General features: G+C 65.2%; 56 protein-coding genes, 1 tRNA gene and 3 rRNA genes (2 of these 60 cut by a window edge). 47 read left to right on the forward strand and 13 right to left on the reverse strand.

Annotation, left to right across the window (positions count from 1 at the left end; translation table 11 throughout):
- From ACZ5IQ_RS06910 to ACZ5IQ_RS06955, 10 genes are all read left to right on the forward strand, one after another.
- Window positions 1-23, forward strand: partial view of an IS630 family transposase gene (locus ACZ5IQ_RS06910; RefSeq protein WP_036429724.1) — the end only. The gene continues 1069 nt to the left of window position 1, outside the view; 23 of the gene's 1092 nt are visible here — the last part of the coding sequence; its start codon lies off the left edge, out of view; its stop codon occupies window positions 21-23.
- A 156-nt stretch (window positions 24-179) separates the two neighbouring features.
- The gene (locus ACZ5IQ_RS06915) at window positions 180-470 is read left to right on the forward strand and encodes a hypothetical protein (RefSeq protein WP_464481015.1); all 291 of its coding nucleotides are present in this window, start codon (window positions 180-182) and stop codon (window positions 468-470) included.
- 15 nt (window positions 471-485) lie between these two features.
- Window positions 486-1577, forward strand: coding sequence for an IS630 family transposase (locus ACZ5IQ_RS06920; protein ID WP_036429724.1), 1092 nt, complete (start codon window positions 486-488; stop codon window positions 1575-1577).
- 165 nt (window positions 1578-1742) lie between these two features.
- Complete coding sequence (locus tag ACZ5IQ_RS06925; protein WP_212812523.1) at window positions 1743-1991, forward strand: WhiB family transcriptional regulator; 249 nt, start codon at window positions 1743-1745, stop codon at window positions 1989-1991.
- Window positions 1992-2058: 67 nt separating this feature from the next.
- Window positions 2059-2829, forward strand: a complete 771-nt coding sequence (locus ACZ5IQ_RS06930) for a hypothetical protein (RefSeq protein ID WP_212812522.1) — start codon at window positions 2059-2061, stop codon at window positions 2827-2829.
- A gap of 340 nt (window positions 2830-3169) precedes the next feature.
- Window positions 3170-3664, forward strand: a complete 495-nt coding sequence (locus tag ACZ5IQ_RS06935) for a class I SAM-dependent methyltransferase (protein ID WP_464481438.1) — start codon at window positions 3170-3172, stop codon at window positions 3662-3664.
- A gap of 663 nt (window positions 3665-4327) precedes the next feature.
- Window positions 4328-4714, forward strand: a complete 387-nt coding sequence (locus tag ACZ5IQ_RS06940; protein ID WP_212812521.1) for a hypothetical protein — start codon at window positions 4328-4330, stop codon at window positions 4712-4714.
- Window positions 4714-5118, forward strand: a complete 405-nt coding sequence (locus ACZ5IQ_RS06945; RefSeq protein ID WP_212812520.1) for a hypothetical protein — start codon at window positions 4714-4716, stop codon at window positions 5116-5118. The genes ACZ5IQ_RS06940 and ACZ5IQ_RS06945 overlap by 1 nt, the downstream gene beginning before the upstream one ends.
- A 33-nt stretch (window positions 5119-5151) precedes the next feature.
- Window positions 5152-6117 (forward strand): zinc-ribbon domain-containing protein, encoded by a 966-nt coding sequence (locus ACZ5IQ_RS06950; RefSeq protein WP_464481016.1) that lies wholly within the window; start codon window positions 5152-5154, stop codon window positions 6115-6117.
- On the forward strand, window positions 6059-6460 hold the full coding sequence (locus ACZ5IQ_RS06955; protein ID WP_212812517.1) for a zinc-ribbon domain-containing protein: 402 nt from the start codon (window positions 6059-6061) through the stop codon (window positions 6458-6460). The genes ACZ5IQ_RS06950 and ACZ5IQ_RS06955 overlap by 59 nt, the downstream gene beginning before the upstream one ends.
- A gap of 61 nt (window positions 6461-6521) precedes the next feature.
- On the opposite strand, the gene ACZ5IQ_RS06960 is transcribed toward ACZ5IQ_RS06955, so the two are convergent.
- The 3 genes from ACZ5IQ_RS06960 to ACZ5IQ_RS06970 are packed head-to-tail and all read right to left on the reverse strand — an operon-like array spanning window position 6522 to window position 7788.
- A complete protein-coding gene (locus ACZ5IQ_RS06960; protein ID WP_212812516.1) occupies window positions 6522-7289 on the reverse strand; it encodes a hypothetical protein in 768 nt (255 codons plus the stop codon).
- A complete protein-coding gene (locus ACZ5IQ_RS06965) occupies window positions 7286-7585 on the reverse strand; it encodes a DUF732 domain-containing protein (RefSeq protein ID WP_212812515.1) in 300 nt (99 codons plus the stop codon). The genes ACZ5IQ_RS06960 and ACZ5IQ_RS06965 overlap by 4 nt, the downstream gene beginning before the upstream one ends.
- Window positions 7582-7788, reverse strand: a complete 207-nt coding sequence (locus ACZ5IQ_RS06970; RefSeq protein ID WP_212812514.1) for a hypothetical protein — start codon at window positions 7786-7788, stop codon at window positions 7582-7584. Before ACZ5IQ_RS06970 ends, ACZ5IQ_RS06965 begins: the two co-directional genes overlap by 4 nt.
- A 180-nt stretch (window positions 7789-7968) precedes the next feature.
- Here ACZ5IQ_RS06970 and ACZ5IQ_RS06975 point away from each other — a divergent pair, with 180 nt between their 5' ends.
- On the forward strand, window positions 7969-8277 hold the full coding sequence (locus tag ACZ5IQ_RS06975; protein ID WP_212812513.1) for a DUF732 domain-containing protein: 309 nt from the start codon (window positions 7969-7971) through the stop codon (window positions 8275-8277).
- 70 nt (window positions 8278-8347) lie between these two features.
- Complete coding sequence (locus ACZ5IQ_RS06980) at window positions 8348-10150, forward strand: zinc-ribbon domain-containing protein (RefSeq protein WP_212812512.1); 1803 nt, start codon at window positions 8348-8350, stop codon at window positions 10148-10150.
- Between the two features lie 102 nt (window positions 10151-10252).
- On the opposite strand, the gene ACZ5IQ_RS06985 is transcribed toward ACZ5IQ_RS06980, so the two are convergent.
- A tRNA-Arg gene (locus ACZ5IQ_RS06985) sits at window positions 10253-10325 on the reverse strand.
- Between the two features lie 146 nt (window positions 10326-10471).
- Here ACZ5IQ_RS06985 and argS point away from each other — a divergent pair.
- The 6 genes from argS (at window position 10472) to rho (ending at window position 19124) form a co-directional block, all read left to right on the forward strand.
- Entirely contained in the window at window positions 10472-12124 is a 1653-nt protein-coding gene (argS, locus tag ACZ5IQ_RS06990) for an arginine--tRNA ligase (RefSeq protein ID WP_212812511.1), read from the forward strand.
- 23 nt (window positions 12125-12147) lie between these two features.
- Complete coding sequence (gene lysA / locus ACZ5IQ_RS06995; RefSeq protein WP_406776224.1) at window positions 12148-13518, forward strand: diaminopimelate decarboxylase; 1371 nt, start codon at window positions 12148-12150, stop codon at window positions 13516-13518.
- Complete coding sequence (locus ACZ5IQ_RS07000) at window positions 13515-14834, forward strand: homoserine dehydrogenase (protein ID WP_212812509.1); 1320 nt, start codon at window positions 13515-13517, stop codon at window positions 14832-14834. Before lysA ends, ACZ5IQ_RS07000 begins: the two co-directional genes overlap by 4 nt.
- The gene (gene thrC / locus ACZ5IQ_RS07005; RefSeq protein ID WP_346416893.1) at window positions 14834-15901 is read left to right on the forward strand and encodes a threonine synthase; all 1068 of its coding nucleotides are present in this window, start codon (window positions 14834-14836) and stop codon (window positions 15899-15901) included. The genes ACZ5IQ_RS07000 and thrC overlap by 1 nt, the downstream gene beginning before the upstream one ends.
- A 4-nt stretch (window positions 15902-15905) precedes the next feature.
- A complete protein-coding gene (gene thrB, locus ACZ5IQ_RS07010; protein ID WP_464481017.1) occupies window positions 15906-16835 on the forward strand; it encodes a homoserine kinase in 930 nt (309 codons plus the stop codon).
- Between the two features lie 291 nt (window positions 16836-17126).
- Complete coding sequence (rho, locus tag ACZ5IQ_RS07015; protein WP_464481018.1) at window positions 17127-19124, forward strand: transcription termination factor Rho; 1998 nt, start codon at window positions 17127-17129, stop codon at window positions 19122-19124.
- A gap of 169 nt (window positions 19125-19293) precedes the next feature.
- Here rho and ACZ5IQ_RS07020 read toward each other — a convergent pair whose 3' ends face one another.
- Window positions 19294-19893, reverse strand: a complete 600-nt coding sequence (locus ACZ5IQ_RS07020) for a TetR/AcrR family transcriptional regulator (protein WP_212812505.1) — start codon at window positions 19891-19893, stop codon at window positions 19294-19296.
- A 147-nt stretch (window positions 19894-20040) separates the two neighbouring features.
- On the opposite strand from ACZ5IQ_RS07020, the gene fadD1 reads away from it, so the two are divergent.
- From fadD1 to ACZ5IQ_RS07110, 18 genes are all read left to right on the forward strand, one after another.
- Window positions 20041-21603 carry a fatty-acid--CoA ligase FadD1 gene (fadD1, locus tag ACZ5IQ_RS07025; RefSeq protein ID WP_464481019.1) on the forward strand — a complete coding sequence of 521 codons (1563 nt, stop codon included), beginning with the start codon at window positions 20041-20043 and terminating at the stop codon, window positions 21601-21603.
- 77 nt (window positions 21604-21680) lie between these two features.
- Entirely contained in the window at window positions 21681-22028 is a 348-nt protein-coding gene (locus ACZ5IQ_RS07030; RefSeq protein ID WP_346416890.1) for a YciI family protein, read from the forward strand.
- A complete protein-coding gene (locus tag ACZ5IQ_RS07035) occupies window positions 22028-23218 on the forward strand; it encodes an RNA polymerase sigma factor (RefSeq protein WP_464481439.1) in 1191 nt (396 codons plus the stop codon). The genes ACZ5IQ_RS07030 and ACZ5IQ_RS07035 overlap by 1 nt, the downstream gene beginning before the upstream one ends.
- 128 nt (window positions 23219-23346) lie before the next feature.
- Complete coding sequence (gene rpmE / locus ACZ5IQ_RS07040) at window positions 23347-23583, forward strand: 50S ribosomal protein L31 (protein WP_212812502.1); 237 nt, start codon at window positions 23347-23349, stop codon at window positions 23581-23583.
- Window positions 23584-23682: 99 nt separating this feature from the next.
- Window positions 23683-24765, forward strand: a complete 1083-nt coding sequence (gene prfA / locus ACZ5IQ_RS07045; RefSeq protein WP_346416889.1) for a peptide chain release factor 1 — start codon at window positions 23683-23685, stop codon at window positions 24763-24765.
- Window positions 24758-25591, forward strand: coding sequence for a peptide chain release factor N(5)-glutamine methyltransferase (gene prmC / locus ACZ5IQ_RS07050; RefSeq protein WP_346416888.1), 834 nt, complete (start codon window positions 24758-24760; stop codon window positions 25589-25591). The genes prfA and prmC overlap by 8 nt, the downstream gene beginning before the upstream one ends.
- A 45-nt stretch (window positions 25592-25636) precedes the next feature.
- A complete protein-coding gene (locus tag ACZ5IQ_RS07055; protein WP_212812500.1) occupies window positions 25637-26296 on the forward strand; it encodes an L-threonylcarbamoyladenylate synthase in 660 nt (219 codons plus the stop codon).
- Complete coding sequence (locus ACZ5IQ_RS07060; protein WP_043397025.1) at window positions 26293-27489, forward strand: glycosyltransferase family 4 protein; 1197 nt, start codon at window positions 26293-26295, stop codon at window positions 27487-27489. Before ACZ5IQ_RS07055 ends, ACZ5IQ_RS07060 begins: the two co-directional genes overlap by 4 nt.
- 259 nt (window positions 27490-27748) lie before the next feature.
- A complete protein-coding gene (locus ACZ5IQ_RS07065; RefSeq protein ID WP_029105839.1) occupies window positions 27749-28222 on the forward strand; it encodes a hypothetical protein in 474 nt (157 codons plus the stop codon).
- A gap of 8 nt (window positions 28223-28230) precedes the next feature.
- The gene (atpB, locus tag ACZ5IQ_RS07070; protein WP_174814043.1) at window positions 28231-28983 is read left to right on the forward strand and encodes a F0F1 ATP synthase subunit A; all 753 of its coding nucleotides are present in this window, start codon (window positions 28231-28233) and stop codon (window positions 28981-28983) included.
- Between the two features lie 76 nt (window positions 28984-29059).
- The gene (locus ACZ5IQ_RS07075; protein ID WP_020104130.1) at window positions 29060-29323 is read left to right on the forward strand and encodes a F0F1 ATP synthase subunit C; all 264 of its coding nucleotides are present in this window, start codon (window positions 29060-29062) and stop codon (window positions 29321-29323) included.
- 9 nt (window positions 29324-29332) lie between these two features.
- Window positions 29333-29857, forward strand: coding sequence for a F0F1 ATP synthase subunit B (locus tag ACZ5IQ_RS07080; RefSeq protein ID WP_212812499.1), 525 nt, complete (start codon window positions 29333-29335; stop codon window positions 29855-29857).
- Window positions 29858-31198: a F0F1 ATP synthase subunit B/delta gene (locus ACZ5IQ_RS07085; protein WP_212812498.1), complete on the forward strand. Its 1341-nt coding sequence runs from the start codon at window positions 29858-29860 to the stop codon at window positions 31196-31198.
- Between the two features lie 35 nt (window positions 31199-31233).
- Window positions 31234-32883 carry a F0F1 ATP synthase subunit alpha gene (gene atpA, locus ACZ5IQ_RS07090; RefSeq protein WP_212812497.1) on the forward strand — a complete coding sequence of 550 codons (1650 nt, stop codon included), beginning with the start codon at window positions 31234-31236 and terminating at the stop codon, window positions 32881-32883.
- 7 nt (window positions 32884-32890) lie between these two features.
- Window positions 32891-33811, forward strand: coding sequence for a F0F1 ATP synthase subunit gamma (locus ACZ5IQ_RS07095; RefSeq protein WP_212812496.1), 921 nt, complete (start codon window positions 32891-32893; stop codon window positions 33809-33811).
- A 24-nt stretch (window positions 33812-33835) separates the two neighbouring features.
- Window positions 33836-35266 (forward strand): F0F1 ATP synthase subunit beta, encoded by a 1431-nt coding sequence (gene atpD / locus ACZ5IQ_RS07100; RefSeq protein WP_029105840.1) that lies wholly within the window; start codon window positions 33836-33838, stop codon window positions 35264-35266.
- Between the two features lie 36 nt (window positions 35267-35302).
- Complete coding sequence (locus tag ACZ5IQ_RS07105) at window positions 35303-35668, forward strand: F0F1 ATP synthase subunit epsilon (protein WP_020104136.1); 366 nt, start codon at window positions 35303-35305, stop codon at window positions 35666-35668.
- Window positions 35669-35675: 7 nt separating this feature from the next.
- A complete protein-coding gene (locus ACZ5IQ_RS07110; RefSeq protein ID WP_212812495.1) occupies window positions 35676-36122 on the forward strand; it encodes a DUF2550 domain-containing protein in 447 nt (148 codons plus the stop codon).
- A 6-nt stretch (window positions 36123-36128) separates the two neighbouring features.
- Here the strand turns inward: ACZ5IQ_RS07110 and ACZ5IQ_RS07115 are convergent, their stop codons facing one another.
- A complete protein-coding gene (locus ACZ5IQ_RS07115; RefSeq protein ID WP_212812494.1) occupies window positions 36129-36728 on the reverse strand; it encodes a cob(I)yrinic acid a,c-diamide adenosyltransferase in 600 nt (199 codons plus the stop codon).
- Window positions 36729-36800: 72 nt separating this feature from the next.
- Here ACZ5IQ_RS07115 and murA point away from each other — a divergent pair, with 72 nt between their 5' ends.
- The 4 genes from murA (at window position 36801) to rrf (ending at window position 43751) form a co-directional block, all read left to right on the forward strand.
- Window positions 36801-38054, forward strand: coding sequence for a UDP-N-acetylglucosamine 1-carboxyvinyltransferase (gene murA, locus ACZ5IQ_RS07120; RefSeq protein WP_060998843.1), 1254 nt, complete (start codon window positions 36801-36803; stop codon window positions 38052-38054).
- A gap of 387 nt (window positions 38055-38441) precedes the next feature.
- Window positions 38442-39958 (forward strand): 16S ribosomal RNA (locus tag ACZ5IQ_RS07125).
- Between the two features lie 428 nt (window positions 39959-40386).
- Window positions 40387-43492: ribosomal RNA gene (locus tag ACZ5IQ_RS07130) — 23S ribosomal RNA — on the forward strand.
- 145 nt (window positions 43493-43637) lie between these two features.
- A 5S ribosomal RNA gene (gene rrf / locus ACZ5IQ_RS07135) occupies window positions 43638-43751 on the forward strand.
- The 16S, 23S and 5S rRNA genes sit together here, the layout of an rRNA operon.
- A 111-nt stretch (window positions 43752-43862) precedes the next feature.
- On the opposite strand, the gene ACZ5IQ_RS07140 is transcribed toward rrf, so the two are convergent.
- Entirely contained in the window at window positions 43863-44372 is a 510-nt protein-coding gene (locus ACZ5IQ_RS07140) for a methylated-DNA--[protein]-cysteine S-methyltransferase (protein WP_212812493.1), read from the reverse strand.
- On the reverse strand, window positions 44369-45889 hold the full coding sequence (locus ACZ5IQ_RS07145) for a DNA-3-methyladenine glycosylase 2 family protein (RefSeq protein WP_212812492.1): 1521 nt from the start codon (window positions 45887-45889) through the stop codon (window positions 44369-44371). The genes ACZ5IQ_RS07140 and ACZ5IQ_RS07145 overlap by 4 nt, the downstream gene beginning before the upstream one ends.
- Before the next feature lie 168 nt (window positions 45890-46057).
- Here ACZ5IQ_RS07145 and ACZ5IQ_RS07150 point away from each other — a divergent pair, with 168 nt between their 5' ends.
- Window positions 46058-48160: a DUF1214 domain-containing protein gene (locus ACZ5IQ_RS07150; RefSeq protein ID WP_464481020.1), complete on the forward strand. Its 2103-nt coding sequence runs from the start codon at window positions 46058-46060 to the stop codon at window positions 48158-48160.
- A gap of 1 nt (window position 48161) precedes the next feature.
- On the opposite strand, the gene ACZ5IQ_RS07155 is transcribed toward ACZ5IQ_RS07150, so the two are convergent.
- Both ACZ5IQ_RS07155 and ACZ5IQ_RS07160 read right to left on the reverse strand, forming a co-directional pair.
- On the reverse strand, window positions 48162-48458 hold the full coding sequence (locus ACZ5IQ_RS07155) for a hypothetical protein (protein WP_464481021.1): 297 nt from the start codon (window positions 48456-48458) through the stop codon (window positions 48162-48164).
- Window positions 48459-48501: 43 nt separating this feature from the next.
- The gene (locus ACZ5IQ_RS07160) at window positions 48502-50103 is read right to left on the reverse strand and encodes an adenylate/guanylate cyclase domain-containing protein (RefSeq protein WP_464481022.1); all 1602 of its coding nucleotides are present in this window, start codon (window positions 50101-50103) and stop codon (window positions 48502-48504) included.
- A gap of 64 nt (window positions 50104-50167) precedes the next feature.
- Here ACZ5IQ_RS07160 and nucS point away from each other — a divergent pair, with 64 nt between their 5' ends.
- Together nucS and ACZ5IQ_RS07170 are read left to right on the forward strand one after the other, a co-directional pair.
- Window positions 50168-50848, forward strand: a complete 681-nt coding sequence (nucS, locus tag ACZ5IQ_RS07165; protein WP_020102410.1) for an endonuclease NucS — start codon at window positions 50168-50170, stop codon at window positions 50846-50848.
- Window positions 50848-51135 carry a hypothetical protein gene (locus tag ACZ5IQ_RS07170; RefSeq protein ID WP_244872632.1) on the forward strand — a complete coding sequence of 96 codons (288 nt, stop codon included), beginning with the start codon at window positions 50848-50850 and terminating at the stop codon, window positions 51133-51135. The genes nucS and ACZ5IQ_RS07170 overlap by 1 nt, the downstream gene beginning before the upstream one ends.
- Before the next feature lie 7 nt (window positions 51136-51142).
- Here ACZ5IQ_RS07170 and mce read toward each other — a convergent pair whose 3' ends face one another.
- Window positions 51143-51619, reverse strand: coding sequence for a methylmalonyl-CoA epimerase (mce, locus tag ACZ5IQ_RS07175; RefSeq protein ID WP_212812489.1), 477 nt, complete (start codon window positions 51617-51619; stop codon window positions 51143-51145).
- Window positions 51620-51702: 83 nt separating this feature from the next.
- On the opposite strand from mce, the gene ACZ5IQ_RS07180 reads away from it, so the two are divergent.
- From ACZ5IQ_RS07180 to ACZ5IQ_RS07190, 3 genes are all read left to right on the forward strand, one after another.
- The gene (locus tag ACZ5IQ_RS07180) at window positions 51703-52884 is read left to right on the forward strand and encodes an acetyl-CoA C-acetyltransferase (RefSeq protein WP_212812488.1); all 1182 of its coding nucleotides are present in this window, start codon (window positions 51703-51705) and stop codon (window positions 52882-52884) included.
- Window positions 52885-52947: 63 nt separating this feature from the next.
- Window positions 52948-53307, forward strand: a complete 360-nt coding sequence (locus ACZ5IQ_RS07185) for a DUF3817 domain-containing protein (protein WP_212812487.1) — start codon at window positions 52948-52950, stop codon at window positions 53305-53307.
- Between the two features lie 13 nt (window positions 53308-53320).
- Window positions 53321-54208, forward strand: a complete 888-nt coding sequence (locus ACZ5IQ_RS07190; protein WP_212812486.1) for a tetratricopeptide repeat protein — start codon at window positions 53321-53323, stop codon at window positions 54206-54208.
- A 3-nt stretch (window positions 54209-54211) separates the two neighbouring features.
- Here the strand turns inward: ACZ5IQ_RS07190 and ACZ5IQ_RS07195 are convergent, their stop codons facing one another.
- Window positions 54212-55033: an alpha/beta fold hydrolase gene (locus tag ACZ5IQ_RS07195; protein ID WP_244872631.1), complete on the reverse strand. Its 822-nt coding sequence runs from the start codon at window positions 55031-55033 to the stop codon at window positions 54212-54214.
- Window positions 55034-55076: 43 nt separating this feature from the next.
- Between ACZ5IQ_RS07195 and ACZ5IQ_RS07200 the strand changes: the two genes are divergently transcribed.
- Window positions 55077-55664, forward strand: a complete 588-nt coding sequence (locus ACZ5IQ_RS07200; RefSeq protein ID WP_212812484.1) for a TetR/AcrR family transcriptional regulator — start codon at window positions 55077-55079, stop codon at window positions 55662-55664.
- A 72-nt stretch (window positions 55665-55736) separates the two neighbouring features.
- On the opposite strand, the gene glgB is transcribed toward ACZ5IQ_RS07200, so the two are convergent.
- Window positions 55737-56027: the end of a 1,4-alpha-glucan branching protein GlgB gene (gene glgB / locus ACZ5IQ_RS07205; RefSeq protein WP_464481023.1), read on the reverse strand. 1884 nt of this gene lie beyond the right edge of the window; only the last 291 of its 2175 coding nucleotides appear in the window; its start codon lies off the right edge, out of view; its stop codon occupies window positions 55737-55739.

A 56027-nucleotide genomic window follows, 5' to 3' on the forward strand; every position in this document is an offset into this window, starting at 1 on the left:
GAATTCCCGGCGCAGGACACTAGTGCGGGCTGATCCTGACCCCGATGACGGTCGCGGAGTGGTCTGGCGTTTGGCCACAGCCCCACGGCTTGGCCCGACAGCGGCCCGCAGGAAGGTCGAACGCACCGGTGCCCGATTAGAGGCCACCACCGACAGCCACAGAGACGACGGAGGACCGCATGATCACACATCAACACCTGACCGACCGACTGCCCAACGGATACGCGCTGGTATGTGTTACCGAATCTGGGACGTGGTGGTTGCTCGACCCAGACCAACTCGGAGTTACTGAGCCGGAATTCGGTGCCGAACTGGCGCAACCCCATGAAATCGGCGGATCACTGCCACCCGTTTACCGCGACCGGATCGCCAAGGCGTTCGCCAACCCGATGTGTCTGCGCCGACGTGCCGATGGTCAACGGTGCCGTAAACGCGTTGCTAGTGTCCTGCGCCGTAAATTAGTTGATTAATTGTAGAATTGGCGGGTGGGAACCAGGGGTAGGCCGGTAGTCGAGTTGGTGTTGACCGACGACGAACGTGAGACGTTGCAGCGGTGGGCCCGTCGATCGAAGTCCTCGCAGGCGTTGGCCCAACGTTGTCGGATCGTGTTGGGTTGCGCGGCAGGGAAATCCAACAAGGAAGTCGCCGCTGATGAAGGTGTGTGGCCGCAAACGGTCGGCAAATGGCGTGGACGGTTCCTGGAGGCGCGACTGGAGGGTCTGGCCGATGAGCCGCGTCCTGGTGCGCCGCGCAAGATCACCGACGAGGCGGTCGAGCAGCTGATCGTGGCCACGTTGGAGCGTCAACCCAAAGGCGCCACGCACTGGTCGCGGTCTTCGATGGCGGCTGAGACCGGGTTGTCGAAGTCAACGGTCGGACGGATCTGGAAGTCGTTCGGCCTCAAGCCGCATCAGGTGGACACCTTCAAGATCAGCAACGACCCGCAGTTCGTCGACAAGGTCCGTGACGTCGTGGGGTTGTATCTGGACCCGCCGGAGAAGGCACTGGTGCTCTGCGTCGATGAAAAATCGCAGATCCAGGCCTTGGATCGCAGCGCGCCGGTGCTGCCGATGATGCCCGGCATGCCCGAGCGCCGCACCCATGACTACGTGCGGCACGGAATCACCACCTTGTTCGCCGCCCTGGATGTGGCCACCGGCGAGGTCTACGGCTCGATTCACCGCCGGCACCGCGCGATCGAGTTCAAGAAGTTCTTGACCAAGTTGGACAACACCGTGCCCGCTGACCTGGACGTCCATCTGATCTGCGACAACTACTCGACGCACAAATCGCCGACAGTAACCAAATGGCTTGCCGCCCATCCCCGATTCCACATGCACTTCACCCCGACCTACTCGTCGTGGCTCAACCAGGTCGAGCGGTGGTTCGGGTTACTCACCGACCAGAAACTGCGCCGCGGCGTTCACCGCTCAATTCAGGCCCTCGAGAAGGACATTCGCGAGTGGATCGCAGACTGGAACGACAACCCCCGCCCGTTCAACTGGACGAAGACCGCCGACGAGATCTTCGAACGACTCGGTTCATATCTTCAACGAATTCCCGGCGCAGGACACTAGTCCAACGCAGCCATGCCGACACCACGGAGGCGCGCCATGTGCGTAACCGAGAACTGCGATGGAAAGCCGCACGCCCGCGGGTTGTGCAAGCGCTGCGTTGACAAGGGGCGCAGCCGGTCCGGTGCCGTTGTGGCCAACAGGAAGCCGCCCGCGTTGCCTGGGTGGATGGAACTGGTAGGCAGAATCCTGCGCGGCATACCAAGGTTCGGCGGCGTCGCTGCGTGTTCCCAAGTCGAGGCAACGCTATTCGACGGTGAGTCTGCCGAAGACGTCGCAATGGCGTTGTCGATCTGCGATACCTGTCAAGTCAAGGCCGAGTGCGTGGAATGGCTTGCTAGTCAACCGCGATCGGTACGACCCCGGGGTGTGATCGGGGGTGTCTATCGCAAAACCACTGGCGATAATGCGGCCTGACTGTCGATCAACGGTAAGATCAAAACCCAAGGTGTGCAGCATCTTTCATCCTAAGGGAGGTAGTTCAATGGGAATCTTGAACGTTTTTGACCCGCAACCGAGTGAGGGAGCCCGCGACGCAGGGCCACTAACCCCACTGGTACCGCCAGCGCCGACCTACGGCACACCTGCCGAGAAAGCCTGGCAGCGAGCCAAGTATGTCCGGGAACAGCACGGCAAGCATCTTGCTTCCGTTGTCGACTGGGAGAAGCGCGAGGAAGCGAAGCGACCCGTTACGGCGATGACTGACGCACAGCGCGAACTTCACACCCAAATCGACACAGCGTTGCGCCGAACTTTCGAGGAAACGGGCGCTGCAAAGGATCTTGAAAGCAGTGCCGCGGAAATGTCCGATCAACTCACGCAAGCGCAGGACCGCGTCAGGCAAGTGCGGGAGAGGATGACGACAGCCGGTGACGACACAGCATCCGAACTCCGCAACGGCCGCGCATGGGATCGGGTAGTCCGGACACTTGACGCCAAACCCGAAGGTGCCTTGGTCGCGGCGGCGACTGATGTGCTGATGAAAGCCAAGGTGAGCGAGTTGCCAGTTCTCGCTGACGAGATACCTCCTTACCTGGCGAGTCGCGGCGCACCAACTGAATTCGTTGACGATGTCCTTGCTCGGCGTGACCCGGAATACGCCGCCGCGGTCTGCGACGCCCGGCTTGCTGCAAAGCAAAAAGCTGTGGCCGACTGGAACACGGCGAAGCTACGCAAGGAAATTCAGGGTGGGTACCAATCTGAAGTGCCATTGGTCGACCCGACCAAGGTCACGGCGCAGGTATACCGCGGCTGACAACTCCGACGAAAAGGATTGGGGCTCTTCCGTTGTAGAGGATGGTCGCTGCCCCAAAGCGCGCCGGTCGTACGGGACCGCGCAGCGCGGACACGCACCCGGGGCCGAGGTTCTTTGCCGAAGCCGTGAGAGGTCCGGATCGGCCCGGGTGCGTTGTTCGCATCACAACGCGAAAGGGCGTCGAACGTGAACCAAACGCACGCCGAAATGTTCTACCGCGCCGGAATTGCACCGTGGGACATCGGCGAAGCGCAGCCCGTGATCCGCCAGCTTAGCATCACTTCCCGGTGTCATCACCGGAGATGTTCTAGACCCGGGGTGCGGATCAGGTTGGCACGCCATCGAGTATGCCCGGCATGGCTGCACGGTAACCGGCTACGAACTCGCGCCAACGGCAATCAACCGCGCGCGGATGAATGCGAAGAGGTCCGGTGTATCAGTAACTGTCGCTCAATGCGACGTCACCACGATGAGCGATGGTGGACAGCGCTTCGATACCGTCGTGGACTCGAAGTGCTACGACAACCTGCGGCCTGATCAGCGCCCTGCGTACGCGACCGAGCTGCACCAGGTGACCAGACCTGGCGCACGGCTTTACTTATTCGCTTTCGGACCCGGTGAGGTCAACGGCTATCACAATCATGATGTGAGCGACGTGGTCGACGTTCGGACCGTGCTGCCTGAATGCGGTTGGCGCATAAGCTATATCGGGACCACCATGTATCAGTTGCGAACGGACTACTGGCAGCCGCATTGCTCACAATGCCCTCCGGTTGTCCGCGGCGACCGATTGGCTATCCCCATGATTGAAGTCCACGCCGACCGGGTCGGATGATGACCCTGGCCGAAAGTGATACCCGCCCAAGACCACCCCAAGGGCCACAAGCGCGGGTATCAACGCCTATGCGTTCGGGGTCCGAAAGAATTCCCCGGCAACAAACGCGACTCAGATTGGCTGTTGCCGCGCAACTCCGTGTGACTGGCGAATTAACCCGGGACAACGGCGGAGCCATTCAGCACACGTCGACAACCGGCGAAAGCGTCGAATGTCGTTAGTGCTGCGCGGCAATTTCGCTGGGCAGGTTGGCCGCGCTCGGCCGCCCGGTCGGTCTACTGAATGGCTGAACGACCGAAAGAGGAGGTCAATCCGGTACGCGGCACGTCATCGTCGCGATTCGCGACGCACTGGACAGACACAGCCACGCTGGCTAAGCACAGGCTCGGCCGAGGTCCATTGCCCCAACAGCTACGGCATCGGTCCTGGCGCGGCCGACCTCACCCGCAACTGAACATGCCTGGCGCCCATCAGGTAACGACGACACACCCTCCGACAGCTCCGCTGAATCGTGGGTGGTTGCCATTCGCGGCACTCCGTATGCCCTGGTCGAGACCGGGGCCGGGGGGAGGCCCCCCACCCCTTTGGACGCCACCGGCCGACACTGCTGATTTGGACGGCTGATCGAACAAAACATTGGTACGCACGTACTAGAATGACCACATGACCAGCGGAAACAAACCGCAGGCGGGGCCGGAATTGGTTGCCGCGGTAGCCGCTGATGCGAGGGCCGCAGGGCTGGAGCTGGACGCCCGCGAGTCCGATCTACTGCAACGCGCCGGACGGGCCGCCGATGTCGTCGCGTCGCTGGAAACGATGCTGACCAAGACCGGGCGCACCTTCACTGATAAGGATGGCGTGGTTCGGCCGTCACCGCTGTTGGCCGAGGTTCGGCAGCAAACGCTGATCATTGCGCGGTGCCTGGGCGGTATCTCGCTGGAGCCTGGTAAGGCGGTCGACACTGCCAAGAGTCGGGCCGGTAAAGCGTCGTGGGCGGCGCGTAACGGCTCCGGAGAGTATCGCGGCGCTATACCTCGGACAGCGAGCTGATGGCCCGCCCGAAGCGACTACAGAGCGACTACGCGCACCTTCCCGGCCTGCGCGAGCATCTGCGCGAATCCTTCGCGCGTGACGCGGAGTGCGACCCGCGGTTGTATCTTCCGCCAACCGGTGAAGACCGCCAGGCGAGCAAGGTCGAAATGGCGCGACTTAGCGAGACCTCACGGGTGTCGCAATCGGCCCGCCGGATGCTGCGGATGCTGGACGACGGAGAGGCCGTCACCGTGCCGTCGTGGTACGTCGGCGGCAATTACTACCCCGGAGCACGCCAGATTCCGTGGATCGCGGACCGGAGCACTCCGTTTATCACCGTCGACCGGTTCGACCGAGTGACCCCGATGCCGCCATTCGGCCGGGCAATACCGGGGGTACGCACTACGTCACCTGACTGCTGAGCATTGTCGGTCGGGTGAAGCAGAATCGGTCCTATGGCCACCATCTTGAAGCCGAAGCCCGGTGAATCGCTGGCTGAACTGTGTCCCGGGATCGCCGAGGAGTGGCATCCGACTTTGAACGGCGAACTAACTGCTTACGACGTGCGGCTCGGTTGCAACGCTGAAGTGTGGTGGCTGTGCTCCACGTGTGGCCATGAATGGCAGAACAAGGTGTACGCCCGTGGGACGCAGGGCCGAGGATGCCCGCCGTGCGGCATCGCGCGTAGGACAGCATCGGCGGCGAAGCCCAAACCCGGTGAATCGCTTGCCGAAGCCGCTCCGCACGTAGCTGCCGAATGGCATCCCACGCTGAACGGCGACCTGACGCCGGCGCAGGTCCGAGTCGGCAGCGGCAAGATGGCTTGGTGGAAGTGCGCAAGATGCCAGCACGAATGGAAGACGACGATCTGTCGTCGAACGACCCAAGGCGGCACAGGTTGTCGGGAGTGCTGGCTGGTGCGCAAAGCGATCTTGCGGTCAACGCCGAAGCCCGGTCAGAGCTTTGGCGACCAATTCCCGGGGCCGGCAGCTGAGTGGCATCCGACCCGTAACGGCGACCTCACTCCTTGGCAAGTGAAACCGGGCAGCAACAGACGGGTTTGGTGGTTGTGTGGAGACGGTCACGAATGGGACGTGTCGCCTAGCAACCGCCGCAGGGGTGAGCGTTGTCCGACGTGCGCGGAATTGCAGCGGTCCATTACGAAGTCGACGCCCAAGGTGGGCCGGTCGCTTGCCGATGTGCGCCCGGATATCGCCGCCGAATGGCATCCGACGAAGAACGCGCCAACTACCGCGGCCGATGTCAACCCGGGCAGCAAGAAGCCTCGGTGGTGGCTGTGTGGGAAGTGCGCCTTATCGATATCGCACCAAGAGCCTGGCGAGCGAATGCCCAGACGTGGCAATGGAGTTCGACCCGAAAAAGAACAATGGAGTAAAGCCAGAGGAAGTGCATCCGGGTAGCAACACCAAGTTCATATGGACCTGTCGAGACTGTGGCCACGAATGGTCGTCGATGGTTTGGATTCGCAGTGCTGGACACGGTTGTCCCAAGTGCTCGCGGAAACGCGGTGCGGCAAAGCGGGCTCTACCACCACCCGGCGGATCGTTCGCTGACCTATTTCCTGTGCCCGCGGTCGAATGGCACCCCACGCGCAACGCCCCATTGACGGCTCACGACGTGCGCCCGGCTAGTGACAGGCTCGTTTGGTGGCAGTGCAAGCGCGGACATGAATGGCAGGCAAGGGTGGTCGATCGCCGGAAATTCGGACGGTGCCGGGAATGTCGCGCAGAGGGTCACCGCTAGGTCGACGACATTTTGCGACCGGGTGGCAGCCCACGGTTGTGGGCGTCGACGTCGCCCGGCCTCAGCTCCGGCAGGAATCGCAGGGCATTGGTTTGAGTGCGATATCCCATGAAAAGCGACCATGCTCGTTACTGCCATGCATCGCCATGCGAGGGTGCGTCGCACCCACGACCCGCGGGTCCTTCTGCACCAACGCAATCCGCGCATCTACGTCGGCGCTGACTTCTGCTGGAACTTCGAAGACCTCGGCCAGCAACAGGACGGCCCTGCCGTCGACCAACGTAAATCCTCCAATTGGCACCATTCCGCCCATGTTCACGGGCTGATCATGAACGCGAGAGAAGACAATATGCACGGCTATCGCCTTACCGACTGGGGCCGCGGGGACCCACACCAACTCTTTCGGAAACGTCTCCCGAAAGTCGCCCAGGTCTTGAGTGCGCATCCGAACGGAATAGCCGAGGGTCATTCGGCTATCGCCGTGCTCGGTCGCTTCCTGCCATTGGTCGAGAATTCTGTTTGGTTGGTCCGTGTACTTCTGCGCGAGTTCGGAATTCAGGAACTGGTGTCGCCAGTCTCCCGTCTCATGGAGGCTGATTTTCTGGGTATCGGCAATATCCCGTGCTGTGACGTAAACATCAAAAGTGTTGCGATTCGCCCAAACTCGCCAGACGGCGGAGTGGGACCCCGCTGGATCGCCAACGCAGAACCGGACGACTCCTCCAGGGCCACTCAGTACGACATCGTGTTGTTGGCCATCAGCGGTCCAGAGACTCAGAGTCATAGGCTTTTTCGCGTCGCCGTCCTTGTTCTGTACTTGATCGCTCACAGCGGACCCCATGGTCCCTTTTCTGGGCAGTAGGCCCGAATGCCGTCCGCGACAAGGTTGCCCGCCTGATCGGCGGACAGCCCACGAGCACGTAGCCCGATGATGAAACCGGTCATCCCGATACCGCCGTAGTTGTCACATGCTGAATGACCGTCGGCCACGAGCTGGCCAGGATCGCCCTGTATTCCGTTGGCCTGCAACGCGGCAAGGAATTTGGCATCAGGGGTATCCGCGTGAGCCAGCGGGGTGGCGCATACTAGCGCGAGCACGATACCGGCCGCTGCTTCGCGGGTCATGACGTCACCACCCGGAGCCGTGGGCGCCCCGGAGGTATGTCATTCGACGGCTGCACCAGGTGGCCAGCGGCTGCGTCTATCAAGGCAATGGCCGCTTGGAGTAGTTCGGCTGGCCATGTCTCCATCGGGTAGGCGTCGAGCTTGTCGGCCAGCTCGGCGCGCAGGTACTCAACCGGTGGCGCCGGGGTGTTGATCGTTGTCATGTTCGCCAGTGTGCGACTGACTCGGCGCGTTGGGTAGACCATTCCCAATCTTGGATATTGGCCAAGCGCCAAGGCGGCCTGACGCGCGTTGCAGTGGCTCGCCAATTTGTCGGTCAGCAACCAGCAGAATTACTGTCAGACCTGGTCAAACTCGGCTGAGCTGGCGTAGTCTCAATCGCTATGAAGACTTTGCTGGCAATGGCTGTTGCTGGCGCGGCGGTTGTGTTGGCCGCACCGGCTCATGCCGATGACGATGACGCGATATTCCTCCAGGTGATTCACCACTACGGGATTACGTTTCCCACCAATGCGAGCGCGGTGAGCGCTGCCCGGTTCGTGTGCAGCCAGATCGACTCTGGCTGGACCCCGGCCGAGGTCTCGATGAAGGTGTACAACATCACCAACAAGACGGTTACCGCGGATGACGCCGGGTACTTTGTGGGCGCGTCTGTGGCGGCCTACTGCCCGGAGTATAAGGACCAGCTCTAGCTCGCTTGCGCCTTGGTCTAGCGAGTGAAAGTGACGCGCGTGCTCGGCCTGGTGAAGCAGAATCGGTGCTGTGGCCGCCATCTTGAAGCCGAAACCCGGCGAGTCACTGGCTGATCTGCGACCCGATGTTGCAGCGGAGTGGCACCCGACGCTGAATGGTGGTCTGACCGCGTACGACGTGCGGCCTGGATGCAATGCCGACGTGTGGTGGCGGTGCTCGACTTGCGGGCACGAGTGGAAGAACAAGGTGTACAAGCGTGGGACGGCGGGCAGGGGGTGCCCACCGTGCGGGATAGCGCGGCGTGCTGCTGCGGCGGCGAAGCCCAGGCCGGGAGAATCGCTTGCCGAGGCGGCGCCTGACGTCGCCGCCGAATGGCACCCCACACTCAATGATGGCCTGACGCCAGCGGAGGTACGAGTCGGCAGCGGACGGGCCGTCTGGTGGAAATGTTCGCGCTGCCAACACGAATGGCAAGCTGCTGTTAACAAGCGCAGCCAGGTCGGCATCGGCTGCCACAAATGCGCGGTCGCACACCGCGCCGTCTTGCGATCAACCCCTAAGCGCGGCAACAGTTTTGCCGATAGATTCCCCGAAGCGGCGGCCGAGTGGCATCCCACAAAGAACGGCCACCTGACTGCACACGATGTTCGGCCAGCGAGCAGCAAACGGGTTTGGTGGCTATGCAGTGAGGGGCACGAGTGGACCGTATCGCCGAGCAACCGCCAACGAGGGGAGCAGTGCCCCGAATGCGACGAGGCCAGACGTGCAATCGCGAAATCAACGCCCAAGGCGGGCCGGTCGCTGGCTGACCTGTACCCCGATGTCGCTGTGGAGTGGCACCCCACAAAGAATGCGCCGCTAACGGCGGCCGACGTGAATCCTGGCGCCAGACAACACAGGTGGTGGCAGTGCAGGGCGGCCGGGCATGTGTGGGCCGCGCCGCCTTACAAGCGTGTGGACCGTGGCGACGGTTGCCCGGAATGTTCGACCATCGGTGTTTCGGCGCGCCAGCTTAGGCTTGAATACGAATTGGCCGCGGCTGGACTGGCTGTTGCACATGGCCATCCTCCAATACCTGTGAAGCACCGGCGGCCGGTCCGGGCTGACATCGTTATACCCAGTCTCGGCATAGTCGTGGAATACGACGGTGTGCGATTCCATGCCGACCTGGACCGCCGAGACCGAGCACAAACCGACGCGCTCAATGCGGCAGGTTGGACGGTTCTACGTGTCCGCGAACTGCCGTTGCACAGCGTTGGCGGGTATGAGGTCTTCGTATCGCCCACCGAGCCGATAAAGACAGTGACCGTGAAGGTGTTGCAGGAGCTAGCGGAAATCGGTTGCGTGGCAGAACGATTCGATGACTACTTGCGCGATCTGCAAGTGTGGGCTGAAGCCGCCGCCAATCAAGCAATATACAGGCACCGCGCGGTTAGTCTCGCGACCGAGTTTCCGGCAATCGCCGCGGAGTTGGACCCTGCTAAGAACGACGGCATCACTGCCGACCGCATCCACCCTGGCAGCAAGACGAAATTTGTGTGGACGTGCTCGGAATGCTCCAACGAATGGCGGTCGCAGGTAGGTATTCGCACCCGTGGCAGCGGATGCCCGCGATGCGGTTACCGGACGGTGGCGCGTAAGCGGTCAGCACCGCAGGCAGGCGAGTCGTTCGCTGACCTGTTTCCCGATGCGGCGAGAGAATGGCACCCGACTAGGAACGGTGAGCTGACGCCGGACCAACTGCGCCCGGCAAGCGGTGTGCGCGCGTGGTGGCTGTGCTCACGGGGACACGAGTGGCGAGCCGTGGTTGCAACTCGCAGAAGCAGCGGGTGCCCAGAGTGCTACGGCGCGCGCCGAGCCCATCGGGACTAGATCAAGGCCACCAACCGCGCGCCATTGGGGCACCGAGACAGTCATCGCTGAAGGCCAATTGCACGAATCTCGCACGGACCTGCATACACGCTGGTCAGGAAGTGCCCCCGGCAGGATTCGAACCTGCGGCCTTCTGCTCCGGAGGCAGACGCTCTATCCCCTGAGCTACGGGGGCGCTTGATGCTGGCGAGCCAGCGGCGCCGTTGGGCGATCACAGACTAGCGCATCGGTGGCCCGCCTCCCGAATCGGTGCGGACTGCCTACCGACCAGCAGGTGACCGATGACAAGCCTGAGCAGCTCAGCCCATAGGATGGACCCCCGTGACCCCCGCCGATCTGGCTGAACTGCTCAAGAACACCGCCGCCGTGGTCCTGGTCGAACACGACCTGGACATCGCCGCGCTGCCCGAAACAGTGGCCATCGAGCGTCCGCGCAACCCCGAGCACGGTGATTACGCGACCAACCTGGCGCTGCAGCTGGGCAAGAAGGTCGGCGTCAACCCGCGTGACCTGGCCGAATGGCTCGCAGAGCGGCTGAACGACGCCGACGGTATCGCTGACGCCACCGTTGCCGGTCCGGGCTTCGTGAACCTGCGCATCGAGGCGTCCGCGCAGAGCGTCGTCATTCTCAACGTGTTGGGCGCCGGCGACCGCTACGGCACCTCCGAGGAGCTCAAGGGCCGCCACATCAACCTGGAGTTCGTCTCGGCGAACCCGACCGGACCCATCCACATCGGCGGCACCCGCTGGGCCGCCGTCGGTGACGCGCTGGGCCGCCTGCTGGCCACGCAGGACGCCACCGTCGTCCGCGAGTACTACTTCAACGACCACGGCGGGCAGATCGACCGCTTCGCCCGCTCGCTGGTCGCGGCGGCCAAGGGCGAGCCGGCCCCGGAGGACGGCTACGGCGGCGACTACATCAAGGACATCGCCGCCGACGTCGTGGCCAAGCGGCCGGACGCGCTGAGCCTGCCGGCCGACGAGTGTCAGGAAGTCTTCCGCGAGCTCGGCGTGGACCTGATGTTCGGCCAGATCAAGCAGTCGCTGCACGACTTCGGCACGGACTTCGACGTCTACACCCACGAAGACTCGATGCACACCTCGGGCCGGGTGCAACAGGCCATCGACAAGCTGCGTGACAACGGCTCGATCTACGAGCAGGACGGCGCAATCTGGTTGCGCACCACCGACTTCGGTGACGACAAGGACCGCGTCGTCATCAAGAGCGACGGCAACCCGGCGTACGTCGCCGGTGACATCGCGTACTACCTGGACAAGCGCCAGCGCGGTTTCGACCTGTGCATCTACATGCTCGGCGCCGACCATCACGGCTACATCGGCCGTCTCAAGGCCGTCGCCGCCGCGCTCGGCGAGGACCCGGCCACCGTCGAGGTGCTGATCGGCCAGATGGTCAACCTGCTCAAGGACGGCCAGCCGATGCGCATGAGCAAGCGCGCCGGCACCGTGATCACCCTCGAGGACCTGGTCGACGCCATCGGCGTGGACGCGGCGCGCTACGTGCTGATCCGGTCGTCGGTGAACAGCCCGATCGACATCGATCTGGGGTTGTGGGCCAGCGCGTCCAACGAAAACCCGGTCTACTACGTGCAATACGCGCACGCGCGGCTGTCGGCCCTGGCGCGCAACGCGGCCGACCTCGGCCTGCAGTCCGACCTCGGGCACCTCGACCTGCTCAGCCACGATCGCGAAGCCACGCTGATGCGCACCATCGGCGAGTTTCCGCGGGTCCTCAAAACCGCTGCGGCCCTTCGGGAACCGCACCGTGTGTGCCGGTACCTGGAAGACCTGGCCGGTGACTACCACCGGTTCTACGACTCCTGCCGCGTGCTTCCGATGGGCGACGAAGAGCACAGCGACCTGCACCGGGCGCGCCTGGCGCTGTGCGCGGCCACCCGCCAGGTCATCGCCAACGGTCTGCAGATCCTCGGCGTGAGCGCCCCGGAGCGGATGTGAGCGGGCAGCCGACCGGCAACGTGGTGCCGGAGAAGCCGCAAACCCCCGACGAGGTCAACCTGTTGGCCCCGAATGTCTGGCCGCGCAACCTGACTCGGGGTGCCGACGGTCAGGTCAGCATCGCCGGTGTGACGGTCGGTGCACTGGCCGAGCAGTTCGGCACGCCGCTGTTCGTCATCGACGAGGACGACTTCCGCTCGCGGTGCCGCGAGATCGCCGACGCCTTCGGTGGCGGCGAGCACGTGCACTACGCCGGAAAAGCCTTCCTGTGTGCCGAGATCGCGCGCTGGGTCGCGCAGGAGGGCCTGTGCCTCGACGTCGCCACCGGCGGCGAACTGGCCGTGGCCCTGCACGCCGACTTCCCGGCCGAGCGAATCACGGTGCACGGCAACAACAAATCGGTCTCTGAGCTGAAGGCCGCGGTCGCGGCCGGCGTCGGGCACATCGTGCTGGACTCCGAGATCGAGATCGAACGCCTGGAGGCCATCGCCGGCGCGGCCGGTGTGGTGCAGGACGTCCTGGTCCGTGTGACCCCGGGCGTCGAGGCGCACACCCACGAGTTCATCTCCACCGCCCACGAGGACCAGAAGTTCGGTCTCTCGCTGGCCAGCGGCGCGGCGATGGACGCGGTGCGCAAGGTCTTCGCCACCGACAACCTGCGGCTTGTCGGCCTGCACTGCCACGTCGGCTCGCAGATCTTCGATGTCGCCGGGTTCGAGATCGCCGCCCACCGCGTCATCGGCCTGCTGCGCGACGTCGTCGCCGAATTCGGTGTCGAGAAGACGGCGCAGATGTCTGTCATGGATCTCGGTGGGGGACTGGGCATCTCGTACCTGCCCAGCGACGACCCGCCGCCGATGAAGGAACTGGCCGACAAGCTCAAGGCCATCGTCAAGGCTGAGTCCGAGGCCGTCGGCCTGCCCACGCCCAAGCTCGTCGTGGAACCCGGCCGCGCGATCGCGGGCCCTGGCACCATCACGCTGTACGAGGTCGGCACCGTGAAAGACGTTGCCGTTTCGGCCGACAAGTACCGGCGCTACGTCAGCGTCGACGGCGGCATGAGCGACAACATCCGGCCGTCGCTGTACGACGCCCAGTACGACGCCCGGCTGGTGTCGCGCGCCAGCGACGCCCCCGCGACGCTGGCCCGGATCGTCGGAAAGCACTGCGAGACCGGCGACATCATCGTCCGGGACACCTGGGTGGCCAGTGACGTGGGTCCTGGCGACCTGATCGCGGTCGCCGCCACCGGCGCCTACTGCTATTCGATGTCCAGCCGGTACAACCTGCTGACCCGTCCCGCCGTCGTCGCGGTGAAGGACGGCAACGCGCGCCTGATCTTGCGTCGGGAGACCGTCGAAGACCTGTTGAGCCTGGAGGTGAGTGGTCAATGAGTGAAAAGCCAATCGGCGTAGCAGTTCTCGGACTCGGGAACGTCGGGACCGAGGTGGTCCGGATCATCGAGAACAGCGCTGACGACTTGGCCGCTCGCATCGGTGCGCCCCTGGAGCTGCGCGGTGTCGGTGTCCGCAAGGTCGCCAAGGGCCGCGGCGTGCCTGTCGACATGCTCACCGACGACATCGAGGCCCTGGTCTCGCGCGACGACGTCGACATCGTCATCGAGCTCATGGGCCCCGTCGAGCCGGCCCGCAAGGCCATCATGGCCGCGCTTGAGCAGGGCAAGTCCGTGGTCACCGCCAACAAGGCGCTGATGGCGCAGTCCACCGGCGAACTCGCCCAGGCCGCCGAAAAGGCGCGTGTAGACCTGTATTTCGAGGCTGCCGTGGCCGGTGCGATCCCGGTGATCCGTCCGCTGACGCAGTCACTGGCGGGTGACGTCGTGCTGCGGGTCGCGGGCATCGTCAACGGCACCACCAACTACATCCTGTCGGCGATGAGCGAGACCGGCGCCGACTACGCCGACGCACTCGCCGAAGCCGGCGTGCTGGGCTACGCCGAGGCCGACCCCACCGCCGACGTCGAGGGCTACGACGCCGCTGCCAAGGCCGCCATCCTGGCGTCCATCGCGTTCCACACCCGGGTCACCGCCGACGACGTCTACCGCGAGGGCATGACGAAGGTCAGTGCCGCCGACTTCGAGTCCGCCAAGGCGCTGGGCTGCACCATCAAGTTGCTCGCCATCTGCGAGCGGCTGACCACCGGTAAAGGCAAGCAACGGGTTTCGGCCCGCGTCTACCCGGCGCTGGTGCCGCTGGACCACCCCCTGGCCTCCGTCAACGGCGCATTCAACGCGGTCTTCGTGGAGGCCGAGGCCGCCGGCGAGCTGATGTTCTACGGCCGCGGCGCCGGTGGGGCACCGACCGCGTCCGCCGTCATGGGTGACGTCGTCATGGCCGCGCGCAACCGCGTGCAGGGCGGCCGCGGTCCGCGGGAGTCGAAGTACGCCAAGCTGCCGATCGCCTCGATCGGCGCCATCGAGACCCGCTACTACGTCAGCATGAACGTGGCGGACAAGCCCGGTGTGTTGTCTTCTGTCGCAGCCGAATTCGGCAAGCGCGAGGTCAGCATCGCCGAGGTCCGCCAGGAGGGCATGGAGGACGAGTCGGGTCAGCGCAGCGGCGCCCGCATTGTCGTCGTCACCCACCGGGCCACCGATGAAGCGCTTTCGGAAACCGTTGCGGCCCTTGCCGATCACGAAGCAGTGCAGAGCATCAACAGTGTGCTGCGCATGGAAGGAACCAGTAAGTAATGAGCGTGCACAAGCCGTGGCCCGGCCTGATCGAGGCCTACCGGGATCGTCTGCCCGGCACCGAGAACTGGACGCCGGTCACCCTGCTCGAGGGTGGCACCCCGCTCATCCACGCCAAGCGGCTGAGCGAACAGACCGGCTGCACAGTGCATTTGAAGGTCGAGGGACTGAACCCGACCGGCTCGTTCAAGGACCGTGGCATGACCATGGCCGTGAGTGATGCCGTCGCCCGTGGCCAGAAGGCCGTGCTGTGTGCGTCCACCGGCAACACCTCGGCGTCGGCGGCCGCCTACGCGGCGCGCGCCGGTATCACCTGCGCGGTGCTGATCCCGCAGGGCAAGATCGCGATGGGCAAGCTGGCGCAGGCAGTCATGCACGGCGCCAAGATCATTCAGGTGGACGGCAACTTCGACGACTGTCTGGAGCTGGCCCGCAAGCTGACCGCCGACTACCCGACCATCGCCCTGGTCAACTCCGTCAACCCGGTCCGCATCGAGGGGCAGAAGACCGCCGCGTTCGAGATCGTCGACGCCCTCGGCACCGCCCCTGACGTGCACTCGCTGCCCGTCGGCAACGCCGGCAACATCACCGCCTACTGGCGCGGCTACAGCGAGTACCACCGCGACGGCGTGTCCGACCGGCTGCCCCGCATGCTCGGCACGCAGGCCGCCGGTGCGGCGCCGCTGGTGCTCGGCGAGCCCGTCAAGAACCCCGAGACCATCGCCACCGCGATCCGGATCGGTTCGCCGGCTTCGTGGGACGGCGCCGTTGCGGCACGGGAGCAGTCGGACGGTCGCTTCCTCGCTGCCACCGACGAAGAGATCCTGGCCGCGTACCACCTCGTCGCCAAGGCCGAAGGCGTGTTCGTCGAGCCGGCCTCGGCCGCCAGCATCGCCGGTCTGCTCAAGTCCATCGAGGACGGCTGGGTCAAGCCCGGCTCGACCGTGGTCTGCACCGTCACCGGCAACGGCCTCAAGGACCCCGACAACGCCCTCAAGGGCATGCCCGAGGTCAAGGCCATCCCGGTCGACCCGACCGCCGTGGTCGAACAGCTCGGACTGGTCTGACGCAGTGACCGAAAACCTGCCCGCCGGCCTGCTCGCCACCGCCGTCGTCCCCGCCTCGAGCGCCAATCTCGGCCCCGGCTTCGACAGCCTGGGCCTGGCGTTGAGCCTGTACGACGAAATTCAGGCTGAGACAACCGAATCCGGCCTCGTCATCGAGGTGACGGGGGAGGGGGCCGGGCAGGTTCCGGACGACGAGTCCCATCTGGTCGTGCGGGCGATCCGGCGTGGCCTGGCTGCCGGCGGCGTTTCGGTTTCCGGCCTGAACATCAAGTGCCGCAACGTCATTCCGCATTCACGCGGCCTCGGCTCATCGGCCGCCGCAGTGGTGGGCGGTTTGGCGGTGGCCAATGGCCTTATCGCCCAATCTGGTTCGCAGCCGCTGACGCTCGATCAGCTGGTCCAGCTGTCGTCGGAGTTCGAGGGACATCCGGACAACGCTTCGGCCGCCGTGCTGGGCGGTGCCGTGGTGTCCTGGACCGAGCCCGGCCCGGTGTACGCGGCCGCGCCGCTGGCGCTGCATCCCGACATCCACCTGTTCCCGGCGATTCCGCAGGTGCGGTCGTCGACCGCCGAGACCCGGGCGGTGCTTCCCGAGCAGATCGCCCACAAGGACGCTACGTTCAACGTCAGCCGGGCCGCGCTCCTGGTGGTGGCGCTCACGCAGCGTCCGGATTTGCTGATGGCGGCCACCGAAGACGTGATGCACCAGCCGCAGCGCGCGGCGGCGATGCCGGCCTCGGCGGAATATCTGGCGATGCTCCGGCGTTCTGGGGTGGCAGCAGTGCTTTCTGGTGCTGGACCTGCGGTTATCGCATTCAGCACCGAGCCCGAACTACCGGCCGAAGTCCTCGAATTCGGTGCGGCCAACGGTTTCGCCGTCGAGAAGATGGCGGTGGGCCAAGGGGTTCGCTGGACCGTCGGTGCCGGCGTTTAGCGGAGAGCACACGCCGAGTGGCAATTCTTGCTTCATTGTCGGATGAGAGATATTCTCGCAGCGTCCAGCAATCGCAGGCTCTAGTACCTGCGCCTACGGTAGGACGACCACTCTTCTCTTTGATGTTCAACTCGTGGACTGATGGTTCGCCGCACGGCGACAAATCCTGGTGTCTGGCTGTTGCAGTGCCTCGGCCGACCCGGCATTTGACGAATGCGGTTCGGGGAAGCCGTCCGACTGCGAACCAAACCCTCGCCTGATCAACTGCGCGAGGGCACAGAAAGGAAATCCGTGACTGATACGGACCTCTTCACCGCCGACGGCAACACTGATGCCCCGGCAACTGAAGCGCCGGCGGCCGGACGCTCCGGATCGCTGACCAGTCTTCTGCTCCCCGACCTGCGCGCGCTCGCCGCCGAGGCCGGCGTCAAGGGCACCTCCGGCATGCGCAAGAGCGAACTGATCGCCGCCATCCGGGAACACCGTGGCGAGGCCAACGGCGCCAAGAGCGAAGCCAAGGCCGCCAAGGCCGAAGCCAAGAACGAGACCAAGGCCGCCGAGGCCGTGAACGGCACCGACGCCCCTACCGAGGCCAAGGAAGCCCAGGCCCCGGCCGCAAACACCGAAAGCGACGCTGCCGCCCCCGCCGCCGAGCAGGCCCCGCGCCGCGAGCGCCGTGGCGCGTCGCGCCGGGCCGGTGCGCCCGCCGACGGTGACGCCGCCGACGCCGGTGACAAGCCCGCCGAAAAGGCCGACAAGGGCGAGAGCACAGACAACGCCGAGGCCCCGCGCGAGGAGCGCAACCGCGAGCGGAACGCCGACAACAGCAACCAGGGCGGCAACAAGGCCGAAGGTAACCAGGGCGGCAACCGCGACCAGGGTGGCAACCGCGACCGCGGTGGCGACAACCAGGGCGGCGGCAACCGCAACCAGGGTGGCAACCGCGACCAGGGTGGCAACCGCGACCAGGGTGGCAACCGCGACCAGGGCGACAACGCCAACAACAATGACGACGACGACAGCCGCCAGGGCCGTCGTGGCCGTCGGTTCCGGGACCGCGACCGTCGCCGGCGTGGCGAGCGCGGCGACAACCAGGGCGGCAACGCCGAGACCGAACTGCGTGAGGACGACGTCCTGCAGCCGGTCGCCGGCATCCTCGACGTGCTGGACAACTACGCGTTCGTCCGCACCTCGGGCTACCTGGCCGGACCGAACGACGTCTACGTCTCGATGAACATGGTCCGCAAGAACGGACTGCGCCGCGGCGACGCGGTGACCGGCGCCGTGCGGGTCCCGCGCGAGGGCGAGAACACCGGTGGCGGCAACAACCCGCGCCAGAAGTTCAACCCGCTGGTGCGTCTGGACAGCGTCAACGGTGGTCCGGTCGAAGCCGCGCGCAACCGGCCCGACTTCACCAAGCTGACCCCGCTGTACCCGAACCAGCGGCTGCGCCTGGAGACCACTCCGGAGCGGCTGACCACGCGTGTGATCGACCTGATCATGCCGATCGGTAAGGGCCAGCGTGCGCTGATCGTGTCCCCGCCGAAGGCCGGTAAGACGACGATCATGCAGGACATCGCCAACGCGATCACCAAGAACAACCCGGAATGCCACCTCATGGTGGTGCTCGTCGACGAGCGTCCGGAAGAGGTCACCGACATGCAGCGCTCGGTGAAGGGTGAGGTCATCGCCTCGACCTTCGACCGGCCGCCGTCAGACCACACCCAGGCCGCCGAGCTGGCCATCGAGCGGGCCAAGCGCCTCGTCGAGCAGGGCAAGGACGTCGTCGTGCTGCTGGACTCGATCACCCGCCTGGGCCGCGCGTACAACAACGCGTCGCCGGCGTCGGGCCGCATCCTGTCCGGTGGTGTCGACTCCACCGCGCTGTACCCGCCGAAGCGCTTCCTCGGTGCTGCGCGCAACATCGAGAACGGCGGCTCGCTGACCATCATCGCGACCGCGATGGTCGAGACCGGCTCGACCGGTGACACCGTCATCTTCGAGGAGTTCAAGGGCACGGGTAACGCCGAGCTCAAGCTGGACCGCAAGATCGCCGAGCGCCGCGTGTTCCCGGCTGTCGACGTCAACCCATCCGGTACCCGCAAGGACGAGCTGCTGCTCGGCCCGGACGAGTTCGCGATCGTGCACAAGCTGCGTCGGGTGCTGTCGGGTCTGGACCCGCACCAGGCCATCGACCTGCTGATGAGCCAGCTGCGCAAGACCAAGACCAACTACGAGTTCCTGGTTCAGGTCTCGAAGACGGCCCCGGGCAACATGGACGCCGACTAGGCCCCAGCCCACGCCGAAGCCCCCAAATCAGCCGATTTGGGGGCTTCGACATTTTGAGTGGAACACGAAACCAACGGGGTGGCAGGAAACTTGGCCGAAAGCCGCCATCCGGTTGGTTTCGCGCTTGGGAAAGCCGAAGTCCGCGCCGACAACCAGTTCGCCGGCTGGTTTACGGCTGGGCCTTCAGTCCCGGCATCACGTAGCGGCGCACGTGCGCGAGCAGTTCGTCGGCGTTGTTGGCGTCCAGCCGCTGCCCGGGCATCGTGGCCAGCGACAGGATGACGCGGGCGATCCACTCGGCGGCGTCGTCGATGTCGGTATCGGGGTGAATTTCGCCGTTGTCGCGCGCGGCGACGAGGTAGCGGGACCAGAAATCGGCGAGGTCGGGCACCAGGCCCTGCACGCCGGCGCCGGCGCAGGCGGCGAACTCGTCGGGCTCCTCGACGCGCAGCTTCATCAGCAGGGCCCCGGGATCGTCATAGGCGGTGCGGCCGTGCTGGATTCCGGTGACGATCTGGTTGTCCAGGCCTTCGATCGAGGCCAGCATGGCGTGCGCGTCGCTCCAGTAGGCGTTGTTGAGCCGGACGATCGCGGCGCCCAGCAGCGTCACCTTGTCCGGGAAGTGCCGGTACAGCCAACCGCGGGAGACGCCGGCGGCCTCGGCGACCTCGGATACCGTCGTGGCGCGAATTCCCTTGGCGCGCATGCACTCTTCGGCGGCGTCGATCAGTCGATCACGCACGCTCTTCGGGGATTCTGGGCTTGCCACCGGGATGTCTCCTCACATGTCAACCGGGCGAACGACGATTCTGCCAGGGCGCTGACGCTAGTGCGCCACCCGTCAAGCATGGTAGACACTTCCAGGAATCTGTTCACTCGGGTGGTTCTCGTGATCGCCCATGCCCCGGGAGCCCATATGGCGGACACCCTTCAGCAGTTACTTCGCGAACGCGCCGACCAGGACACCGTCGCCGTCAAGTACGGCGAGGCGACCTGGACCTGGCGAAAGTACGTCGCCGGAGCCCGGGCGCAGGCCGCCGCCCTGATCGGCCAGGCCGACCCGCTGCGGCCGCTGCACGTGGGCACGCTGCTGGGCAACACCCCGGACATGCTCACCGCGCTCGCCGCCGCGGCCCTGGGCGGCTATGTGCTGTGCGGCATCAACAACACCCGTCGCGGTGCGGCGCTCGCCCGCGACATCGCCCGCGTCGAATGCCAGATCGTCCTCGTCGACGCCCAGCACCGCGACCTGCTCGCCGGCCTCAGCCTGCCCGGGGTCACCGTCGTCGACGTCACCGCGACCGAGTGGCCACAGCAGGATCTGACCCCACATCGTGAAGTCGGGCCCGACGACACCTTCATGATGATCTTCACCTCCGGCACCAGCGGTGAGCCCAAGGCCGTCGAGGTGGCGCACTCCATCGTGCTGTTCTCCGCAGCGGCACTCGTGCAGCGCTACGAGCTGACCGAGAAGGACACCTGTTATCTGGCGATGCCGCTGTTCCACTCCAACGGCGTCTACGCCGGCTGGGGCGTCGCACTCGGTTCCGGCGCGGCGATGGCACCCGCGCAGTTCTCCGCGTCGGGTTTCCTCCCGGATATCCGCCGCTACGGCGCGACCTACATGAACTACGTCGGCAAGCCGCTGGCCTACATTCTGGCCACCACCGAGCAGCCCGACGACCACGACAATCCGCTGCGGGTGGCGTTCGGCAACGAGGCCGCCGACCGCGACATCGACGAGTTCAGCCGCCGCTTCGGCTGCAGCGTGTGGGACGGCTTCGGTTCGACCGAGCTCGCGATCATCATCACCCGCTCCGAGGGGACCCCGGCCGGCAGCGTCGGCAAGGGTTTCCCGGGCGTCGCCGTCTACGACCCGGAGACCGTCCAGGAGTGCGATGTGGCCCGCTTCGACGAGACCGGAGCGCTGATCAATGCCGAGGCGGCCACCGGCGAGTTGGTGAACACCAACGGCAGCGGCATGTTCCGCGGCTACCACAACGACCAGGGTGCGACGGACGAACGGCTGCGGCACGGCATGTACTGGTCGGGGGACCTGGCCTACCGCGACGCCGACGGCTGGATCTACCTTGCCGGCCGCACCGCCGACTGGATGCGCGTGGACGGAGAGAACATCACCGCGGCGCCCATCGAACGAATCCTGTTGCGGCATCCGGTGATCAGCCGCGTCGCGGTCTACCCGGTGCCCGACGAGTTCGTCGGTGACCAGGTGATGGCCGCCATGGTGCTGCGCGATGGCCAGGCCCTCGACCCGAAGGCGTTCGCGGAATTCCTGGCCGCGCAGCCGGACCTGTCCCCGAAGTCCTGGCCGCGGTACGTCTGGATCGCCGACGACCTGCCCAGCACCGCGACCAACAAGATTCTCAAGCGGGAACTGGTTGCGTTGGGCGCCGATCCGGCCGGCCGGGTGCTGTGGAAACGGGACGGCACGGAGTACGCGCCACTCGCCGAAAACTGATTTCGGCGGTCGTGTCCCCACATTGGGTCCCCGTTCGTCTCACTGCTGTTGGACGATCAACCCAAAGGGAGACAACGATGAAATACGCAACGCTGATCTACATCAAGCCGGGCAGCCACGACACCGACATCACCGAGGAAGAGCACGCGGCCCTGACGGCCGAGTACGCGGCGCTTCGTCAGGACCCGCAGTGCGTTGGTGGCGGCCACCTGCAGCCCGTCGAAACCGCGACATCGGTTCGGGCCGACCTGATCACCGACGGTCCCTTCGCCGACACCAAAGAGGTGTTCGCCGGCTATTTCGTCATCGACGCCGAGAATCTCGACGAGGCCATCAAATTCGCCCAGCGGATCCCGGCCGTGCGACTCGGTGGCGGCGTCGAGGTGCGGCCGCTCTTCGAGACCCCATTTGAGGGTGCCCACTGATCGACGCGATCTTCCAGCGCGAGTGGGGCCGGGTCCTGGCCGCGCTCATCGGCATCCTCGGCGATTTCGAGCTCGCCGAGGATGCCGCGCAGGAGGCATTCGTCCGCGCCGCCGAGCGGTGGGCCCGCGACGGTGTGCCGGACGCGCCGGTGGCCTGGCTGGTGCGGACCGGCCGCAACGTGGCGATCGACCGGTTGCGCCGCGAGCAGACGCTGCGCGCCAAAACCCGGCTGCTCCACGCCGATCAACAGGCAATCACCATGGACGACATCGATCTCGATGACAGCACCATCGGCGACGACCGGCTGCAGCTGATCTTCATGTGCTGCCATCCGGCCCTGGCGCGCGACGCCCAGGTGGCGCTCACGCTGCGGGCGCTCGGCGGGCTGACCACCGCCGAGATCGGGCGGGCGTTCCTGGTCTCAGAGGACACCATGAAGCGTCGCCTGTCCCGCGCCAAGGCCAAGATCAAGGCGACGAACATCCCGTTCGCCCTGCCGGCCGACCGGATGCTGCCCGACCGCGTGGCGACGGTGCTGGCGGTGATCTACCTGATCTTCAACCAGGGCTTCACCGAGCGCGATGACCTCGCCGCCGAAGCGATCCGCCTCGGCCGTCTCCTCGCCGACCTCTTGGCCGACGAGCCCGAGGCCTACGGGTTGCTGGCGCTGATGCTGCTGCACGATTCGCGGCGCGCGGCCCGTGTGGTCGACGGTCGGGTGGTGCCCCTAGCCGAGCAGGACCGCACGCGGTACGACCAGGCCAAGGTCGACGCCGGGCGTGCCGCGCTGGACCGCGCGCTGGCCCTGCGGCTCGCTGCCGGGCCGTACGTCCTGCAGGCCGCCATCGCCTCGCTGCAGGCCGACGAGGAGATCGACTGGCCCGAGGTTGTGGTCCTGTACGAGCGGCTCGAAGCGCTCACCGGATCGCCGGTGGTGGCGCTCAATCGTGCGGTGGCTGTCGCTGAGGCCGGCGATCCCGCCCGGGCGCTGGAGCTCATCGATGCCCTTGACCTGGGCGATTATCGCTATCTGCCGTCGACCCGGGCGGAATTGCTGCGTCGCTTGGGCCGCACCGGAGAGGCGCGGACCGCCTTCGAGCGCGCGCTGGCATTGGCGACGACCGAACCGGAGCGACGATTTCTGGAGCGTCGCCTCGCCGAGCTGGGGCAGTGCGGTGCCGAGGAATAGTCGCCGGCCCGAACGCGTTTAGGACCTTGGCGGCTGACCTGGCATAATCGACCGCCGAACCCCCTCGGCTCCGGTTCACGTCCGAATTCTCGGGCGACCCGGCGCCATCGATCACAGAGGACCATGAAATGAAATCGGGTATTCACCCCGCATACGTCGAGACCACCGTGGTCTGCGGTTGCGGCAACAGCTTCCAGACTCGTAGCACCAAGGAAAGCGGCCACATCGTGGTCGAGGTGTGCTCGCAGTGCCACCCGTTCTACACGGGCAAGCAGAAGCTTCTCGACACCGGCGGCCGCGTGGCCCGCTTCGAGAAGCGGTACGGCAAGCGCAACGCCGGCTCGAAGGCCGCGTCCGAGAGCTAGCTTCGTCAACGGCGCCCGATCTGTCGCATTCGCGTCAGGTCCGGGCGCCGTTTTCGTATCCAGCATCCGGCACCCCAGAACAACCGCAGGAGTCCGAAAGTGGCACAGACCGATACCGCGCCCCGCATCGAGGCACTGCTGGCCGAGCACGCCGACCTCGAGCGGCAGCTGGGGGACCCGAACCTGCACGCCGACGCCGGCGCCGCCCGCAAGGTCGGCCGCCGGTTCGCGCAGGTGTCGCCGATCGTCGTGACCTACCGCAAGCTCGAGGCCGCCCGGGGTGACCTCGAGGCGGCCCGCGAGCTGGCCGCCGAGGATGCCGCGTTCGCCGCGGAGGTGCCCGAGTTGGAAGCCCGCGTCGCCGAGCTCGACGCCAAGCTGACCGACCTGCTGGCCCCTCGCGACCCGCACGACGCCGACGACGTCGTTCTCGAGGTGAAGTCCGGGGAAGGCGGCGAGGAATCGGCGCTGTTCGCGGCCGACCTCGCGCGCATGTACATCCGGTACGCCGAGCGCCATGGCTGGACCGTCACCGTGCTCGACGAGACCTGGTCGGACCTCGGCGGCTACAAGGACGCCACCATCACCATCGCCAGCAAGGGCGATTCGGCCGACGGCGTGTGGTCGCGCATGAAGTTCGAGGGCGGTGTGCACCGCGTGCAGCGCGTGCCCGTCACCGAATCGCAGGGCCGCGTGCACACCTCGGCCGCCGGCGTCCTCGTCTACCCGGAGCCCGAAGACGTCGAGCAGGTGCAGATCGACGAATCGGACCTGCGGATCGATGTCTACCGTTCGTCCGGCAAGGGCGGTCAGGGCGTCAACACCACCGACTCGGCGGTGCGCATCACGCACCTGCCCACCGGCATCGTCGTCACCTGCCAGAACGAACGCTCGCAGCTGCAGAACAAGGCCCGCGCCATGGTGGTGCTCGCCGCGCGTCTGCAGGCGCTGGCCGAAGAGCAGGCCGCGTCCGACGCCTCCGCGGACCGCGCCAGCCAGATCCGCACCGTCGACCGCAGCGAGCGCATCCGGACCTACAACTTCCCGGAGAACCGGATCGCCGACCACCGGATCAACTTCAAGGCCCACAACCTCGACCAGGTGCTCGACGGCGACATGGACGCGCTGCTCGACGCCCTCGCGGCCGCCGACAAGCAGGCCCGGCTCGCCGAGGGTGAATAGCATCCGGCAGGCGCTCGACGAGGCCACCGCGACGTTGGCTGCGGCGGGCATCGATTCCGCCCGCGTCGACGCCGAGTACCTGGCGGCGCACATCGCCGGAGTCGATCGGGCCCGGCTGCTGTTCGTCGAGCCGGACCCGACGTTCTTCGCCGGCTACGGCGACCTCATCGCGCGTCGCGCACAACGAATTCCCTTGCAGCACTTGATCGGAACCGCGGCATTCGGTCCGGTGGAAGTGCACGTCGGTCCGGGGGTGTTCATCCCGCGGCCGGAGACCGAGGCCCTGCTGGAGTGGGCCATGAACCAGCCGTTGCCGCCGAGCCCGGTGATCGTGGACCTGTGCACGGGCTCGGGAGCGCTGGCCCTGGCGCTGGCGCACACCTGGCCGCAGGCGCAAGTTGTGGCCGTCGAGAAGTCCCCGGAGGCGTTGGCCTATGCCCGGCGCAACTGCGACGGCAGCGCCGTCGAGGTGCTGGAAGCCGACGTCACCGTTCCCAGCCTGCTGTCAGACAGGACCGGCACAGTGGACCTGCTGGTGTCCAACCCGCCGTACATCCCGGACGGCGCCGACCTCGACCCCGAAGTCATCGACCACGACCCGGCCGGCGCCCTGTTCGGCGGGCCCGACGGCATGTCCGTCATCGTGCCGATCATCGCGCTGGCGGCCCGGTTGCTGCGTCCCGGCGGCAAGTTGGGCATCGAACACGACGACACCACAGCCGATCAGGTGGTGGCCGCCTTGGACCGCGACGGTACGTTCGGTGACATCACCGCGCGGCGCGACCTGACCGGGCGGCCCCGGTTCGTCACCGCGACCCGACGGTAAAACGGGTCATGGCAACCGACGAAACGCTTGCGTGAGGAGTGATGGATGGAGACGTTCGACTGCGGTGATGCGGCCAAGCGCGCCACCGGGATCGCCTCGGCTATCAGTGCGCTCAAGGGCGGCCGCCTGGTCGTGCTGCCCACCGACACCGTCTACGGCCTGGGTGCCGACGCCTTCAACAGCGAGGCCGTCGCGGCGCTGCTGGCCGCGAAGGGGAGGGGCCGCAACATGCCGGTCCCGGTGCTCGTCGGTTCCTGGCGCACCATCGACGGGCTCGTCTACGCCGTGCCCCCGGCGGCCCGGGATCTGATCGAGGCGTTCTGGCCCGGCGCGTTGAGCCTGGTCGTGCGGCAGGCCCCGTCGCTGTCGTGGGATCTCGGTGACACCAACGGCAGCGTGATGCTGCGCATGCCCTTGCACCCGGTGGCCATCGAGCTGCTGCGTGAGGTCGGCCCCATGGCGGTGTCCAGCGCCAACATCTCGGGCCAACCGCCCGCGGTCAACGCCGACGAGGCGCGGGCACAGCTGGGCGACAAGGTCGAGGTCTACCTGGACGCGGGACCGGCGACCAAGCAGGCCGCGTCCACGATCGTCGACCTGACCGGCGCGACGCCGCGGGTGCTGCGGGAGGGCCCGATCTCGCTCGTGCAGATCGCTGAAGTGCTCGGAGTCGAAGCGGAGTCCCTGACCGGCGAGGTGTCGTGACCGTAGTTGCCGACGCAGGCCGGCTGCTCGCGCAGATCGACCGGGGCACCGGGGTTCCCCTCCGGGAGCTCGTGCTGGTCGGTCTGACCGCGGCGATCATCACCTACTTCGCCACGGGCTGGGTGCGGGCGCTGGCGTTCCGGTTCGGCGCCGTGGCCTATCCGCGCGAACGCGACGTCCACGTCCAGCCGGTCCCGCGGATGGGCGGGCTGGCCATGTACATCGGGGTGGCGGCCGCCGTCCTGCTGGCGTCCCAATTGCCCGCACTGACCCGAGGTTTCGTCTATTCGTCCGGTATGCCCGCGGTGGTGGTGGCGGGCGGCCTGATCATGCTGATCGGCCTGATCGACGACCGCTGGGGCCTGGACGCCCTGACGAAGTTCGCCGGCCAGATCACCGCAGCCAGCGTCCTGGTCACCATGGGCGTCGCGTGGAGTGTGCTGTACATCCCGATCGGCGGTGTCGGCACCATCGTGCTGGACCAGGCGTCGTCGATCCTGCTGACCCTGGCGCTGACGGTGTCGATCGTCAACGCGATGAACTTCGTCGACGGCCTCGACGGTCTGGCCGCCGGGCTGGGGCTCATCACCGCGTCGGCCATCTGCATCTTCTCGGTCGGGCTGCTGCGCGACCACGGCGGTGACGTGCTGTTCTACCCGCCCGCCGTCATCTCGGTGGTGCTGGCGGGCGCGTGCCTGGGCTTCCTGCCGCACAACTTCCACCCGGCCCGCATCTTCATGGGGGACTCCGGGTCCATGCTCATCGGTCTGATGCTGGCGGCGGCGTCGACCACGGCGGCGGGCCCGATCTCCCAGAACGCCTACGGCGCGCGCGACGTGTTTGCTTTGCTGTCGCCATTTCTGTTGGTCGTTGCGGTGATGTTCGTACCGGCCCTCGACATGCTGCTGGCCATCGTGCGCCGCACCCGTGCCGGGCTCAGCCCGTTCAGTCCCGACAAGATGCATCTGCACCACCGGCTGCTGCAGATCGGTCATTCGCACCGACGCGTCGTGCTGTTGATCTATCTATGGGTGGGCATCGTGGCGCTGGGGGCTGCCAGCACCATTTTCTTCGACCCCCGGTACACCGGTGCGGTGATGCTCGGGGCCATCCTGCTAGCCGCCATCTTCACCCTGATTCCGCTCCTGCGGCGGCGCGATGACCTGCCAGAAGGCGAGTACGACAAAAAGTAGTAGGTGCCCGTTTTCGGGTGCTCACCATGTGGTACGGTTCTGGCAGAACCCGAAAAACCTCGCGGGTTGCCGGCCCGGCCCATCGGTTCACACAAGCCGATCGGCGCCGAATGACGACCGACAAAGGGAGCTTCCCCTTGGGTGATTCCAGTGTGCCCGACGCGCTCGATGTGACCTTCGATACGCTCTGTGGGCACGCACACAGGATTGCCAGGTATATGGGGACGGCACTCGTGACCGCGGGATTGAGGTGAACACCATGACGACACCAGCGCAGGACGCGCCTTTGGTGTTGCCGGCAGTGGCTTTTCAGCCCGTGCGTTTGTTTGCTATCTCGCTCCTCGTGACAGCCATCGCACTCGGTGGCGGCTACGCAGTGAGCGGCAATCTGAAGTTCGGCGCCTTCTTCGGTCTGGGGATGGCGCTCGGTCTGGCCAACGCCATGATGGTCCGTCGCGCGGTTGCCAAGGTCACCGCCAAGGACCACCCCCTGAAGATGCAGATGGCCGCCAACTCCGCCATGCGGTTGGTCGCCATCTCGGTGATCGCCCTGCTGATCACGTGGTTCTTCAAGCCAACCGGTATCGGCGTGCTGTTCGGGGTGGCATTGTTCCAGGCGATTCTTGTCATGAGCACCGCATTGCCGGTGATGAAGAAGGTCCGCGCCGGCCAACGTAACGGTGGCGGCGGCGACCAACCAGAAGCACACGACGGATCAGAAGCAAAGGACTGACGACCCAAGTGATTCAACAATTCACCGCCGAGGCCGCCATCGAGGTCGGCCACCACGAGCAGCACGAGCTGTGGGGCTACACCTTCAACGTCGACACGATCATCGCCACCAGCGTGGCCGCGGTCATCGTCATCGCGCTGGCGTTCTTCGTGAAGGCCAAGGTGACCTCCACCGGTGTGCCGGGCGGTGTGCAGCTGTTCTTCGAGGCCATCACCATCCAGATGCGCCAGCAGATCGAGACCGCGATCGGCATGAAGATCGCGCCGTTCGTGCTCCCGCTGGCCGTCACGATCTTCACCTTCATCCTGATCTCCAACTGGCTGTCGGTCCTGCCGGTGCAGTTCGGTGGGGAAGACGGTGGCGCGAAGGAACTGCTGGCCCCGCCGGCCTCGGACATCAACTACGTGTTGGCGCTCGCGCTGTTCGTGTTCCTCTGCTACCACGCTGCGGGCATCTGGCGCCGGGGCGTCTTCGGCCACTTCAAGAAGCTGCTGAAGGGCCACGTCGCGGTCCTGGCGCCGATCAACATCGTCGAGGAGATCGCCAAGCCGGTCTCGCTGTCTCTCCGACTCTTCGGCAACATGTTCGCCGGCGGCATCCTGGTCGCGCTGATCGCGATGTTCCCGTGGTACGTGCAGTGGGCGCCGAACGCCATCTGGAAGACCTTCGACCTGTTCGTCGGGCTCATCCAGGCGTTCATCTTCGCGCTGCTGACGATCCTGTACTTCAGCCAGTCGATGGAACTCGACGAGCACCACTGAGTACCCGCAAGACCTGTAGGAACCACAAATAAGACCCTGGTAGCGCAGCTACCAGTTACCAAGGAGGAAAAAGAGAATGGCCGACGCAGCAACGAACGCCACTATCATCCAGGGCGCCCTCATCGGCGGTGGCTTGATCATGGCCGGTGGCGCCATCGGTGCCGGTATCGGTGACGGTATCGCCGGTAACGCGCTGATCTCGGGCATCGCCCGTCAGCCGGAGGCCCAGGGCCGCCTGTTCACCCCGTTCTTCATCACCGTCGGTCTGGTGGAAGCCGCGTACTTCATCAACCTGGCCTTCATGGCGCTCTTCGTGTTCGCCACCCCGGGCCTGTCGTAATCCGTCGACATGGGTGAATTGAGCGCAACCATCCTGGCCTCGGGCCAGGCAGCAGCGGAAGGCGGCGGGGGTCAGAACTTCCTGATCCCCAACGCGACCTTCTTCGTCGTGCTGATCATCTTCCTGATCGTGCTCGGCGTGATCGGCAAGTGGGTTGTGCCACCGATCAGCAAGGTCTTGGTCGAACGCGAGGAAATGCTGGCCAAGACCGCTGCTGACAACCGGAAGTCGGCTGAGCAGGTGGCCGCCGCAGAGGCGGACTACAACGCGGCGATGGCGAGCGCTCGCACGGAGGCTTCGGCCATCCGTGACGAGGCCCGCAACGAGGGCCGCAAGGTCGTCGACCAGGCGCGTGCAGCGGCGAGTGGTGAGGTGGCCGAAACCCTCAAGGGTGCCGACCAGGCACTGTCCGCACAGCGGCAGTCCACACAGACCGAACTGCAGTCGTCGGTCGACAACCTGTCCCAGACGCTGGCGAGCCGCATTCTCGGCGTCGAGTTGGCGGCTGACGTGAAATCAGGCGGGAGCCAGTAGATGGAAATCTTCATCGGGCAGCTGATCGGCTTTGCCGTCATCGTGGCCATCATCTGGAAGTACGTGGTACCTCCGGTGAAGGGCATGATGGCCAAGCAGCAGGAGGCCGTTCGCGTCGCGCTGGCCGAAAGTGCCGAAGCCGCACAGAAACTCGCCGACGCCGACAAGATGCACGCCAAGGCTCTTGCCGACGCGAAGGCCGAGTCGGCCAAGGTGACCGACGAGGCCCGGCACGATTCGCAGCGCATCGTGGAGCAGCTCACCGAGCAGGCCGCCATCGACGCCGAGCGGATCAAGGCACAGGGCGGCCAGCACGTCGAGCTGATGCGCCAGGGCGTCATCCGCGAGCTCCGTCAGGAGCTGGGCGCGGAATCCGTCGCCAAGGCCGACGAGCTGGTGCGGCGCTACGTCGCCGAGCCCGGCGCGCAGGCCGGCACCGTCGACCGCTTCCTCGACGATCTCGAGCAGATGGCCCCGTCCTCGGCCGAGGTCGGTACCCACGCCGAGGTGAAGCTGCGGGCCGCGAGCCGGGAATCACTGACCGCGCTGGTCGAGAAGTTCGACGCGACCGCCAACGGCCTGGATGCGGCCGCGCTGACCGCGCTCGCCGATGATCTGGCCGCCGTCGCCCGCCTGCTGCTGACCGAGGTCAACCTCGGCCGGCACCTGGCCGAGCCCGCCGACAACCCGGCCCCCAAGGTCGCTCTGCTGGACGCGGTGCTGTCCGGCAAGATCGGCGCCAACGCACTGGAGCTGCTGCGTTCCGCGGTGTCTTCGCGGTGGTCGGAGCAGTCCGACCTGGTCGACGCCGTCGAGCACGTCGCTCGCCTGGCACTGATCAAGCGGGCCGAGGTCAGCGGTGACGTCGCCGAGGTCGAGGATCAGCTGTTCCGGTTCAGCCGTGTGCTGGACGCGCAGCCGCGCCTCTCGACGCTGCTCGGTGACTACGGCACCCCGGTCGACGGCCGAGTTGCCTTGCTGGACAAGGTCCTCACCGGTGCCAACGGCTCGGTCAACAGCACCGTCAAGGCGCTGCTGACGCAGACCGTGAGCCTGCTGCGCGGTGAGCGTGCTGACCAGGCCGTCCTTGATCTGGCCGAGCTGGCAGTCGCCCGCCGCGGCGAGGTGGTTGCCCACGTCGAAGCGGCCGCGGCCCTGTCGGATGCCCAGCGCACCCGACTGACGTCGGTCCTGACCCGCATCTACGGTCACCCGGTGTCCGTCCAGCTGCATGTCGACCCGAGCCTCCTCGGTGGTCTGACCATCACCGTCGGCGACGAGGTGATCGACGGCTCCATCTCGTCACGACTGGCCGCCGCCTCCAACCGGCTGCCCGACTAACTCCGAAACACCCAAGACTAGGAAGACCAAAAACCATGGCAGAGTTGACAATCTCGGCTGCTGATATCGAAGGTGCCATCGAGAACTACGTAACGACGTTCTCGGCCTCGACCGATCGTGAAGAGATCGGCACTGTCGTCGACGCCGGTGACGGCATCGCACACGTCGAGGGTCTGCCCTCGGTCATGACCCAGGAGCTCCTCGAGTTCCCCGGCGGTGTTCTGGGCGTGGCCCTGAACCTCGACGAGCACAGCGTCGGTGCGGTCATCTTGGGTGAGTTCGAGAAGATCGAAGAGGGCCAGCAGGTCAAGCGCACCGGCGAGGTGCTCTCGGTGCCGGTCGGCGACGAGTTCCTCGGCCGCGTCATCAACCCGCTGGGTGAGCCGATCGACGGCCAGGGCGAGATCAAGGCCGAGACCCGTCGTGCCCTCGAGCTGCAGGCCCCGACCGTCGTTCAGCGCCAGAGCGTCAGCGAGCCGCTGCAGACCGGTATCAAGGCCATCGACGCCATGACCCCGATCGGCCGCGGCCAGCGTCAGCTGATCATCGGTGACCGCAAGACCGGCAAGACCGCCGTCTGCGTCGACACCATCCTGAACCAGCGCGAGGCCTGGGAGACCGGCGACCCGAAGCAGCAGGTGCGCTGCGTCTACGTCGCGATCGGCCAGAAGGGCACCACCATCGCCAGCGTGAAGCGCGCGCTGGAAGAGGGTGGCGCCATGGAGTACACGACCATCGTCGCGGCTCCCGCCTCCGACCCCGCCGGCTTCAAGTGGCTGGCCCCGTACACCGGCTCGGCGATCGGTCAGCACTGGATGTACAACGGCAAGCACGTCCTGATCGTGTTCGACGACCTGTCCAAGCAGGCCGACGCCTACCGCGCCATCTCGCTGCTGCTGCGTCGCCCGCCGGGCCGCGAGGCGTTCCCGGGTGACGTCTTCTACCTGCACTCGCGTCTGCTGGAGCGTTGCGCGAAGCTGTCCGACGAGCTCGGTGGCGGTTCGATGACGGGTCTGCCGGTCATCGAGACCAAGGCCAACGACATCTCGGCGTTCATCCCGACCAACGTCATCTCGATCACCGACGGTCAGTGCTTCCTGGAGTCCGACCTGTTCAACCAGGGTGTCCGCCCGGCCGTGAACGTGGGTGTGTCGGTGTCCCGCGTCGGTGGTGCCGCCCAGATCAAGGCGATGAAGGAAGTTGCGGGTTCGCTGCGTCTGGACCTGTCGCAGTACCGCGAGCTGGAGGCCTTCGCGGCCTTCGCCTCGGACCTGGACGCCGCTTCGAAGGCTCAGCTGGACCGCGGTGTGCGCCTGGTCGAGCTGCTGAAGCAGCCGCAGTACAGCCCGCTGGCCGTCGAAGACCAGGTTATCGAGATCTTCCTCGGTACCCAGGGCCACCTGGATTCGGTTCCGGCCGAAGACGTTTCGCGCTTCTCGTCCGAACTGCTGGAGCACGTGAAGGCCAGCCACGCCGACATCCTCACCGGGATCAAGGAGACCAAGAAGCTCTCCGAGGAGAACGAGGAGAAGCTGGTCTCGGTCATCAACGAGTTCAAGAAGGGCTTCGCCGCCTCCGACGGCAGCTCGGTCGTTGTCAAGGAAGCCGAGGCCGAGGCCCTGGATCCTGCTGAGCTCGGCCAGGAGTCGGTCAAGGTCAACAAGCCGGCACCGAAGAAGGCCTAGGTAACCAATGGCAGCCACACTGCGCGAGCTACGCGGACGTATCAAATCCGCCTCGTCGATCAAGAAGATCACGAAGGCGCAGGAGCTGATCGCCACGTCGCGGATCGCCAAGGCGCAGGCCCGGGTTGATGCAGCCCGGCCCTACGCCACCGAGATCACCAACATGCTCACCGAGCTTGCGGGGGCCAGCGCGCTGGACCACCCGCTGCTCGTGGAGCGGGAGAACCCGCGCCGTGCCGGCGTCCTGGTGGTGTCGTCCGACCGCGGCCTGTGCGGCGGTTACAACGCCAACGTGCTGCGTCGGGCCGAGGAACTGTTCACGTTGCTGCGCAACGAGGGCAAGGAACCGGTGCTGTACGTCGTCGGCCGAAAGGCCTTGGGGTACTACAGCTTCCGTCAGCGCGCCGTCGCCGAGTCGTGGACCGGCTTCTCGGAGCGTCCGGAGTACGCCAATGCCAAGGAGATCGCCGACACCCTGGTGACGGCGTTCATGTCGGGTGCGGACGATGAGGGTGACGAACCGGGTGCCGACGGCGTCTTGGGCGTCGACGAACTGCACATCGTGTCGACCGAGTTCAAGTCGATGCTGTCGCAGACCGCCGAGGCCGTGCGGATCGCACCGCTGGCCGTCGAGTACACGGGGGAGCCGACCGAGGTCCACACCCTGTACTCGTTCGAGCCGAGTGCGGACGTGCTGTTCGACGCGTTGCTCCCGCGCTACATCGCGACCCGTGTCTACGCGGCACTGCTTGAGGCCGCGGCCTCGGAGTCGGCTTCGCGTCGACGCGCCATGAAGTCGGCAACGGACAACGCCGACGACCTGATCAAGGCCCTGACCCTCGCCGCGAACCGCGAGCGCCAGGCCCAGATCACCCAGGAAATCAGCGAAATCGTCGGTGGCGCCAACGCGCTGGCCGACGCGAAATAGGCCCCGTAGGAAGCGAAGAGAGATATGACTTCTGCCGTAGAGACCAAGACCACTGGTCGCGTGGTTCGCATCACCGGCCCGGTGGTGGACATCGAATTCCCGCGTGGCTCTGTGCCCGAGCTGTTCAACGCTCTGCACGCCGACATCACCTTCGGTGCGCTGGCCAAGACCCTGACCCTCGAGGTTGCCCAGCACCTCGGTGACAACCTGGTGCGCTGCATCTCGATGCAGCCGACCGACGGCCTGGTGCGTGGCACCGACGTCCGCGACACCGGCGCCTCCATTTCGGTGCCCGTCGGCGACGGCGTCAAGGGCCACGTGTTCAACGCCCTGGGTGACTGCCTCGACGAGCCGGGTTACGGCAAGGAGTTCGAGCACTGGTCCATCCACCGCAAGCCGCCGGCCTTCGCCGACCTGGAGCCCCGCACCGAGATGCTGGAGACCGGTCTGAAGGTCGTCGACCTGCTGACCCCGTATGTGCGCGGTGGCAAGATCGCCCTGTTCGGTGGTGCCGGTGTCGGTAAGACGGTTCTGATCCAGGAGATGATCAACCGTATTGCCCGCAACTTCGGTGGTACCTCGGTGTTCGCCGGTGTCGGCGAGCGCACCCGTGAGGGCAACGACCTGTGGGTCGAGCTCGCGGACGCCAACGTGCTCAAGGACACCGCGCTGGTGTTCGGCCAGATGGACGAGCCGCCAGGCACCCGTATGCGCGTCGCCCTGTCGGCACTGACCATGGCCGAGTACTTCCGCGACGAGCAGAACCAGGACGTGCTGCTCTTCATCGACAACATCTTCCGGTTCACCCAGGCCGGTTCCGAGGTCTCGACCCTGCTGGGTCGTATGCCTTCGGCCGTGGGTTACCAGCCGACGCTGGCCGACGAGATGGGTGAGCTCCAGGAGCGCATCACCTCGACCCGTGGTCGTTCGATCACCTCGATGCAGGCCGTGTACGTGCCCGCCGACGACTACACCGACCCGGCCCCGGCCACCACGTTCGCCCACCTGGATGCCACCACCGAGCTTTCTCGTGCGGTGTTCTCCAAGGGCATCTTCCCGGCCGTGGACCCGCTGGCGTCGTCCTCGACGATCCTGCACCCCAGCATCGTCGGCGACGAGCACTACCGGGTCGCTCAGGAAGTCATCCGAATCCTGCAGCGTTACAAGGACCTTCAGGACATCATCGCCATCCTCGGTATCGACGAACTGTCGGAAGAGGACAAGGTGCTGGTGTACCGCGCCCGTAAGATCGAGCGCTTCCTGAGCCAGAACATGATGGCCGCCGAGCAGTTCACCGGCCAGCCGGGTTCGACGGTGCCGCTGAAGGAGACCATCGAGGCGTTCGACCGTCTCGCCAAGGGCGACTTCGACCACCTGCCGGAGCAGGCGTTCTTCCTCATCGGTGGTCTCGACGACCTGGCGAAGAAGGCCGAAAGCCTCGGCGCCAAGCTGTGATCGCTGTAGCTACTCGAGCACGAAAGGTGGTGTGACATGGCCGAAATGGACGTCGAGATCGTCGCCGTCGAGCGCGCGCTGTGGACAGGCAAGGCCACATTCGTCTTCACTCGCACCACCGCCGGCGAGATCGGCATCCTGCCCCGGCACATCCCGTTGGTCGGCCAGCTGGTCGAGGACGCGATGGTCCGGGTCGAGCGTGAGGGCGAGGATGATCTGCGGATCGCCGTGTCGGGTGGGTTCCTCTCGGTAACCGAGGACACCGTGCGGATTCTGGTTGAAGATGCGGCGCTGGAGTCGGAGATCGATGCGCATGCGGCCAAGGCCGATGCCGCATCCGACGACGAGGCGACCGCTGCGTGGGGCCGGGCGCGTCTGCGCGCCGTAGGCCAGCTCGACTGATACTCCGATGAGCGCGTCCATGTTGATGATGGTCGCGCTCGTCGGCGTGTTGGTGCTGGCCGTTGCCGCACTGAGTTATCGGCTGTGGAAGTTGCGTCAGGTTGGCGGTACTGCCGCCATCCTGCGCGACTACCCAGCTGCCGGCGGCCACGGGTGGCGGCATGGAGTCATGCGCTACCGCGGTGGTGAGGCCGGCTTTTATCGTTTGTCGAGCCTGCGCTGGTGGCCCGACCGGACGCTGTCCCGTCGTGGCCTGGAAGTTGTTGGGCGCCGCGCCCCACGGGGCGACGAATTCGACATCATGACCATCGAAACGGTCATTCTCGAGCTGCGCGACAACAGTCCCGAACGGCGCAACGGTTACGAAATCGCTTTGGACCGTGGGGCTTTGACGGCTTTCACGTCGTGGCTGGAGGCCCGGCCGTCGCCGCGGTCCCGCCGCCGCGCGGTCTGAATTCCCCTATTGAGTTCCGGTGTTGTCGGATTGCGGCGTCCCACCGCCGGGCTGCCACAGCACATCGCCATCCGGGTTCGCGACCCGCGACAGGATGAACAGCAGGTCCGACAGCCGATTCAGATATTTCGCCGGCAGGACGCTGACCGAATCGCCGTGTTCCGCGATCGCCTGCCAGGCCGCCCGCTCCGCGCGCCGGACCACGGTTCGGGCCACGTGCAGGTATGCCGACAGGGGAGTGCCACCGGGCAGGATGAACGACGTGAGCTTCGACAGCGGCTCGTTGAATTCGTCACACCAGCCTTCCAGCCGGTCGATGTACGGCTGGGTGATCCGCAGCGGCGGGTATTCGGGATTCTCGACCACCGGGGTCGACAGATCTGCTCCGGCGTCGAACAGATCGTTCTGAATCTGCAGGAGTACCAAGCGGATTCGTTCGTCCGGGGCGCCCGCGGCGACCGCGACGCCGATCGCGGCGTTGGCTTCGTCACAGTCCGCGTAGGCGGCCAGGCGCGCGTCGTTCTTCGACACCCGGCTGAAATCGCTGAGCCCGGTCGACCCATCGTCACCGGTCCGGGTATAGATGCGGGTCAGGTGCACGGCCATGGGTGAAACCGTACCCGCGGTGACCTGTTCGTTGTCTGACACCGGCCCTCGCCGCTGTTTACACTTAGCCGCGTGAGCGAGCGTTTCGTGGTGACCGGGGGTAGCCGGTTGTCCGGCGAAGTTGCCGTGGGGGGCGCGAAGAACAGCGTGCTCAAGCTGATGGCCGCGGCGTTGTTGGCCGAGGGCACGACCACGATCACCAACTGTCCGGACATCCTGGATGTGCCATTGATGGCGGAGGTGCTCCGCGGTCTCGGGGCGACCGTCGAGCTCGAAGGCGATGTTGCCCGAATCACGTCGCCCGACGAGCCGAAGTACGACGCGGACTTCGCCGCGGTCCGGCAGTTCCGCGCCTCGGTGTGTGTGCTCGGCCCATTGGTGGGGCGCTGCAAGAAGGCGAAGGTCGCGCTGCCCGGCGGTGACGCGATCGGTTCGCGGCCCCTGGACATGCACCAATCCGGTCTGCGGCAGCTCGGCGCGCGATGCAACATCGAGCACGGCTGCGTGGTCGCCGAGGCGGACCACCTGCGTGGTGCGGAGATCCAGCTCGAGTTCCCGTCGGTGGGTGCGACCGAGAACATCCTGATGGCTGCGGTGCTCGCCGAGGGTGTGACGGTCATCCACAACGCCGCGCGGGAACCGGACATCGTCGACATCTGCGACATGTTGAACCAGATGGGTGCCAAGGTCAGTGGGGGCGGGACCTCGACGCTGACCATCACCGGCGTGGACAAGCTGCATCCGACCGAGCACCGGGTGATCGGTGACCGGATTGTGGCCGCGACCTGGGGAATTGCCGCGGCGATGACGCGCGGTGATGTCGCCGTGACGGGGGTTGACCCGCAACACCTGCAGCTGGTGCTGCACAAACTTCACGATGCCGGCGCGACCGTCACCCAGCACGACAACGGTTTCCGCGTCGTGCAGTACGAACGGCCGAAGGCCGTCAACGTCGCGACGCTGCCGTATCCGGGATTCCCGACCGACCTGCAACCGATGGCCATCGGCCTGGCATGCATCGCCGAGGGCACCTCGATGATCACCGAGAACGTGTTCGAAGCACGGTTCCGCTTCGTCGAGGAGATGATCCGCCTGGGCGCCGACGCCCGGACCGACGGACATCACGCGGTGGTCCGCGGAATTCCGCAGTTGTCGAGTGCCCCGGTGTGGGCATCGGATATTCGCGCCGGCGCCGGCTTGGTGTTGGCGGGCTTGGTCGCCGATGGCGACACCGAGGTTCACGACGTTTTCCACATCGATCGCGGATACCCGTTGTTCGTGGAGAACCTCGTGAGTCTGGGCGCGGAGGTCGAACGGGTCAGTTGACGGGGATTGGCGTGTCGCGCTGACGGTCCCGACGGACCCCTGTGCGACGTGTTTTCGCCCAAAAACCGGCCATATGCAGGCGTTTTGTAAAATCAAGATCGGCCCGCTAATCTATTCAACGTCAAGAACGAGCGGGGCCGAAAAAGCCCAGAGCAAGAGCTTGACAGCCCGACCAAGAGATAGTAGGTTGGTGGGGTTGCCCGAAAAAGGCGTGTTGTTTGAGAACTCAATAGTGTGTTTGGTGGTTTTTGTTTGTTGTTTTTTTGACTGCACCTCGTGTTTTCCCGTTTGTGGGGTGTGGTTGTTTTTTTGATGCCAGTTTTTGGTGTCTTTTGTTTAGGTCAGATTGTTCTGAACTGGATTCTGTCGGGTTTGTCCCGAGGTTTTTGTTTGGAGAGTTTGATCCTGGCTCAGGACGAACGCTGGCGGCGTGCTTAACACATGCAAGTCGAACGGAAAGGCCCTTCGGGGTACTCGAGTGGCGAACGGGTGAGTAACACGTGGGTGATCTGCCCTGCACTTTGGGATAAGCCTGGGAAACTGGGTCTAATACCGAATAGGACCGCGCGCTTCATGGTGTGTGGTGGAAAGCTTTTGCGGTGTGGGATGGGCCCGCGGCCTATCAGCTTGTTGGTGGGGTAATGGCCTACCAAGGCGACGACGGGTAGCCGGCCTGAGAGGGTGACCGGCCACACTGGGACTGAGATACGGCCCAGACTCCTACGGGAGGCAGCAGTGGGGAATATTGCACAATGGGCGCAAGCCTGATGCAGCGACGCCGCGTGAGGGATGACGGCCTTCGGGTTGTAAACCTCTTTCACCAGGGACGAAGCGCAAGTGACGGTACCTGGAGAAGAAGCACCGGCCAACTACGTGCCAGCAGCCGCGGTAATACGTAGGGTGCGAGCGTTGTCCGGAATTACTGGGCGTAAAGAGCTCGTAGGTGGTTTGTCGCGTTGTTCGTGAAAACTCACAGCTTAACTGTGGGCGTGCGGGCGATACGGGCAGACTAGAGTACTGCAGGGGAGACTGGAATTCCTGGTGTAGCGGTGGAATGCGCAGATATCAGGAGGAACACCGGTGGCGAAGGCGGGTCTCTGGGCAGTAACTGACGCTGAGGAGCGAAAGCGTGGGGAGCGAACAGGATTAGATACCCTGGTAGTCCACGCCGTAAACGGTGGGTACTAGGTGTGGGTTCCTTCCTTGGGATCCGTGCCGTAGCTAACGCATTAAGTACCCCGCCTGGGGAGTACGGCCGCAAGGCTAAAACTCAAAGGAATTGACGGGGGCCCGCACAAGCGGCGGAGCATGTGGATTAATTCGATGCAACGCGAAGAACCTTACCTGGGTTTGACATGCACAGGACGCCGGCAGAGATGTCGGTTCCCTTGTGGCCTGTGTGCAGGTGGTGCATGGCTGTCGTCAGCTCGTGTCGTGAGATGTTGGGTTAAGTCCCGCAACGAGCGCAACCCTTGTCCTATGTTGCCAGCGGGTTATGCCGGGGACTCGTAGGAGACTGCCGGGGTCAACTCGGAGGAAGGTGGGGATGACGTCAAGTCATCATGCCCCTTATGTCCAGGGCTTCACACATGCTACAATGGCCGGTACAAAGGGCTGCGATGCCGTGAGGTGGAGCGAATCCTTTCAAAGCCGGTCTCAGTTCGGATCGGGGTCTGCAACTCGACCCCGTGAAGTCGGAGTCGCTAGTAATCGCAGATCAGCAACGCTGCGGTGAATACGTTCCCGGGCCTTGTACACACCGCCCGTCACGTCATGAAAGTCGGTAACACCCGAAGCCGGTGGCCTAACCCTTGTGGAGGGAGCCGTCGAAGGTGGGATCGGCGATTGGGACGAAGTCGTAACAAGGTAGCCGTACCGGAAGGTGCGGCTGGATCACCTCCTTTCTAAGGAGCACCATTTACATGCCCTGATCCAGGGTTTCCCCCATGCCGGCAACAGTGCCGGGGTTCATGGTTGGGATTGTCGCCGGCGCCTGTAGTGGGCTTGCCCGGCGGGTGCATATGACAACAAACGCTGATCAGCTGGGATGACACGTTGATCGAAAGAATTGCCAGACACACTGTTGGGTCCTGAGACAACAGGCCCGTTCGCTCCCCTCCTCATGTGGGGGTGGGAGACGCCCCGGTTGCGGGGTGGGGGTTGTTGTTGCCTCACCGGTTTTGGTGGTGGGGTGTGGTGTTTGATTCGTGGATAGTGGTTGCGAGCATCTAACGCGCGCAGAAATGGTGGCCGGCGGCTTTCGGGTCGTTGGTTTTTCCGTCTGTGTGTTGTTGATGTGCAATTTTGATTCTTGTTTTCAATTGGTTTTTGTGCGTAAGTGTTTAAGGGCGCATGGTGGATGCCTTGGCATCAGAGGCCGATGAAGGACGTAGGAGGCTGCGATAAGCCTCGGGGAGTTGCCAACCGAGCGTTGATCCGAGGATGTCCGAATGGGGAAACCCAGCACGAGTGATGTCGTGTTACCCGCACCTGAATATATAGGGTGTGGGAGGTAACGCGGGGAAGTGAAACATCTCAGTACCCGTAGGAAGAGAAAACAATTGTGATTCCGTGAGTAGTGGCGAGCGAAAGCGGATGAGGCTAAACCGTATGCATGTGATACCGGGTAGGGGTTGTGTGTGCGGGGTTGTGGGACCTATCTTTCCAGTTCTACCTGGCTGGAGGGCAGTAAGAAAATGTCGTGGTTAACGGAAGTGGCTTGGGATGGCCTGCCGTAGAGGGTGAGAGTCCCGTACGTGAAAACCCGATGTCTGCCTTGATGGTGTTCCCGAGTAGCAGCGGGCCCGTGAAATCTGCTGTGAATCTGCCGAGACCACTCGGTAAGCCTAAATACCTTCTGATGACCGATAGCGGATTAGTACCGTGAGGGAATGGTGAAAAGTACCCCGGGAGGGGAGTGAAATAGTACCTGAAACCGTGTGCCTACAATCCGTCAGAGCCCTCATTGTGGGGTGATGGCGTGCCTTTTGAAGAATGAGCCTGCGAGTCAGGGACATGTCGCGAGGTTAACCCGTGGGGGGTAGCCGTAGCGAAAGCGAGTCTGAATAGGGCGTATCCACGCAAGTGGTGTAGTGGCATGTTCTGGACCCGAAGCGGAGTGATCTACCCATGGCCAGGGTGAAGCGCGGGTAAGACCGCGTGGAGGCCCGAACCCACTTAGGTTGAAGACTGAGGGGATGAGCTGTGGGTAGGGGTGAAAGGCCAATCAAACTCCGTGATAGCTGGTTCTCCCCGAAATGCATTTAGGTGCAGCGTTGCGTGTTTCTTGCCGGAGGTAGAGCTACTGGATGGCCGATGGGCCTCACCAGGTTACTGACGTCAGCCAAACTCCGAATGCCGGTAAGACAAAAGCGTGGCAGTGAGACGGCGGGGGATAAGCTCCGTGCGTCGAGAGGGAAACAGCCCAGATCGCCGACTAAGGCCCCTAAGCGTGTGCTAAGTGGAAAAGGATGTGCAGTCGCGAAGACAACCAGGAGGTTGGCTTAGAAGCAGCCACCCTTGAAAGAGTGCGTAATAGCTCACTGGTCAAGTGATTGTGCGCCGATAATGTAGCGGGGCTCAAGCACACCGCCGAAGTCGCGGCATCCGCAAGGATGGGTAGGGGAGCGTCCTGCATCCGGTGAAGCAGCCGAGTGATCGAGTTGTGGAGGGTGTGGGAGTGAGAATGCAGGCATGAGTAGCGAATAGGCAAGTGAGAACCTTGCCCGCCGAAAGACCAAGGGTTCCTGGGGCAGGCCAGTCCGCCCAGGGTGAGTCGGGACCTAAGGCGAGGCCGACAGGCGTAGTCGATGGACAACGGGTTGATATTCCCGTACCCGTGTGTGTGCGTCCGTGATGAATCCATTGTGCTAACCATCCAAATGGCACGTGATGATCCTTTCGGGGATCACGTGTTGCCGGCTGCGTGGGACCCTGGTGGGTAGTAGTCAAGCGATGGGGTGACGCAGGAAGGTAGCCGTACCGGTCAGTGGTAATACCGGGGTAAGCCTGTAGGACGAACGATAGGCAAATCCGTCGTTCACATGTCTGAGAGGTGATGCATAGCCGAGTGAGGCGAATTCGGTGATCCTATGCTGCCAAGAAAAGCCTCTAGCGAGTGCACACATGGCCCGTACCCCAAACCAACACAGGTGGTCAGGTAGAGAATACTAAGGCGTACGAGTTAACTATGGTTAAGGAACTCGGCAAAATGCCCCCGTAACTTCGGGAGAAGGGGGACCTCCATACCGTCAAGGCACTTGCTGCCGGCAGCGGGAGGGGGTGGCACAAACCAGTGAGAAGCGACTGTTTACTAAAAACACAGGTCCGTGCGAAGTCGCAAGACGATGTATACGGACTGACGCCTGCCCGGTGCTGGAAGGTTAAGAGGACCTGTTAACTCCTTCGGGGGTGAAGCGGAGAATTTAAGCCCCAGTAAACGGCGGTGGTAACTATAACCATCCTAAGGTAGCGAAATTCCTTGTCGGGTAAGTTCCGACCTGCACGAATGGCGTAACGACTTCTCAACTGTCTCAACCATAGACTCGGCGAAATTGCACTACGAGTAAAGATGCTCGTTACGCGCGGCAGGACGAAAAGACCCCGGGACCTTCACTACAACTTGGTATTGGAGTTCGGTACGGTTTGTGTAGGATAGGTGGGAGACTGTGAAGCGCACACGCCAGTGTGTGTGGAGTCGTTGTTGAAATACCACTCTGATCGTATTGGGCTTCTAACCTCGGACCGTCTATCCGGTCCAGGGACAGTGCCTGGTGGGTAGTTTAACTGGGGCGGTTGCCTCCTAAAATGTAACGGAGGCGCCCAAAGGTTCCCTCAACCTGGACGGCAATCAGGTGTTGAGTGTAAGTGCACAAGGGAGCTTGACTGCGAGACGTACATGTCGAGCAGGGACGAAAGTCGGGACTAGTGATCCGGCACCCCCGAGTGGAAGGGGTGTCGCTCAACGGATAAAAGGTACCCCGGGGATAACAGGCTGATCTTCCCCAAGAGTCCATATCGACGGGATGGTTTGGCACCTCGATGTCGGCTCGTCGCATCCTGGGGCTGGAGCAGGTCCCAAGGGTTGGGCTGTTCGCCCATTAAAGCGGCACGCGAGCTGGGTTTAGAACGTCGTGAGACAGTTCGGTCTCTATCCGCCGCGCGCGTCAGAAACTTGAGGAAACCTGTCCCTAGTACGAGAGGACCGGGACGGACGAACCTCTGGTCTACCAGTTGTCCCACCAGGGGCACCGCTGGATAGCTACGTTCGGACAGGATAACCGCTGAAAGCATCTAAGCGGGAAACCTCTTCCAAGACCAGGTTTCTCACCCTTTTAGAGGGATAAGGCCCCCCGCAGACCACGGGATCGATAGACCAGACCTGCACACTTAGCAATAAGTTTAGGGAACTGGCACTAACCGGCCGAAAACTTACACACACCCAAAAAACCAACGTGTGTAAACAAGAACATTGCACACCAACGTGCCTCGCAACCACACCACACCGAAGAATCAAACAGACCACACCCCACCACCAAACAACCCACAGGGTTAACGCTGGTGGAGGCGTAAAATGAATAGAGTTACGGCGGCAACAGCGGCAGGGAAACGCCCGGTCCCATCCCGAACCCGGAAGCTAAGCCTGCCAGCGCCGATGATACTGCCCTGCACGGGCGGAAAAGTAGGACACCGCCGAACACAAATTACCTCAGCCCCCCGATGAAAATCGGGGGGCTGAGGCATTTTTGCGTTCAGGACGTTTTTGCATTTCGGCGCCGCGGCAATATGCGGCGCCGAAATGCCATTCGGTCAGTCGAACAGCGTCGGCTCTTCTGCTCCTGATCGGCTCTTTTCCAGATCGAGCAGCAGCCTCTTACGGTCCAGTCCGCCGCCATATCCGGTCAGGCTGCCATTTGCCCCGATAACGCGATGGCAGGGGACGATGATGCCGACGGGATTGTGTCCATTCGCCAATCCGACGGCTCGTGAAGCACCCGGTGATCCGACCTGTAAAGCGATTTCGCCATATGAACGCGTTTCGCCGTACGGGATGGTCAACAATGCCCCCCAGACCCGTCGCTGGAATTCCGTGCCGACGAGGTCGAGTTCCAGATCAAACTCCTGGAGTTCGCCGGCGAAGTACGCGGTGAGTTGCTCGACGGCTTCTGGAAATGCCGACTCATCGGGCTCCCAGCCCTCATGGCTGGGCTCGTATGTCTGATCGTCCATCCGCAGGTGCCGGATGCGTCCGTCGCGACCGGCGATCGTGATGGTTCCGACCGGGCTCTGCATCGTCCTGGTCTGCAACGTGGCGGTCATGCCTGCTCCTGTTGTGGTGATTGCGGTGGGTTGGTGGTCAGGGGCGGCCACTGGTTGACCGCGTGATCCAGGGAGGTCCACAGGTATTGGGTGGCGTAGGCACGCCATGGGCGCCAGTGCGCACTGTGCTCGATCAGCCGGCGTGAATTGTCGGGCAGCCCAGCTTGTTTGGCCGCGGCCTGAATGCCGAGGTCGCTGGCCGGAAACGCATCCGGATCGCCGAGTCCCCGCATTGCGATCACCTCGGCGGTCCATGGTCCGATGCCGGGTAGTTCGGCCAACTGAGTTCTCGCCTGCAACCAGTCCGATCCGGCGTCGAGCTCGAGGGTGCCAGCCGCGAGTGCATCGATCAGCGCCACAAGCGTGCGCCGGCGGGATTCGGGGAAGGCCAGGTGGCTCGGATCGATCTCGGCCAGTTGCGTGACGGACGGGAAGACATGCGTCAGGGTGCCCACCGGGTCGTTGATCGTCGTGCCGTACGCCAGTGCCAGCCGGTGCGTGTGCGTCGCCGCGGCCTTCATGGACACCTGCTGACCGATCACCACCCGTAATGCCAACTCGTTCTCGTCGACCGTGCGGGGGATGCGCTGCCCGGGCGCCTTGGCGACGATGGGCGCCAGGTGCTGGTCGGTATTGAGGACGTCGATGACGGCCTCAGGATCGGCGTCGAGGTCCAGGAGTCGTCGGCAGCGGGCGATGGCGGTGGCCAGATCCCGGAAGTCGTCGAGGATCAGCGTGCACTGCACGTGGTCCACGCGCGGCGACAACCCGACGATGCCGGTGCCGTTGGGGAGCCGGAGGGTGCGCCGGAACGCGCCGTCGTGCACCTCTTCGACGCCGGGCACCGCACCGGCCGCCAGGTGGCCGAACACTCCCTCGTAGGCGAAGGGTGTCCGCACCGGTAGCCGGACGGAAAGTGTTCCCGTGCCGGGGGTTTCGTTGGGTTCGAAGCGCGCTTGGGCCCGTTGCCGGAGTTCGGTCGGCGTCAGTGCGCAGACTTCGCGAATGGTGTCGTTGAACTGGCGGATGCTGGAGAAGCCAGCGGCGAACGCGACGTCACCGAAGGGCAGTTTCGTGGTCTCGATGAGTACCCGCGCGGTCTGGCTCCGTTGGGCGCGGGCGAGCGCCAACGGGTTCGCGCCGACCTCGGCCTGGAGCAGGCGCTCGAGTTGTCGAGTGGTGTAGCCGAGCCGGGCAGCCAGTCCGGTGACGCCCTCGCGATCGACGGTGCCGTCGGCGATCAGGCGCATGGCGCGGGCGACGACGTCGGTGCGGATGTTCCACTCCGGTGACCCCGGTGATGCGTCAGGTCGACAGCGCTTGCAGGCCCGGAAGCCGGCCCGCTGCGCTGCCGCGGCGGTCGGGTAGAAGCGGACGTTGCGGGCGAACGGCGGCCGGACGGGGCAACTGGGGCGGCAATAGATACCAGTGGTGAGGACGGCCGTGACGAACCAACCGTCGAACCGCGCGTCCTTGGATTGGACTGCCCGGTAGCAGCGGTCGAAGTCGTCGTACATGTCTTCGACAATGTCATGCGGCAGACTCGAGTACTAGCGGAAAATCGACATCAACGTGGCCGGCGAGACATATTTAATCATTTGTCTCGTAAATGGCTGACGCGCGAGTGCCGCCCTGTTATAACTGGAACGCGTTCTAGTCGGGGTTTCGGGGTTCAGGGGAGTTGCATGTCGATCAACAGTCGTGATGAGTTGTCAACTGGCGCAGCCAGATTCGTCGGCCGCGTGGGTGCATTGGCGGTCGCTCTGGGGATCGGTGCGGCAGTGGCGAGCAGCCCTGTCGCCTTCGCCGCCCCGAGTGACGCCGCGGGGGCGCCGTCGGACACTCATGCCAAGAGCGAGAGTCCGGCCAAGAGCGACGGAGACAAGACCGAGACGAGCAAGCCGAAGAAGGACAAGGGCGCCAAGCGTCCTGGCATCGTGAATCCGGGTAAGAAGTCGTCGAAGCGGCCCGCGGCGCAGGCGGATGTGGAAAAGCCGTCGGCTGCGAAGGATGCGACCGACACCGGCAAGACATCTGAGCCCGACGCGAAACCCGCGACCAAAAAGGTCTCCAGGACGCCTGTCGTGACGGCGGCTCAGAAGCCGGCGAAGGTGCGGGTGGCCGCGACGGCCAAGGCGGATGCGCCCGTGAGTTCTGTGCCGCGCCTGCACGCGGTCGCGCCGGTGGCGGCACTGGGTGCGCCCGTGGCAGCGGCGACAGCGGCGGTGTCGCATGCGCTCTCGGCGGTGGGCCTGAACGGGGTGGCGAACGCGTCCGGGAATCCCGTTGCGCCGCTGCAGAACGCCGCGCTGTCCGCGCTGCTCGGGGTCACCCGCCGCGAGACCGCATCCACCTCCGCGACAACGTCATTGGCGGCCGCGCCGACATCGCTCCAGAGCGCCGCCACGGTGCTCGGCACGTCGCAGCAGTTGGCCGGCGAGCGGACCGCCAACGCCATCGTGAACACGCTGCCGATGCAGATCATGAAGGCGATACTCAAGTTCGCGTTCCAGCTGAATGCCAAGCAGCAGTACTCGCAGGTCGGCGGACCCGACCAGGAGAACCTGGACCAGCTGAACCAGGCGGTCGACGAGTACGCCCAGCAGGCCGCCATGGAGTACCAGCTGCTCAACCCGATGCGGCCGACGGTGCTGGAAATGGTCATGCCGCCGCATGATTGGTTCGGCCAGTCGATCACCGGCACGCGCATCCTGTACGACAACCCGGACACCATTTACCGGATGATGGCGGTCAACTCGACGTCGACGTACGTGATCAGCGGGAAGTTCGGTCCGGGGGAGAGGCCCGCGGAGACCACCTTCAGTGTGCTGACGGGCCTCGGCGGAAAGACCGCTGCGGTGCTCAATGCCAAGGACATGCAGATCAACCCGGACGGCACCTTCACGATCACGGTGAGTTCGCGTCCGGCCGAACCGGGCCAGACCAACCATCTGCAGATCCCGACCGACACCACGCTCATCGTCGCGCGGAACACGCTGTCGGACTGGAACACTCAGGATCCGATGAGCTTGTCCATCGAGCGGGTCAGCGGTCCGCGAAACAGCCTGTTCGCGCAGATCGGAGGCTTCGACATCCCCGGTCTGGGACCGGCGGTCTCCGGCAACCCGTTCCTGACCAACCTGGTCTCACTGATCCCGCCGCTGCCGGTGATGCCGCGGTTCCTGCAGGGCCTGGAAGCGTCGGTGATTCTCGCGCTCGGGCTGCGGATGGAACCGCAGTACATGGACGTGGCGACCAAGGATTCGTCGGGAAAGACGAAGCCGCCCAACGTCTTCACCGATCCCGAGAGCAACGCGACGTTCCTGTCGACCCAGGTGCAGAGCCCAGGGTACTTCCAGCTGGCTGACGACCAGGCGCTGGTGCTGACGATCAAGCCCGGCGACGCCGGCTATTTCGTCGTGCCGGTGACCAACGACTGGACCATCACCAAGAACTACTGGGATCAGCAGACCAGCCTGAACATCGCGCAGTCGGTGGCCAACGCGGACGGCAGCTACACCATCGTGGTGTCGCCGACCGATCCCGGTGTGGCGAACTGGGTGTCCACCGGCGGCCTCAACCAGGGGACCATCTCGATCCGCTTCCAGGACCTCGACCCCACGGGCACCAACCTGCCGAAGGTGAGTTCACAGGTGGTGGCGCTCAGCGACCTCGGCTCGGTGCTGCCCGCCGGAACGACGTATGTCACTGCGGCGCAACGGCAGGCGGCACTCGACGAGCGCAAGGCCGGGTTCGACAAGCGCTTCGCGCCCTACCCTCAGGTGTGATTCACCATTCGTGGTTCGGGCACTGCACGTCGACGTAGACAGTCGCCGCCACCGGGCCGCCCGGTTTGAAATTGCCCGGGTTGTTCACGCCGGTGACCCAGCAGATGTTGAGCGGCTTGACGTCGAAACCGTTGGTCCAGTTGATCTGGACGAGGTAGCCCTCGGCCTGGAGGTTGTTGATGACGTCGGCCGCCGAACCCCCGGTGTCGTAGCTGGGGTCGGCAGCGGCCGGCGGAGCGAGCGCGAACGCCACGGCGAGCGCGCCGACGGCAGCCGCCATGACGGGATGTCGCTTCATGGTCACCATGATCCTCCGGATCTGTGTGAAGCAGATGTGAATCTCAGGCCAGGATCGCCAGTTGTGTCGGCTCGGACATGCCACGCAGCGTCACGGTGTCACCCAAAGCCCAGTTCGCTCTTTCGGATTCACTGACGGCGTCGAGCATGCTCGCGGCGGCCGCCAGATGGCCCGGTACGGACTTGGCGAGCTCGCACAGTCGAGCCGCCTCGTTGACGGGTTCGCCGATCACCGTGTACTCGAACCGTTCCTTGGCCCCGACGTTGCCGGCCACCACGGTGCCGGCCGCGACACCCAGACCCGCCTGCAATTCGGGCACTTCGTCACGCAGTCGCGACGCGATGGCGCGGGCGGCTGCCAGGGCGTCACCTTCGGTGCACTGCAACGACACCGGCGCCCCGAACACCGCCAGCACCGCGTCGCCCTCGAACTTGTTGACGAACCCGTGGTGCCGGTCCACCTCGTCGACGATGACTGCGAAGAAGCGGTTCAGGAGGTCGACGACCTCGACGGCCGGGCGGCTGGTCACCAGTTTGGTGGAGCCGATGACGTCGACGAAGATCACCGCCGCGTGCCGTTCTTCGCCGCCCAGTTGCGGCTTCTCCTGCTCGGCGAGCGCCGCGACCTCACGCCCGACGTGCCGGCCGAACAGGTCGCGGACCCGTTCGCGTTCCCGCAGCCCGTGCACCATCGAGTTGAATCCGCGCTGCAGCTGGCCCAACTCGGTGCCGTCGAAGACCACCAGATCGGTGGTCAGGTCGCCCTGCTCGACTCTGCTGAGCGCTTGCCGCACGATGCGGATCGGGCTGGCCGTCAGCCACGCCACGATCCACATCAGCAACGCACCGAAGACCAATGCGAACACCGCTAGCACCAGCACCGCGAACGCGAATTGGGTTGGGGTGAGGGTGCTTTGGGTCAGCGCGAACACCGCGGCCAACAGCACGCCCAGCATCGGCACGCCAGAGCCGAACGCCCACACCACCATGGTTCGGCCCACGATCCCCGGCGCCAGCCGAGATGGCGGCCGTCCGGCCTGGAGTGCGTCGGCGGCGACCGGCCGCAGCGCGAACTCGGTGTACAGGTTGCAGCTCGTGGACACGACGATGCCGGGGAACGTGACGCCCAGTAGCAGTTTGGGAATGAACTGGGTGTCGTGCAGTGCGTAGAGCGTCGTCAGCAGTACGGCGCCGAGGCCCCACAGGGACAGCAGCACGCGCGTGAGCTGGCCCGGCGCCCGGAAGGTGTTGCGCTGGTCCTCGACTGTCGGGGTGCGTTCCTCGATGGCCCAGCGCACGCTCTGGATCACCCTGTTGGTCGCCCACACCACGCCGACGAGGAAGGCGAACAGGATGTACGCGGGTGCCACGATCGTGGTGATCCACCAGACGTCGGCCCGGAAGACGTTGGGGGTCGGGAACAACACCGTCTCGATGAGGATCGAGACGCCGACGCCGATCATGTTCGCGACGATCACGAACGTGGTCAGGATCAGCTGAATGCGGATGCGGCGCCGGCGCTGGGTCTCGGAGACACGTCCCAGAATCCACGATCCGTATTCGGGTGTGGCCTGCAAGCTGGCACGCGGCGTGATGGCTTCCCGTATCCGCGCCAGGCGCGTCGTCCCGGGCTGGTCCGCAGTCATTGGCCTTCAGCCTAGTTCGTGGGGCGAGTCCGGACCGGGATTCAATACCCCTAAGGTGGTTCGGGTGCGTCTCGTGATCGCCCAGTGCACCGTTGACTACGTCGGACGTTTGACCGCACATCTGCCGTCGGCCCGTCGCCTCCTGTTGTTCAAGGCGGACGGATCGGTGAGCGTGCACGCCGACGACCGCGCCTACAAGCCGCTGAACTGGATGACGCCGCCGTGCTGGACCGTCGAGGAAGCGCCGGTGGACGGCGTTTCGGCTCTGGTCTGGGTCGTCGAGAACAAGGCCGGTGAGCAGCTGCGGATCACGGTCGAGGACATCGAGCACGACTCCAGCCACGAGCTCGGGGTCGATCCCGGCCTGGTGAAGGACGGCGTCGAGGCGCACCTGCAGGAGCTGCTCGCCGAGCATGTCGAGCTGCTGGGCGTCGGCTACACGTTGGTGCGCCGCGAATATCCGACGCCGATCGGTCCGGTGGACCTGTTGTGCCGCGACGAGACCGGTGCGTCGGTCGCGGTGGAGATCAAGCGGCGTGGTGAGATCGACGGCGTCGAGCAGCTGACGCGGTACCTCGATCTGCTCAACCGGGACAGCGTGCTGGCGCCGGTGGCCGGCGTGTTCGCCGCCCAGCAGATCAAGCCGCAGGCGCGCACGCTCGCCACGGACCGTGGAATCCGTTGCGTGACTTTGGACTACGACAAGATGCGCGGTATGGACAACGACGAGTTCCGGTTGTTCTGATGCCTCGGCGACGTCCGCAGCGGCCGCGGCGCGATCCGCCGCCGCTGCTCGGGCTGTCGTCGCGCCGGGTGGAGACCGGGCCGGACGGATATGACTACGAGGTGCGGGCCGTGGCCGGATCCCGTGCCGTCAAGACGTATCGGTGCCCGGGATGCGATCACGAAATCCGCCCGGGCACAGCGCATGTGGTCGTGCTGCGGGTCGACGACGCCGATGACCGCCGGCATTGGCACACGCCGTGCTGGGCGAACCGGGGCAACCGGGGACCGACGCGAAGGTGGTCCTAGCTCGAGCTCAGTGCTCGGCATCCTTGGCCGGCTCGACCAGTTCGATCAGCACGCCGCCGGCATCCTTCGGGTGGATGAAGTTGATGCGCGAGTCGGCAGTGCCGCGGCGCGGGGCTTCGTACAGCAGGCGGACGCCGTCGGCGCGCAGGCGCTCGGACAGGGCGTCGATGTCGCTGGTCCGGTAGGCCAGCTGCTGCAGGCCGGGGCCGCGGGTGTCGATGAACTTGGCGATGGTCGACTTCTCGTCGAGCGGGGCCAGCAGCTGAATCTGTGCGCTGCCGACGGGCGCGCCACGGACGGAGAGCATGGCCTCGCGGACGCCCTGGTCCTCGTTGACCTCTTCGTGCAGGACGATCATGCCGAGGTGGTCGTGGTACCACCGGATCGCGGCGTCCAGATCCGGCACGGCGATCCCGACGTGATCAATAGCGGTCACGAGGGCGCTGGCCAGCGCCGGACGGGCATCGACGTGTTCGGTGGTCATAACGTAAAGGTAACCTGATACGACCGAATTTGCGCCTGTGGGATCGGCCACATTAGCCGTTACAGATTTGTTGGAGGATGGAAATGACGACCTCGGTAATTGTTGCTGGAGCCCGCACTCCAGTTGGCAAACTGATGGGCTCGCTGAAGGACTTCTCGGGTAGCGACCTGGGTGCCATCGCGATCAAGGGCGCGCTCGAGAAGGCCGGCGTCGACGCCTCGCTGGTCGATTACGTGATCATGGGCCAGGTCCTGACCGCCGGCGCCGGGCAGATGCCGGCCCGCCAGGCGGCCGTCGGCGGCGGCATCCCGTGGGACGTGCCGTCGCTGTCCATCAACAAGATGTGCCTGTCGGGCATCGATGCGATCGCGCTCGCTGACCAGCTGATTCGCGCCGGGGAGTTCGAGGTCGTGGTGGCCGGTGGCCAGGAGTCCATGAGCCAGGCCCCGCACCTGCTGCCCAAGAGCCGTGAGGGCTACAAGTACGGCAACGTCACCGCGCTGGATCACCTGGCGTACGACGGCCTGCACGACGTGTTCACCGACCAGCCGATGGGCGCCCTGACCGAGCAGCGCAACGATCAGGACAAGTTCACCCGCGCCGAGCAGGACGAGTTCGCCGCGCAGTCGCACCAGAAGGCCGCGGCCGCGTGGAAGGACGGCGTCTTTGCCGACGAGGTCGTTGCGGTGTCGATTCCGCAGCGCAAGGGCGACCCGATCGAGTTCGCCGAGGACGAGGGCATCCGCGGCAACACCACCGCCGAGTCGCTCGGTGGCCTGAAGCCGGCGTTCCGCAAGGACGGCACCATCACCGCCGGTTCGTCGTCGCAGATCTCCGACGGCGCCTGCGCCGTCGTGGTCATGAGCAAGGAGAAGGCCGAGTCGCTGGGCCTGACCTGGCTGTGTGAGATCGGCGCGCACGGCGTCGTCGCCGGCCCGGACTCGACGCTGCAGAGCCAGCCGGCCAACGCCATCAAGAAGGCCGTCGAGCGCGAGGGCATCACCGTCGACCAGCTCGACGTCATCGAGATCAACGAGGCCTTCGCGGCAGTGTCGCTGGCCTCGACCAAGGAGCTGGGCGTCGACGGCGCCAAGGTCAACGTCAACGGTGGCGCCATCGCCATCGGTCACCCGATCGGCATGTCCGGTGCCCGCATCACGCTGCACGCGGCGCTGGAGCTGGCCCGCAAGGGTTCGGGCTACGCCGTCGCCGCGCTGTGCGGCGCCGGTGGCCAGGGTGACGCCCTGATCCTGCGTCGTCCGTAGTTTCCCGCGAGGTGTGAACTACGCCTCGTAGTAGTCAGCCCGTCACTCGGGCACAATGGCGCCATGAACGCTGTTGTGCCCCGGGTGGCGGGCTGGTTTCGTTTGATCGCTCTGGCCGAGGCCGTCAGCTGGGTCGGGCTGCTGACCGGCATGTACTTCAAGTACCTCGGTACGCCACGCACCGAGATCGGTGTGCAGATCTTCGGCATGGTCCACGGCGTGGTGTTCCTGGCGTTCGTGGCCACCGGACTGGTGGTCGGCTGGGCCGCGCGCTGGTCGCTCGTGACGTGGGTGTCGGCGGCGGTGTCCAGCATCGTGCCGCTGGCCAGTGTGGTCTTCCTGCGCTGGGCCGAGCGCAACGGGGCGTTGGCAGTCGGGGCCGCTGCCGCAGAGGCCGAACCGGAGACGTCGGCCGTCGCGTGACAAACTGGAGAGCGTGACTCGTCCGCGTCCTATCGGTCCCGCGCTGGCTGGCGCGGTAGACCTCTCCGCGCTCAAAAACCGTCCCGCTGAAGGTGCTGCCGGTGCCGGTGGCGCACCCGGTGGTATCGAGATCACCGAGGCCAATCTCGAAGCCGAGGTGCTGATCCGCTCCGGTGAGGTACCGGTCGTGGTGCTGCTGTGGTCGCCGCGCAGCGACTCGAGCGTCCAGCTGGGGCAGACCCTGTCCGCGCTGGCCGCCGAGGATGGTGGCAAGTGGTCGTTCGGCACCGTGAACGTCGACACCTCTCCGCGCATTGCCCAGATGTTCGGCATCCAGGGCGTCCCGACGGTCGTCGCGCTCGCCGGTGGGCAGCCGATCACGAGCTTCGAAGGCGGCCAGCCGGCTGACCAGCTGCGGCGCTGGGTGGACTCGCTGCTGCAGGCGACGGCCGGCAAGCTCGGTGGCGGCGGCGAGGGCGAGGACGAGCAGGTCGACCCCGCACTCGCACAGGCCCGCGAATTCCTCGACAGCGGCGATTTCGACGGCGCCCTGGCCGCGTACCAGGCGATCCTCGATGCCGACCCGAACCACGTCGAGGCCAAGGGCGCCGTGCAGCAGATCGCCTTCCTGCAGCGTGCGTCCGCGCAGCGGCCGGAGGCCGTGCGTCTCGCCGATGCCTCGCCCGACGACATCGACCTGGCTTTCGCCGCCGCCGACGTGCAGCTCTTCCAGCGTGACGTCGACGGCGCCTTCAATCGGCTCATCGCACTCATCAAGAAGACCTCGGGCGACGACCGCACCCGCGTGCGGACCCGGCTCATCGAGCTGTTCGACCTGTTCGACCCGGCCGACCCCGAGGTCATCGCGGGCCGGCGCAATCTCGCCAACGCGCTGTACTAGGCATCACTGAGCCGGCACAGAGGCCCAGAAGTCGGTGACGGCCTGGGCGATCGCGTCGGTGTCGACCAACAGCGGGCCGACGTGTCCGGCGCCGGTGAGTGCGACGACGCGCGCGTCGGGCATGGTGGCGGCCGCGGCGCGGGCGTGGGCGGGGCTCCAGTGCTGATCGCCGAGTTCGCCGGTCATCAGCAGCGTCGGGACGGTGACGGCGGTGATCTGCTCGGTGAGCGCATGCCAGCTGTGCATGTATCGGATTGTGCGCCTTACTGATTCGCGGTCCATTGCGCGGAACGCCGCTTTGAGCACGGCCGCCTGATCGGTGCGCGCGGTGTCGGCGCCACCGAGAAGCACGTCGAACAGAATCCTGGTCAGCAGGGGATTGGGTCCGAGCAGTCGGTAGGCGACGGTGAGCGGGTACGTCTGCGTCCAGCGCTGACGTCGGCTGACGGGCCGCAGCGGGGCGGCGATGGTGGTCAGGCTGCGCAGCCGGTGCGGTTGGGTCGCGGCCAGCGTGATGCCGACGTGTCCGCCCCAGGCGTTGCCGATCCAGTCGACAGTATCGAAACCGAGTGCGTCGATCACTTCGCCTGCGGCACTTGCACATTCGTCGAGGGTGAAATCCCGGTGGATGGGGCTGCTCGTGCCGTATCCGGGTCCGTCGATGGTCACCACCTGTCGCTGGGCGGCGAGGGTGTCGACGAGCGGAGCCCAACTGCGGGAGTCCACCCAGAGGCTGTGCCACAAGACGGCTGCAGGCCCTGTCCCGGTGCGACGTACGTGCAGATCTCCGAGGCTGGTCGGGACGTGGACGTCGAGTGTCGTCATCGCGACCTCCATACAATCTGTATGCTGCTACCATACAACCTGTATGGTCACCGTCAAGGGGGATTCGCGGGAGCGGCTCGTCGCAGTCGCGACCGAGTTGTTCGGCGAACAGGGCTATCACCAGACCGGTACCGAGGAGATCGTCCGCCGTAGCGGCGTCACCCGTGGCTCGCTCTATCACCATTTCGCGGACAAGGAAGCGCTCTTCGAAGAGGTCTTCGACCGTGCGGATCAGGTGGTGAGCGCGCGGGTTCGGGCTGCTGCCGCGGCGGCGGCCGAACACGGCGCGGATGCGTGGTCGGTGTTCCTCGCCGGCTGGGACGCCGTGCTGGACACCGCGGTCGATGCGCCGCTGCAGCGCATCCGCGTGGTCGACGCGCCCGCGGTGCTCGGCTGGCAGAAGTGGCAGGAGCGCAACGCGCGGTACACCCTGGCCAACATCGAGGCCGGTCTCGTCAGCCTGCTGGAACAGGGTGTGCTTGCGCCGCAGCCGATTTCACCGCTGGCCGTGCTGCTGATGGGACTCAGCAACCAGGCCGTGGCCGCGATCGCGGGCGCGCCTGATCCCGTTCGCGCGCGCCGCGACATCGGGGCCGCGGTGCGGCGTCTCCTCGACGGGCTGCGCACCTAGTCTCGCGAGCAGACGTAAAACTGTCGATTTCGCCCACAAATCGACAGTTTTACGTCTCCTCACGGAGGGAACTCAGGCGGGCTTGAGCCAGAGCGCCGACAGCGGCGGCAGGACCAGGACGGCGGAGGCGGGACGGCCGTGCCAGGGCTCGTCGGTGGCCTCGACCGCGCCCATGTTGCCCGCGCCGGCGCCGTGATAGACGGTCGCGTCGGTGTTCAGCAGCTCCTGCCACGTCCCGGCGTGCGGCAGGCCCAGCCGGTACTGCGAGTGCTCGCTGCCGGAGAAGTTGAAGACGCAGGCGATCGCCGACCCGTCGTCACCGAACCGCAGGAAGCTCAGCACGTTGTTGTTGGAGTCGTTGGC

The sequence above is a fragment of the Mycobacterium toneyamaense genome, from assembly GCF_055384815.1.

Excerpts from the sequence above, each read along its gene's own strand:
- ACZ5IQ_RS06915 (WP_464481015.1), top strand. The coding sequence starts at position 180 with ATGATCACACATCAACACCTGACCGACCGACTGCCCAACGGATACGCG.
- ACZ5IQ_RS06925 (WP_212812523.1), top strand. The coding sequence starts at position 1,743 with ATGGAACTGGTAGGCAGAATCCTGCGCGGCATACCAAGGTTCGGCGGC.
- ACZ5IQ_RS06930 (WP_212812522.1), top strand. The coding sequence starts at position 2,059 with ATGGGAATCTTGAACGTTTTTGACCCGCAACCGAGTGAGGGAGCCCGC.
- ACZ5IQ_RS06940 (WP_212812521.1), top strand. The coding sequence starts at position 4,328 with ATGACCAGCGGAAACAAACCGCAGGCGGGGCCGGAATTGGTTGCCGCG.
- ACZ5IQ_RS06945 (WP_212812520.1), top strand. The coding sequence starts at position 4,714 with ATGGCCCGCCCGAAGCGACTACAGAGCGACTACGCGCACCTTCCCGGC.
- ACZ5IQ_RS06950 (WP_464481016.1), top strand. The coding sequence starts at position 5,152 with ATGGCCACCATCTTGAAGCCGAAGCCCGGTGAATCGCTGGCTGAACTG.
- ACZ5IQ_RS06955 (WP_212812517.1), top strand. The coding sequence starts at position 6,059 with ATGGAGTTCGACCCGAAAAAGAACAATGGAGTAAAGCCAGAGGAAGTG.
- ACZ5IQ_RS06965 (WP_212812515.1), bottom strand. The coding sequence starts at position 7,585 with ATGACCCGCGAAGCAGCGGCCGGTATCGTGCTCGCGCTAGTATGCGCC.
- ACZ5IQ_RS06970 (WP_212812514.1), bottom strand. The coding sequence starts at position 7,788 with ATGACAACGATCAACACCCCGGCGCCACCGGTTGAGTACCTGCGCGCC.
- ACZ5IQ_RS06975 (WP_212812513.1), top strand. The coding sequence starts at position 7,969 with ATGAAGACTTTGCTGGCAATGGCTGTTGCTGGCGCGGCGGTTGTGTTG.
- ACZ5IQ_RS07000 (WP_212812509.1), top strand. The coding sequence starts at position 13,515 with ATGAGTGAAAAGCCAATCGGCGTAGCAGTTCTCGGACTCGGGAACGTC.
- thrC (WP_346416893.1), top strand. The coding sequence starts at position 14,834 with ATGAGCGTGCACAAGCCGTGGCCCGGCCTGATCGAGGCCTACCGGGAT.
- fadD1 (WP_464481019.1), top strand. The coding sequence starts at position 20,041 with ATGGCGGACACCCTTCAGCAGTTACTTCGCGAACGCGCCGACCAGGAC.
- ACZ5IQ_RS07030 (WP_346416890.1), top strand. The coding sequence starts at position 21,681 with ATGAAATACGCAACGCTGATCTACATCAAGCCGGGCAGCCACGACACC.
- rpmE (WP_212812502.1), top strand. The coding sequence starts at position 23,347 with ATGAAATCGGGTATTCACCCCGCATACGTCGAGACCACCGTGGTCTGC.
- ACZ5IQ_RS07055 (WP_212812500.1), top strand. The coding sequence starts at position 25,637 with ATGGAGACGTTCGACTGCGGTGATGCGGCCAAGCGCGCCACCGGGATC.
- ACZ5IQ_RS07065 (WP_029105839.1), top strand. The coding sequence starts at position 27,749 with ATGACGACACCAGCGCAGGACGCGCCTTTGGTGTTGCCGGCAGTGGCT.
- ACZ5IQ_RS07075 (WP_020104130.1), top strand. The coding sequence starts at position 29,060 with ATGGCCGACGCAGCAACGAACGCCACTATCATCCAGGGCGCCCTCATC.
- ACZ5IQ_RS07080 (WP_212812499.1), top strand. The coding sequence starts at position 29,333 with ATGGGTGAATTGAGCGCAACCATCCTGGCCTCGGGCCAGGCAGCAGCG.
- ACZ5IQ_RS07085 (WP_212812498.1), top strand. The coding sequence starts at position 29,858 with ATGGAAATCTTCATCGGGCAGCTGATCGGCTTTGCCGTCATCGTGGCC.
- atpA (WP_212812497.1), top strand. The coding sequence starts at position 31,234 with ATGGCAGAGTTGACAATCTCGGCTGCTGATATCGAAGGTGCCATCGAG.
- ACZ5IQ_RS07095 (WP_212812496.1), top strand. The coding sequence starts at position 32,891 with ATGGCAGCCACACTGCGCGAGCTACGCGGACGTATCAAATCCGCCTCG.
- atpD (WP_029105840.1), top strand. The coding sequence starts at position 33,836 with ATGACTTCTGCCGTAGAGACCAAGACCACTGGTCGCGTGGTTCGCATC.
- ACZ5IQ_RS07105 (WP_020104136.1), top strand. The coding sequence starts at position 35,303 with ATGGCCGAAATGGACGTCGAGATCGTCGCCGTCGAGCGCGCGCTGTGG.
- ACZ5IQ_RS07110 (WP_212812495.1), top strand. The coding sequence starts at position 35,676 with ATGAGCGCGTCCATGTTGATGATGGTCGCGCTCGTCGGCGTGTTGGTG.
- ACZ5IQ_RS07115 (WP_212812494.1), bottom strand. The coding sequence starts at position 36,728 with ATGGCCGTGCACCTGACCCGCATCTATACCCGGACCGGTGACGATGGG.
- ACZ5IQ_RS07140 (WP_212812493.1), bottom strand. The coding sequence starts at position 44,372 with ATGACCGCCACGTTGCAGACCAGGACGATGCAGAGCCCGGTCGGAACC.
- ACZ5IQ_RS07145 (WP_212812492.1), bottom strand. The coding sequence starts at position 45,889 with ATGTACGACGACTTCGACCGCTGCTACCGGGCAGTCCAATCCAAGGAC.
- ACZ5IQ_RS07150 (WP_464481020.1), top strand. The coding sequence starts at position 46,058 with ATGTCGATCAACAGTCGTGATGAGTTGTCAACTGGCGCAGCCAGATTC.
- ACZ5IQ_RS07155 (WP_464481021.1), bottom strand. The coding sequence starts at position 48,458 with ATGAAGCGACATCCCGTCATGGCGGCTGCCGTCGGCGCGCTCGCCGTG.
- ACZ5IQ_RS07160 (WP_464481022.1), bottom strand. The coding sequence starts at position 50,103 with ATGACTGCGGACCAGCCCGGGACGACGCGCCTGGCGCGGATACGGGAA.
- ACZ5IQ_RS07170 (WP_244872632.1), top strand. The coding sequence starts at position 50,848 with ATGCCTCGGCGACGTCCGCAGCGGCCGCGGCGCGATCCGCCGCCGCTG.
- mce (WP_212812489.1), bottom strand. The coding sequence starts at position 51,619 with ATGACCACCGAACACGTCGATGCCCGTCCGGCGCTGGCCAGCGCCCTC.
- ACZ5IQ_RS07180 (WP_212812488.1), top strand. The coding sequence starts at position 51,703 with ATGACGACCTCGGTAATTGTTGCTGGAGCCCGCACTCCAGTTGGCAAA.
- ACZ5IQ_RS07185 (WP_212812487.1), top strand. The coding sequence starts at position 52,948 with ATGAACGCTGTTGTGCCCCGGGTGGCGGGCTGGTTTCGTTTGATCGCT.
- ACZ5IQ_RS07195 (WP_244872631.1), bottom strand. The coding sequence starts at position 55,033 with ATGACGACACTCGACGTCCACGTCCCGACCAGCCTCGGAGATCTGCAC.
- ACZ5IQ_RS07200 (WP_212812484.1), top strand. The coding sequence starts at position 55,077 with ATGGTCACCGTCAAGGGGGATTCGCGGGAGCGGCTCGTCGCAGTCGCG.